This window comes from Enterococcus sp. FSL R5-0957 (assembly GCF_038008005.1).
Classification (GTDB): domain Bacteria; phylum Bacillota; class Bacilli; order Lactobacillales; family Enterococcaceae; genus Enterococcus_B; species Enterococcus_B faecium.
Genome location: NZ_JBBOYG010000001.1, coordinates 1,928,186 through 1,985,856, shown reverse-complemented (window position 1 = coordinate 1,985,856; position 57,671 = coordinate 1,928,186). Strand labels below are relative to the sequence as shown.

Annotated in this window: 52 protein-coding genes, 10 pseudogenes and 1 other annotated feature (2 of these 63 running past the window's edge); of the genes and pseudogenes, 43 read left to right on the top strand and 19 right to left on the bottom strand. The window is 38.0% G+C overall.

Annotated features, from left to right (window positions below; all coding sequences use genetic code 11):
- The 4 genes and pseudogenes from MKX69_RS09690 to MKX69_RS09675 form a co-directional block, all read left to right on the top strand.
- A protein-coding gene (locus MKX69_RS09690; RefSeq protein ID WP_341009983.1) for a DUF72 domain-containing protein crosses the window boundary here: on the top strand, positions 1–447 show its 3' portion. The gene continues 387 nt to the left of window position 1, outside the view; only the last 447 of its 834 coding nucleotides appear in the window; its start codon lies beyond the left edge, outside the window; its stop codon occupies positions 445–447.
- A gap of 33 nt (positions 448–480) precedes the next feature.
- Positions 481–1,320, top strand: a complete 840-nt coding sequence (locus tag MKX69_RS09685; RefSeq protein ID WP_002294078.1) for a Cof-type HAD-IIB family hydrolase — start codon at positions 481–483, stop codon at positions 1,318–1,320.
- 25 nt (positions 1,321–1,345) lie between these two features.
- Positions 1,346–1,906: pseudogene (locus tag MKX69_RS09680) on the top strand (HAD family hydrolase).
- Positions 1,907–2,104: 198 nt separating this feature from the next.
- On the top strand, positions 2,105–3,826 hold the full coding sequence (locus tag MKX69_RS09675; RefSeq protein WP_251843881.1) for a septation ring formation regulator EzrA: 1,722 nt from the start codon (positions 2,105–2,107) through the stop codon (positions 3,824–3,826).
- 92 nt (positions 3,827–3,918) lie between these two features.
- Here the strand turns inward: MKX69_RS09675 and MKX69_RS09670 are convergent, their stop codons facing one another.
- Complete coding sequence (locus MKX69_RS09670) at positions 3,919–5,211, bottom strand: ISL3-like element IS1251 family transposase (protein WP_000122610.1); 1,293 nt, start codon at positions 5,209–5,211, stop codon at positions 3,919–3,921.
- Between the two features lie 260 nt (positions 5,212–5,471).
- Between MKX69_RS09670 and traE the strand changes: the two genes are divergently transcribed.
- The 6 genes from traE to MKX69_RS09640 all read left to right on the top strand — a co-directional run bounded on the left by traE (position 5,472) and on the right by MKX69_RS09640 (position 8,918).
- Positions 5,472–5,804: a type IV conjugative transfer system protein TraE gene (gene traE / locus MKX69_RS09665; RefSeq protein WP_002332844.1), complete on the top strand. Its 333-nt coding sequence runs from the start codon at positions 5,472–5,474 to the stop codon at positions 5,802–5,804.
- A gap of 619 nt (positions 5,805–6,423) precedes the next feature.
- Positions 6,424–6,765 (top strand): DUF5406 family protein, encoded by a 342-nt coding sequence (locus MKX69_RS09660; protein WP_341009982.1) that lies wholly within the window; start codon positions 6,424–6,426, stop codon positions 6,763–6,765.
- Positions 6,766–6,783: 18 nt separating this feature from the next.
- Positions 6,784–7,110 carry a hypothetical protein gene (locus MKX69_RS09655; protein ID WP_341009981.1) on the top strand — a complete coding sequence of 109 codons (327 nt, stop codon included), beginning with the start codon at positions 6,784–6,786 and terminating at the stop codon, positions 7,108–7,110.
- Positions 7,047–7,244: a hypothetical protein gene (locus MKX69_RS09650; RefSeq protein ID WP_341010539.1), complete on the top strand. Its 198-nt coding sequence runs from the start codon at positions 7,047–7,049 to the stop codon at positions 7,242–7,244. Before MKX69_RS09655 ends, MKX69_RS09650 begins: the two co-directional genes overlap by 64 nt.
- A 163-nt stretch (positions 7,245–7,407) precedes the next feature.
- Entirely contained in the window at positions 7,408–7,698 is a 291-nt protein-coding gene (locus tag MKX69_RS09645; RefSeq protein ID WP_341009980.1) for a hypothetical protein, read from the top strand.
- Positions 7,699–7,755: 57 nt separating this feature from the next.
- Positions 7,756–8,918 (top strand): IS3 family transposase gene (locus MKX69_RS09640; protein ID WP_086956687.1). Its coding sequence is split into 2 segments (ribosomal slippage): positions 7,756–8,032 and positions 8,032–8,918, totalling 1,164 coding nucleotides; the frame shifts between segments, so codons are not numbered across the junction.
- Between the two features lie 130 nt (positions 8,919–9,048).
- On the opposite strand, the pseudogene MKX69_RS09635 reads toward MKX69_RS09640, so the two are convergent.
- Both MKX69_RS09635 and MKX69_RS09630 read right to left on the bottom strand, forming a co-directional pair.
- A pseudogene (locus MKX69_RS09635) lies at positions 9,049–9,231 on the bottom strand (winged-helix domain-containing protein); the annotation flags it as partial.
- 200 nt (positions 9,232–9,431) lie between these two features.
- Positions 9,432–9,866: pseudogene (locus MKX69_RS09630) on the bottom strand (transposase); the annotation flags it as partial.
- A 72-nt stretch (positions 9,867–9,938) separates the two neighbouring features.
- Between MKX69_RS09630 and MKX69_RS09625 the strand changes: the two are divergent.
- Positions 9,939–10,977 (top strand): IS630 family transposase gene (locus MKX69_RS09625; protein ID WP_142434254.1). Its coding sequence is split into 2 segments (ribosomal slippage): positions 9,939–10,436 and positions 10,438–10,977, totalling 1,038 coding nucleotides; the frame shifts between segments, so codons are not numbered across the junction.
- 20 nt (positions 10,978–10,997) lie between these two features.
- On the opposite strand, the pseudogene MKX69_RS09620 reads toward MKX69_RS09625, so the two are convergent.
- The 3 genes and pseudogenes from MKX69_RS09620 to MKX69_RS09610 form a co-directional block, all read right to left on the bottom strand.
- A pseudogene (locus MKX69_RS09620) lies at positions 10,998–11,999 on the bottom strand (helix-turn-helix domain-containing protein); the annotation flags it as partial.
- Between the two features lie 432 nt (positions 12,000–12,431).
- On the bottom strand, positions 12,432–13,643 hold the full coding sequence (gene thiI, locus MKX69_RS09615) for a tRNA uracil 4-sulfurtransferase ThiI (RefSeq protein ID WP_341009979.1): 1,212 nt from the start codon (positions 13,641–13,643) through the stop codon (positions 12,432–12,434).
- A gap of 15 nt (positions 13,644–13,658) precedes the next feature.
- A complete protein-coding gene (locus tag MKX69_RS09610; protein WP_002294077.1) occupies positions 13,659–14,801 on the bottom strand; it encodes a cysteine desulfurase family protein in 1,143 nt (380 codons plus the stop codon).
- Between the two features lie 287 nt (positions 14,802–15,088).
- Here MKX69_RS09610 and MKX69_RS09605 point away from each other — a divergent pair, with 287 nt between their 5' ends.
- On the top strand, positions 15,089–16,381 hold the full coding sequence (locus MKX69_RS09605) for an ISL3-like element IS1251 family transposase (RefSeq protein ID WP_000122610.1): 1,293 nt from the start codon (positions 15,089–15,091) through the stop codon (positions 16,379–16,381).
- Positions 16,382–16,511: 130 nt separating this feature from the next.
- Here MKX69_RS09605 and clpL read toward each other — a convergent pair whose 3' ends face one another.
- Positions 16,512–18,626 carry an ATP-dependent protease ClpL gene (gene clpL / locus MKX69_RS09600; protein ID WP_341009978.1) on the bottom strand — a complete coding sequence of 705 codons (2,115 nt, stop codon included), beginning with the start codon at positions 18,624–18,626 and terminating at the stop codon, positions 16,512–16,514.
- Positions 18,627–18,862: 236 nt separating this feature from the next.
- Positions 18,863–19,099: a helix-turn-helix transcriptional regulator gene (locus MKX69_RS09595; protein WP_073461081.1), complete on the bottom strand. Its 237-nt coding sequence runs from the start codon at positions 19,097–19,099 to the stop codon at positions 18,863–18,865.
- Here MKX69_RS09595 and MKX69_RS09590 point away from each other — a divergent pair.
- From MKX69_RS09590 to MKX69_RS09555, 8 genes and pseudogenes are all read left to right on the top strand, one after another.
- A complete protein-coding gene (locus MKX69_RS09590; protein WP_002339862.1) occupies positions 19,062–19,565 on the top strand; it encodes a LexA family protein in 504 nt (167 codons plus the stop codon). The two genes, MKX69_RS09595 and MKX69_RS09590, sit on opposite strands and share 38 nt — an antisense overlap.
- Positions 19,566–19,645: 80 nt before the next feature.
- Positions 19,646–20,533 (top strand): 3'-5' exonuclease, encoded by an 888-nt coding sequence (locus tag MKX69_RS09585; RefSeq protein WP_341009977.1) that lies wholly within the window; start codon positions 19,646–19,648, stop codon positions 20,531–20,533.
- 276 nt (positions 20,534–20,809) lie between these two features.
- A complete protein-coding gene (locus MKX69_RS09580) occupies positions 20,810–20,935 on the top strand; it encodes a hypothetical protein (protein ID WP_341009976.1) in 126 nt (41 codons plus the stop codon).
- A 212-nt stretch (positions 20,936–21,147) separates the two neighbouring features.
- Positions 21,148–21,950: pseudogene (locus tag MKX69_RS09575) on the top strand (ParA family protein).
- The gene (locus tag MKX69_RS09570) at positions 21,950–22,318 is read left to right on the top strand and encodes a DUF5388 domain-containing protein (RefSeq protein ID WP_341009975.1); all 369 of its coding nucleotides are present in this window, start codon (positions 21,950–21,952) and stop codon (positions 22,316–22,318) included. The pseudogene MKX69_RS09575 and the gene MKX69_RS09570 overlap by 1 nt, the downstream one beginning before the upstream one ends.
- A 16-nt stretch (positions 22,319–22,334) precedes the next feature.
- Positions 22,335–22,697, top strand: a complete 363-nt coding sequence (locus MKX69_RS09565) for a DUF5388 domain-containing protein (RefSeq protein WP_341009974.1) — start codon at positions 22,335–22,337, stop codon at positions 22,695–22,697.
- Between the two features lie 287 nt (positions 22,698–22,984).
- Positions 22,985–23,152: a hypothetical protein gene (locus tag MKX69_RS09560; protein WP_341009973.1), complete on the top strand. Its 168-nt coding sequence runs from the start codon at positions 22,985–22,987 to the stop codon at positions 23,150–23,152.
- A 154-nt stretch (positions 23,153–23,306) separates the two neighbouring features.
- Positions 23,307–24,192, top strand: a pseudogene (locus tag MKX69_RS09555) (IS30 family transposase).
- A 152-nt stretch (positions 24,193–24,344) separates the two neighbouring features.
- Here MKX69_RS09555 and MKX69_RS09550 read toward each other — a convergent pair.
- The 5 genes from MKX69_RS09550 to MKX69_RS09535 form a co-directional block, all read right to left on the bottom strand.
- Positions 24,345–25,124: an S-4TM family putative pore-forming effector gene (locus MKX69_RS09550; protein WP_341009972.1), complete on the bottom strand. Its 780-nt coding sequence runs from the start codon at positions 25,122–25,124 to the stop codon at positions 24,345–24,347.
- Positions 25,121–25,393, bottom strand: a complete 273-nt coding sequence (locus MKX69_RS14090; RefSeq protein WP_445666853.1) for an SEC-C metal-binding domain-containing protein — start codon at positions 25,391–25,393, stop codon at positions 25,121–25,123. The genes MKX69_RS09550 and MKX69_RS14090 overlap by 4 nt, the downstream gene beginning before the upstream one ends.
- A gap of 33 nt (positions 25,394–25,426) precedes the next feature.
- Positions 25,427–26,465, bottom strand: a protein-coding gene (locus MKX69_RS09545; RefSeq protein ID WP_142434254.1) for an IS630 family transposase whose coding sequence is annotated in 2 segments (ribosomal slippage) — positions 25,427–25,966 and positions 25,968–26,465 — 1,038 coding nt in all. Because the reading frame shifts where the segments join, the coding sequence is not laid out codon by codon here.
- Positions 26,466–26,917: 452 nt separating this feature from the next.
- Positions 26,918–27,244: a hypothetical protein gene (locus MKX69_RS09540; protein WP_341009971.1), complete on the bottom strand. Its 327-nt coding sequence runs from the start codon at positions 27,242–27,244 to the stop codon at positions 26,918–26,920.
- Positions 27,245–27,346: 102 nt separating this feature from the next.
- Positions 27,347–28,509 (bottom strand): IS3 family transposase gene (locus MKX69_RS09535; protein WP_086956687.1). Its coding sequence is split into 2 segments (ribosomal slippage): positions 27,347–28,233 and positions 28,233–28,509, totalling 1,164 coding nucleotides; the frame shifts between segments, so codons are not numbered across the junction.
- Positions 28,510–28,585: 76 nt separating this feature from the next.
- Here MKX69_RS09535 and MKX69_RS09530 point away from each other — a divergent pair.
- The 6 genes and pseudogenes from MKX69_RS09530 to MKX69_RS09505 all read left to right on the top strand — a co-directional run.
- A pseudogene (locus MKX69_RS09530) lies at positions 28,586–29,050 on the top strand (redox-sensing transcriptional repressor Rex); the annotation flags it as partial.
- A 128-nt stretch (positions 29,051–29,178) separates the two neighbouring features.
- Positions 29,179–29,395 (top strand) — a binding site (T-box leader).
- Between the two features lie 47 nt (positions 29,396–29,442).
- Positions 29,443–32,088 (top strand): valine--tRNA ligase, encoded by a 2,646-nt coding sequence (locus MKX69_RS09525; RefSeq protein WP_002298863.1) that lies wholly within the window; start codon positions 29,443–29,445, stop codon positions 32,086–32,088.
- 309 nt (positions 32,089–32,397) lie between these two features.
- On the top strand, positions 32,398–33,711 hold the full coding sequence (locus tag MKX69_RS09520; protein WP_002294071.1) for a bifunctional folylpolyglutamate synthase/dihydrofolate synthase: 1,314 nt from the start codon (positions 32,398–32,400) through the stop codon (positions 33,709–33,711).
- On the top strand, positions 33,701–34,354 hold the full coding sequence (locus MKX69_RS09515) for an HAD family hydrolase (protein WP_341009968.1): 654 nt from the start codon (positions 33,701–33,703) through the stop codon (positions 34,352–34,354). The genes MKX69_RS09520 and MKX69_RS09515 overlap by 11 nt, the downstream gene beginning before the upstream one ends.
- A gap of 54 nt (positions 34,355–34,408) precedes the next feature.
- A pseudogene (gene radC / locus MKX69_RS09510) lies at positions 34,409–35,100 on the top strand (RadC family protein).
- A gap of 149 nt (positions 35,101–35,249) precedes the next feature.
- A complete protein-coding gene (locus tag MKX69_RS09505) occupies positions 35,250–35,450 on the top strand; it encodes a cold-shock protein (protein ID WP_002294067.1) in 201 nt (66 codons plus the stop codon).
- Positions 35,451–35,703: 253 nt separating this feature from the next.
- Here the strand turns inward: MKX69_RS09505 and rnjA are convergent, their stop codons facing one another.
- Together rnjA and MKX69_RS09495 are read right to left on the bottom strand one after the other, a co-directional pair.
- Complete coding sequence (gene rnjA / locus MKX69_RS09500; RefSeq protein ID WP_341009965.1) at positions 35,704–37,383, bottom strand: ribonuclease J1; 1,680 nt, start codon at positions 37,381–37,383, stop codon at positions 35,704–35,706.
- A 1-nt stretch (position 37,384) separates the two neighbouring features.
- Positions 37,385–37,597: a DNA-directed RNA polymerase subunit epsilon gene (locus MKX69_RS09495; RefSeq protein WP_002287947.1), complete on the bottom strand. Its 213-nt coding sequence runs from the start codon at positions 37,595–37,597 to the stop codon at positions 37,385–37,387.
- Positions 37,598–37,989: 392 nt separating this feature from the next.
- Between MKX69_RS09495 and efrA the strand changes: the two genes are divergently transcribed.
- The 4 genes from efrA (at position 37,990) to MKX69_RS09475 (ending at position 42,407) form a co-directional block, all read left to right on the top strand.
- Complete coding sequence (gene efrA, locus MKX69_RS09490) at positions 37,990–39,720, top strand: multidrug efflux ABC transporter subunit EfrA (RefSeq protein ID WP_002299664.1); 1,731 nt, start codon at positions 37,990–37,992, stop codon at positions 39,718–39,720.
- On the top strand, positions 39,717–41,477 hold the full coding sequence (gene efrB / locus MKX69_RS09485; RefSeq protein WP_341009962.1) for a multidrug efflux ABC transporter subunit EfrB: 1,761 nt from the start codon (positions 39,717–39,719) through the stop codon (positions 41,475–41,477). The genes efrA and efrB overlap by 4 nt, the downstream gene beginning before the upstream one ends.
- A gap of 94 nt (positions 41,478–41,571) precedes the next feature.
- Positions 41,572–41,769, top strand: a complete 198-nt coding sequence (locus tag MKX69_RS09480; protein WP_002296291.1) for a hypothetical protein — start codon at positions 41,572–41,574, stop codon at positions 41,767–41,769.
- 152 nt (positions 41,770–41,921) lie between these two features.
- The gene (locus MKX69_RS09475) at positions 41,922–42,407 is read left to right on the top strand and encodes a gamma carbonic anhydrase family protein (RefSeq protein ID WP_341009959.1); all 486 of its coding nucleotides are present in this window, start codon (positions 41,922–41,924) and stop codon (positions 42,405–42,407) included.
- 103 nt (positions 42,408–42,510) lie between these two features.
- Here the strand turns inward: MKX69_RS09475 and clpP are convergent, their stop codons facing one another.
- Positions 42,511–43,104: an ATP-dependent Clp endopeptidase proteolytic subunit ClpP gene (gene clpP, locus MKX69_RS09470; RefSeq protein WP_002289402.1), complete on the bottom strand. Its 594-nt coding sequence runs from the start codon at positions 43,102–43,104 to the stop codon at positions 42,511–42,513.
- A gap of 178 nt (positions 43,105–43,282) precedes the next feature.
- Here clpP and MKX69_RS09465 point away from each other — a divergent pair, with 178 nt between their 5' ends.
- The 8 genes from MKX69_RS09465 to MKX69_RS09430 all read left to right on the top strand — a co-directional run bounded on the left by MKX69_RS09465 (position 43,283) and on the right by MKX69_RS09430 (position 51,336).
- Positions 43,283–43,810: a hypothetical protein gene (locus MKX69_RS09465; protein ID WP_002289403.1), complete on the top strand. Its 528-nt coding sequence runs from the start codon at positions 43,283–43,285 to the stop codon at positions 43,808–43,810.
- Between the two features lie 90 nt (positions 43,811–43,900).
- Positions 43,901–44,638, top strand: a complete 738-nt coding sequence (locus MKX69_RS09460; protein ID WP_086324953.1) for a glycerophosphodiester phosphodiesterase — start codon at positions 43,901–43,903, stop codon at positions 44,636–44,638.
- Between the two features lie 3 nt (positions 44,639–44,641).
- Entirely contained in the window at positions 44,642–45,559 is a 918-nt protein-coding gene (gene miaA / locus MKX69_RS09455; protein ID WP_341009956.1) for a tRNA (adenosine(37)-N6)-dimethylallyltransferase MiaA, read from the top strand.
- 1 nt (position 45,560) lies between these two features.
- Positions 45,561–46,790, top strand: a complete 1,230-nt coding sequence (gene hflX, locus MKX69_RS09450) for a GTPase HflX (protein WP_341009954.1) — start codon at positions 45,561–45,563, stop codon at positions 46,788–46,790.
- Positions 46,791–47,019: 229 nt separating this feature from the next.
- Entirely contained in the window at positions 47,020–47,412 is a 393-nt protein-coding gene (locus MKX69_RS09445; RefSeq protein WP_002299672.1) for a MerR family transcriptional regulator, read from the top strand.
- A 27-nt stretch (positions 47,413–47,439) separates the two neighbouring features.
- Entirely contained in the window at positions 47,440–48,780 is a 1,341-nt protein-coding gene (gene glnA / locus MKX69_RS09440; protein WP_002287001.1) for a type I glutamate--ammonia ligase, read from the top strand.
- 479 nt (positions 48,781–49,259) lie between these two features.
- Entirely contained in the window at positions 49,260–49,547 is a 288-nt protein-coding gene (locus tag MKX69_RS09435; protein ID WP_020944834.1) for a hypothetical protein, read from the top strand.
- A gap of 178 nt (positions 49,548–49,725) precedes the next feature.
- Positions 49,726–51,336 (top strand): CTP synthase, encoded by a 1,611-nt coding sequence (locus MKX69_RS09430; RefSeq protein WP_341009947.1) that lies wholly within the window; start codon positions 49,726–49,728, stop codon positions 51,334–51,336.
- On the opposite strand, the gene MKX69_RS09425 is transcribed toward MKX69_RS09430, so the two are convergent.
- The gene (locus tag MKX69_RS09425; protein ID WP_002294058.1) at positions 51,313–51,525 is read right to left on the bottom strand and encodes a hypothetical protein; all 213 of its coding nucleotides are present in this window, start codon (positions 51,523–51,525) and stop codon (positions 51,313–51,315) included. The two genes, MKX69_RS09430 and MKX69_RS09425, sit on opposite strands and share 24 nt — an antisense overlap.
- A gap of 102 nt (positions 51,526–51,627) precedes the next feature.
- On the opposite strand from MKX69_RS09425, the gene MKX69_RS09420 reads away from it, so the two are divergent.
- The 5 genes and pseudogenes from MKX69_RS09420 to MKX69_RS09400 all read left to right on the top strand — a co-directional run.
- Positions 51,628–52,497 (top strand): class II fructose-bisphosphate aldolase, encoded by an 870-nt coding sequence (locus MKX69_RS09420; protein ID WP_002294057.1) that lies wholly within the window; start codon positions 51,628–51,630, stop codon positions 52,495–52,497.
- Positions 52,498–52,661: 164 nt separating this feature from the next.
- The gene (locus tag MKX69_RS09415; RefSeq protein WP_341009945.1) at positions 52,662–53,933 is read left to right on the top strand and encodes a UDP-N-acetylglucosamine 1-carboxyvinyltransferase; all 1,272 of its coding nucleotides are present in this window, start codon (positions 52,662–52,664) and stop codon (positions 53,931–53,933) included.
- Complete coding sequence (gene rho / locus MKX69_RS09410; protein WP_341009944.1) at positions 53,930–55,225, top strand: transcription termination factor Rho; 1,296 nt, start codon at positions 53,930–53,932, stop codon at positions 55,223–55,225. Before MKX69_RS09415 ends, rho begins: the two co-directional genes overlap by 4 nt.
- Positions 55,226–55,323: 98 nt before the next feature.
- Entirely contained in the window at positions 55,324–55,587 is a 264-nt protein-coding gene (locus tag MKX69_RS09405; protein ID WP_002290330.1) for a type B 50S ribosomal protein L31, read from the top strand.
- A 448-nt stretch (positions 55,588–56,035) separates the two neighbouring features.
- A pseudogene (locus MKX69_RS09400) lies at positions 56,036–56,275 on the top strand (PTS sugar transporter subunit IIA); the annotation flags it as partial.
- 63 nt (positions 56,276–56,338) lie between these two features.
- Here the strand turns inward: MKX69_RS09400 and MKX69_RS09395 are convergent.
- Together MKX69_RS09395 and MKX69_RS09390 are read right to left on the bottom strand one after the other, a co-directional pair.
- Positions 56,339–56,698: pseudogene (locus tag MKX69_RS09395) on the bottom strand (MATE family efflux transporter); the annotation flags it as partial.
- A gap of 129 nt (positions 56,699–56,827) precedes the next feature.
- A protein-coding gene (locus MKX69_RS09390; protein ID WP_085406810.1) for a MerR family transcriptional regulator crosses the window boundary here: on the bottom strand, positions 56,828–57,671 show its 3' portion. It continues 68 nt past the right edge of the window; only the last 844 of its 912 coding nucleotides appear in the window; its start codon lies beyond the right edge, outside the window; its stop codon occupies positions 56,828–56,830.

Genomic DNA, 57,671 nt, shown 5'->3' with positions numbered 1-57,671 from the left:
TTTGAGGGTTATCCTGTTTCTATAGAATTGCGGGATTATTCTTGGTACAGCGATGAATTTCTTGAACGTACAAGAAACTTTATGTCTAGAGCCGCTTTTTCTTTAGCCATCATCGATGAGCCGCAGTTGCTGAATACAACGATTCCTTTTGATCCATTTGTCACCAATCCGAACTTTGCTCTTTTTCGATTCCATGGTAGGAATGCGCAAGGATGGCAAGCAAATGATAAAGAGTGGCGTAAAAAAAGAACGTTATATCGTTATTCAGAAAAAGAACTGCAAGAACTAGCACATGAAGTCAAAGTAGTTGATTCTAAGACAAAAGAGGTAGGTGTGATTTTTAATAACAATTCTGGTGGTGATGCGGCTGAAAATGCATTAGCACTGCAAAAAATATTAAATATCAAGCCAGATGGACTCAATCCAACCCAAATGGATCTGTTTTAAGGGCTTATTTTATTCAAGAAAGGGGCGAAGTCTATGATCAAAGCTATTTTTTTTGATATTGACGGAACATTGGTCACCAATCGTTCAAAAGCGTTGGAATCAACAAAACAAGCAATTGAATATGCTCGGAAAAACGGCATTTTATGCGGTGTAGCAACGGGGCGCAGCCCAGTAAAGATCAAAGAAATCATTGATGAATTGGAATTAGATATGTATGTCGTGTATAATGGTCAACTGGTTTTTACTGCAGATCGCACGATTATCGACCACCCTTTTGAACAAAAAGTATTGGAACATATTGTTGAATTTGCAGATGAGAACCATCGACAAATCGTTTTTGGTGCGAGAAATCGGTTAGATGGATCAACGACGATGCTATTAGGACAATCGATTTTTATCAAGCGACTAGTCAGCTTTTTACCGCGTAAATTCCCGGTACGTCTGATGAAAAAAATCCTCCAGGTTTTTAGCCCTCACCGACAAAAGGATCGTTATGAAACGTTAGAGATATTAAAAGAACCAATTTATCAATGTATATTGCTCAGTCCGGAGTCAGAACAGAAAAAGTTAGAACATCGCTTTCCCGAGTGTACGTTTCAGCGTTCAAATACGTATACTGTAGATATCATCCCAAAAGGTGGTTCAAAATTACTAGGCATCCAAGCTTTCGCAAATGCTGTCGGAATTGAAATGGAAGAAATTATGGCATTCGGCGATCATTACAATGATATCGAGATGCTGAAAGGTGTAGGAATTGGAGTGGCCATGGGGAATGCTCAGATCGAAGTAAAACATGCTGCAGACTTTGTGACTCAATCAAATGAAGAAGATGGGATATACGAAGGACTGAAACACTTCGGTCTGATTTATTAGTCAATGAAAGAAGGAAAAAATCAGTATGGAAGCAGAGACACCTTTTCAAAAAGTAGAAACATTCCACAAAACTTTTGATCCAAGAAGACCATAGATACCCACGGCTTTTACAGAAAATGAAGCTCATACACGTGCTGCGTTCAAAATAGAAGAACTTGTTGAATTTGTTGCAGCTACTTCACCTAATAAAGAACAACTGCATGAAGCTGTTATGCTGCTGCACGAAGCATTAGATAAAGCAGAAGAAAAAATACTTGGTAAAACACAGTGGGGAAGTGATCCGTTGATTGAACAAGTAGATGCACTGACAGATATCCTTTACTTTACTTATGGTTCTTTTTCATTACTAGGAATAGTGCCTGATCGAATATTCGAAATCGTCCATCAGGCAAATATGGGGAAATTATTTCCAGATGGAAAACCTCATTATAACCCTGTAACAAATAAAGTGTTGAAACCTGAAAACTGGCAGATGGAATATGCTCCAGAACCTAAAATCGCGGCAGAAATCCAACGTCAGATTCAAGAAGCGATTGCTAAGAAAAAATCCGCTGATATAGGCATGTGCACAAATGAAAAAGAGTGATCAGATTTTCACTATTTTTGTTATCTTTATACAATGGAAAAACAAAAGATTTTCGTTTAAGTTAGTGAATGCATGAAAATAGTATGCTATAATCTAGAATAGATGTCTTTTGCACGAGAGACGTATTATTTGGATTTATGCCAAGCAGAACGCCATCTGTTGCATAAAAGATGCATACTGAAAACGGAGGAACCATAAATGGGAAATAATGTTATCATCGGAATCGTCATTGCAATCATTATAGTCGCCATTGTCGTCTTTTTGGTTAGTTACTTGATGAAGAAAAAAAACCAAGATCGATTGGATGCCTTAGAAAAACGCAAGGAAGAATTATTTGACTTGCCAGTGATTGAAGAAGTCGATGATGTTAAAAAAATGCATCTGGTTGGGCAAAGCCAAAATACCTTTCGTGAATGGAGTCAAAAATGGAATGACATATCTACTTCCTCGTTCGCTGAACTAGAAAGTCAAATTTTCGAAGTGGAAAACCTCAATGAAAGTTTTCGGTTCTTAAAAGGAAAAAAAGCAGTTGTTGAAGCAGAAGCTACAATGGACCAAATGGAGAAACAAGTGACGGAAATCCGTGAAGGTCTAAAGGAATTGCGGGAAACGGAAGAACGCAACTCACTAGCTGTTCAGCAGGCACTTGACGTCTATGAAGAACTGAAAGAAAAAGTCAGAGAAGACGAGCATGAATACGGACCAGCTCTTTTTGAATTGCAAAAACAGATCAAAGTGATTGAAAAAGAATTTACGCAGTTTGTGACTTTAAACACTTCTGGAGACCCTGTTGAAGCCCGCGAGGTTTTGGATAAAGCAGAAAAACATACGTATGAAGTGGAAGCTCTGATGAAAAAAATTCCACCGCTGTATGAGGAGCTCCATACCACTTTCCCTGAACAACTTGAAGAAATCAGTGATACTTACGAGAAATTGATGGAAGAACAATATGTATTCCCAGAAGAAGATCTTGCTGAAGATATCGCAAAAGTAAGTCGAAGAATTGAAAATTCATTAGCCAATCTTGAAAAAACAGAAGTTGAAACGGTCGAATTTGAAAACCGTGAAACAGCTGATTTGATTGATTCGTTATATGATATCTTAGAACGGGAAATGGAAGCTCAGAGATATGTAAAAACTAACCAATCAACGATTGCAGAGTATATCAAACATACAACAAAGAATAACCGTCAATTATTGATTGAGCTGGATCACACATCTCAAAGCTATACATTGAACCACAATGAAATTGGCCGTGTACGAGGTTTCCAAACCGAAGTGGAAGAAATGGAACGTCAAAATGAACAGATGATTTCACAGATCCGTCAACACGAAATTCCTTATTCAGAAGTGCGCACGTTCTATAAAACAGTCTTCAAAGTCTTAGAAGATATCGAAAAGCAACAAGTAGAGATCGACGACTCATTACATGAATTGAGAAAAGGCGAAAAAGAAGCGCAAGAAAAGATCGATACATTCGAATTCAAATTGCGCAGTTTGAAACGTTTTGTAGAAAAACAACGTTTGCCTGGCTTGCCGAATGATTACCTAGAATTCTTTTTTGTTGCTACTGACCGTATTGAAGAACTAAGTGTTGTCTTGAATAAAATTCGAGTAAACATGGAAGAGGTCAATCGTTTAGTTGCTCTATGTGAAGAAGATCTAGAATTATTAGATAAGAAGACACATGATTTAGTAGATGCAGCAGCATTAACGGAGCAAATGCTCCAATATGCAAATCGTTATCGTCATACACACGAAGAAGTGAGAGAAGCAATTGATAAAAGCTACTATTTATTCAATAAAGAATATCACTATCAAGAAGCATTAGACGAAATCGGTACAGCATTAGAGCGAGTAGAACCAGGTGCTTTCAAACGCATCGAAGATTTTTATTTCAATCATCCAGACTTAGTATAAAGCAAAAAAAGTGGCTCTTTGTCAAATGATGTTGGTAAAGAGAAATCTTAGAATAATTGGAGATCAAGTGGATCAGTTCCTCTTGATCTTTTTTAGTTGAAAATCAATGCGTTGCCATGACGAATCATGATGCGCAATTTGAAATTATAAAAGCTACGAAAGCCATATGCATTTCGTTTTAACACTTTGATATGGTTGTTCAGACATTCAAGTGGGCCATTTGAATAACTTTGTTGTAAAGCATTTTTGATTTGTGGCAGAAATTTCTGGAACGTTCTCAAGGTCGTCTGATAGCCTTCGGGAAGCATGATATTATTGGTAAGTAGTTCTTCAAACGATACGTAGTCTCGTTCCTTTACAGCGTAAAGAAAGTCTTGATATAACTGATAGCCTACACGCAAAGCAGGGCTCCCTTTCAGTAAGCGATCCACAATATCGGTCTCTGTTAAATGAGCTTTGAAGCCAGGTCGCCAAAGGCGTCGAGTATAATCAAGCTTGCGTTCATCTTTTTGAAGAAGTTTCCAGTATCTTTTTAATTGCTTACCTAATTGATAGTGTTTTTGTTCTTTGCTTTTTAATAGTTGGTTCGTTTCTTTGATTCGATGATTGCGAAAGGTACGACCAATATGTTGGACGATGTGAAACCGGTCAATAATCAGCTGTGCTTTTGGAAACAGCTTTTTAACGAGCGATACATAAGGAGCGTACATATCAATCACGATCCATTCGACCGCTTCACGAATTTCTCGTGAAAAATGACTAAAATAACGTTTTAAAAAAGGCAGTTGTCGGTTCTCGACAATGTCCAATAAGCGCTGTGTTTGTCCATCCATCATGATGAAACTCATAGCACCTGAAACACCCCGAACTGATTTGAATTCATCAAAACAAAGTACCTTAGGTAACGGTGTCCGAAAAGGATTCAACGGACGATAAAATCGCTTCATAATACGGTAAACAGAAGAGACCGATAGATTTTTCTGAGCGGCGATCTCTGTCATTGAGGTATTTTTTTTCAGACGAGTCACGACAGACCAGCGGACTTTCTCACTGATGAAACAGTGTTTTTTCGCAACAGAAGTATCTGCGACAAAGGTCCGCTGACAAGCTTTGCATTTGAAGCGTTGCTTTTTCAATTCGAGGTAGGTACGGTATTCAGAAACATCGTTCATTAACAACCGGACGGTTGTTGTACCCCAACGCACAATATCTGAAGCAATCTGGTGTTTACAGTGGATGCATTCTTGGGCTGTATAAATCAAGTTTCCACGATAAATATGACAGATTTGCCCTTTGTATTTTTCTTTTGTGAGACAATTTTCGTTAAAAGTAACTGATAAGTCTAGAATATCTAATGTTTCTTTGATAAGGTGAGTGTAAGACATCTTGATTCCTCCTTTTGGGTTGGTTCGCCAAATTAATTCTAAAGGATTTCAAGGTGTCTTTTCTATATGTTTTGGAAAATAAAAAAGATGCTGGTGTCATCCACCAACATCAAAAAGTATAGAGCCTGAAATTAGAGGGAACGCATGTTTGTATGCGTTCCCTCTTTTTTGTTTGTCAAGAACGAAAATCAATTCTCTATTTTTGTAAAATAACAAAAAAATTGTTTAAAGATTTTTAAAGAAAGTAGGAGGATTATTTTATGTCATATACAGGAATTTTGAGTCTCGAAGATATTTGTCACTACGGTAAACGGTGTACCGCTACAGAAAAAATCACGAAGAAACTATCAACTGGCCAAAGTAAAACCGTTGTGCAGTGTAAGAAATATATAATCCAGAAAGACAAAGTCTCAGAGGAAATGATTTATTACGTTGGGAAACAAAAGCAAATAATTTTAAAAGATCCTATCCCTTTAAAAGAGCTATATCCAACAATCAAACATGTTTATGACCAAAACGGTGTACTGATTGGTCGAAGAAAAAATGGAGTCTTGCGTTGTACCGCAAAAGGGATGGGGCGTTTGATCAGCTGAATTGATCATTCTCATAACTTGTATTTTATCGTTTTTCGCTTGCTTGAAAATATTGTCGATACTTCTAAAGGAACTTAGAATCATTAGAAAAATAAGGAGTAGACTTGATCTATCAACAATTCCCTTCTGGGAGTGACGGGGTAGGTTTTTAACGATTGGTAACGTAAAAAATTGGTCAATCGAGTAAATGCCCTTGTTTGGATAATGGTGAAATGAATTTGTGTAAATAATATGCACAGAGTAAACAAGAGGAAATTTAGAAGTTAGACAAGTTTGAATAGCGCCTAGATTAATCATGAGCAGCTACTAAGGGATCTAGGCTTTGACGCAAACTCATGGAATAAGGAGTAGGTCTTCTCGTAATGGGGAGGACGCACAAGAAATTGTGTCGTGTGCTGCAACACATGTAGATACTTGCGAGGACGTTGGTCATTGGACTAATCGAGCATTTACCGATTTCTACTAGGGTTTCTCGTTTCGGACGCCATAAACGAGTCGATATTTTTTATGTATTTTTAAGTGAACGAAAAACGATAAAATATGAACAAGTACTGAATAAAGTGAAAAAATTGATATAAAACATAGAGAAAATGAAATTTACGTAATGGAGGAATGACAAATGAAAAATTATGATCCAAATATGCGATGGGGCACACATACTATTAAGGTTTCTTTCCAACGTTGGGATTACAAAGGATTTGTGACGTTTAGAGGAGGCGGAAATTGTAAAGGATTAGATGTTTTAGTATTAGACGAGGATGATTTATACGATCAAACATTGACTGATAATCCAATTGGATTCGGCTTACTACCTGAAGATGATAAAGGCAATGAATGGTTTAAAATGACGCTTACGAATGATAATGGAGACGAATTATCTGTTGAAGATACTTGGTCATATTTGAGTGATTATATTGTCAGCGTTGAAATCATTGATTTTGTAGCGGATAAAAAAGAATAAAAACTGGAGGAATAGATTATGAAATTTTTCAAAGTAAAATCACCATACTATTATGCGTTAATCGCAGCAAAGAATGAAGAAGAATGTGCAGAATTGTATGAACAAGTAATAACAGATATAGAGGATCACGAAGAATTTATTCGATGTTTGCATGAGTTAAATAGAAATGAAGCAATACAAAAGAATGCGAAAACAATAAGTGAAGAAACGTTACAACCGATTGGTATGGAGGAAGCTACAAAAGACATTTTTACAATTATTGATGAACAAAAATCTTGTGTATTAAGCATTATTCAACTATTGGAGTTGTTGTTGAAAAAAGCAGAGACAATCTCGTTTTTGTGACAGAAATTCAAACGGGCAGAGCTTTTGTCGTCACAGACAAAGCGGCAAAAGCTTATCAAAGTGGCGATATTTTAACGTTAAATCTGACTACGAAGACGTTCGTCGATGCGGCAGAAGATTATCCATTTGTTTAGGAGGAAACGGACATGGCAGAAGAAAAAGAACCACTAGACAATACCCGATGTTTCCCAAAAAAGAATTGGCTGGATATCAAATAATCCCAATGGATATAAGCAATGGTTTCGAGAACAAACAGAAACATACGAAAGAAACTATTCTGATGTGGCTGGGAGAAGTTTGGTAGCTTCTATCGAGGAATTACCGGAGGATAGTGCTTCCAATATGATGAGGAACGTCATTAAAATTTTAAAGAGATTGAGAGATGTATATTTTTCAAGATCTAGAGCAGAAGGAAAACCATCTTCGATTGTCATAACTACTATTGTTGCTAGAATAGCAAACAAGTATACTTTTTCTTCGGATGAATTTACTTTATTAAAGCAAGTAGTAGGGGAACTTAAGCAGCTTGAGGGATTTACTAAAGGAAAAACTATAGAATCAAGTTTGGACTGGATAGGCTACAATTAACTAGACAGAAAAATTAAGGTGTGTAGACTAGAAGAAAACATACCAGGAGGAATTTTTATGTCTAAGAGAACACGAAGAACTTTTTCACAAGAATTCAAGCAACAAATCGTCAATCTTTACTTAGCTGGAAAGCCACGTGTAGAAATCATTCGAGAATATGAACTAACGGCTTCAGCATTTGACAAATGGGTAAAGCAATCTAAAACGAGTGGTTCATTCAAAGAAAAAGATAATCTTACGCCTGAACAAAAAGAATTGTTAGAACTACGTAAAAGAAACCAGCAATTAGAAATGGAAAATGATATTTTAAAGCAAGCAGCGCTGATATTCGGACGAAGAGACAAGTAATCGATGCGAATAAGCATCTTTACCCTATATCAGCGATGTGCAGAATATTAGGTCTATCACGTCAGTCCTATTATTATCAATCAAAACCAAAGAAAGACGAATCAGAACTTGAAGAAGTAGTCGCTGAAGAATTTATCCGCAGCCGAAAGGCCTACGGCTCAAGAAAAATAAAAAAAGCCTTATCAAAACGAGGCATTCAGATCAGCCGACGAAAAATTAGTAGAATCATGAAAAATAGAGGATTAAAATCGAGCTATACTGTTGCTTATTTTAAAGTACATCATTCTACTTGCAATGAAGCCAAAACGACAAACGTATTGAATCGTAAATTCTTAAGAGACAACCCATTAGAAGCGATCGTAACAGACTTGACTTATGTACGAGTCGGGAAAAAATGGAATTATGTCTGTTTCATTTTGGATCTGTTCAATCGAGAAATTCTCGGCTATTCTTGTGGAGAACATAAAGATGCCGTTCTAGTAAAAAAAGCATTTAGCCGTATCAAACAACCTCTGACAGAGGTTGAGATTTTTCATACTGATCGTGGAAAAGAGTTTGATAACCAAGCTATTGATGAATTATTAACAACTTTTGACATCAATCGATCATTGAGTCATAAAGGCTGTCCTTTTGATAATGCCGTAGCTGAATCAACTTATAAGTCGTTGAAAGTAGAATTTGTCTATCAATACACATTTGAAACCTTACAACAATTGGATTTGGAGTTATTTGACTATGTCAATTGGTGGAACCACCTTCGGTTGCACGGTACACTTGGCTACGAGACACCGGTTGGTTACCGTAACCAGAGATTGGCGCAGCGAATCCTTGATAATGAGCTCGGATGTGCTAACGCTAGCGAGGCAGTCTAACTTTAACTGTTAGCTCCTGCCGAAGATCGTCACATCCGAGGAGGCTCATTGTCAAGGACAATCGGAATAGCATACGGAAAGAAGTTCTGCACCTTATAAAATTTGTCAAAAAAACTGTTGCCATTCCACTGCCTAGCTCGCCTAATTGCGAGAAGTCTCTGCGGATCGTTGCAGAAGGAATTTGGGTGATTTCGCTGAACTCATTTGATTTGATTCTACTTATGCCTGAGTCATCCAGCATCTTCAAGTAGCGTAAATATAAAGGTAATCTTTTCGCAGTTGCTTTTGGCAGTGTATCTGTTTTTTCTCGCATAACGACGCTCCTTGTTAATAATTTCACATATTTAGTGTAACATGTTTCTAACCCGGGAGCAAGGTTACAAGTAGGAAGGAAAAGGGTGTGAGACAAATAAAACGGAACTGTGACAAAAGTCTTGTGTAGTGACCCCCAAAAGTTAGACTTTTTTGGAGTGGAGAAATCCACTCCTTTTTTCATGCTCTAAAATGATATTTTTACACAACCGTTACGGTTGTTTTACGAAATTGGACGGGACTTTGCCAGTTTAATTTCTGTTTTATCCGTTCATTATTGTAGTAATAGATATAGCTATCGATGGCTGATTTTAATTCCTCGAAACAGTTATAAACTTTCCCGTGAAAAATCTCTTGTTTTAATAAGCCAAAAAAATTCTCCATAAGTGAATTATCTAAGCAGTTCCCTTTCCGAGACATGCTTTGAAAGATTTTGTACTCCTTCAATTTGTTTCTATAAGCTTTCATTTGATACGCCCAACCTTGATCTGAGTGAAACGTACGACGATAGGGACAATCGTTAGTGGTCTGGATAGCTTCCTCCAAACCTTCCATTACCGCTAATGCATTGGGCTTTTCAGAGATACGATAGGATAAAATCTCACTATTGAACATATCCATAAAAGGATCTATATAAATTGAGTTAAATTGTATTCGTTTTTCCTCCTATAGGCGTATACTAAAGAAAACACTTGAGGAGTGGGGAACATGGAAACAGAACGCCAAATCCGTGAATTGGAAAAAGCGATGAATACGACAGACAACCGCCGGTTGTACGAGCGTTTCCTGGCAGTCAAGTTGGTTCTTGAAGGCCACACCCGGAAAGAAGCCGGGCACACCATCGGCCCCGACGAGCATACTGTCAGCCACTATGTGAAAAACTACTGCCATAATGGAATCCAAGGTTTAGTCTCCAAAAAACAAAGCGGACGACCTTCACGGCTGACAGATGAACAGGAAGCGGAACTGGTCCAAATCGTCGCCTACCACACTCCGGAGGAAGTAGGTTTCAAATCCCGTGCCAATTGGACATTGGCGATTGTGTGTGACCTGATTCTCCGGGAATGGAGTTATGGATATACGCAAAAAGGCGTGGCGGACCTCCTTCACCGGCTAGGACTAAGCTGGACCCGTCCGACGTATACCCTCAAAAAAGCGGATTCCAAGAAACAACAGGTATTTTTGGAAGAAACCTTCCCGAGCCTAAAAAAAATTGCTGAATAGCGATATTGACCACCTCCTATTCGAGGACGAAACCATGATCCGGGATTACCAAGCCATTGGCTGCACCTGGTTTCTCCGCGGCCACCAGCGAAAAATCCCCACTTATGGACAACACAAAGGGGTAAAATTGATAGGCACCTTGGATTATGAAACCGGTCGGATCATTTGTACAGAAGAAGGGGCATACGACGCAGCGGCCTTCCTCCGTTTTCTGGAGCGGACGTTGCGGGAATACCCCACCGGAAAAATCGTGATGGTATTGGATAATGCCCTTATCCACCACGCCAAGCTGATCCAGTCTTTTCTTGAAGAAAACGCTAGGCGCCTGGCACTCATCTTCCTCCCTCCCTACAGCCCTCAGTTGAACCTAATGGAAGGCGTTTGGAAGTGGCTCAAGGAATCGGTCATCAACAATGTTTTTTTTGACCACGTCCAGAAAATCAAACAGTCGGTCCGCGGTTTCTTAGCCGATGTAAACGAGCGTCCCCTTGTGGTGATTGACCGACTGTGCGTGCGGATGTAAAGTATTTAATTCAACCTATATAGATACAATTTCTTTTGACGGATAATGCCTTTGGCATCCACTTCATGGTATTTAAATTCAGTTGTATCCGTCGTGATTTTCTGATGGCAGATACTGGTGTAGAAACGACGATGGATCCGATTTTTGGCTACTTACTGCTCCGACTTGTCCTCGATAAGAATTGTAGCGCCGTGATTTACGTGTGTATGCCGTTACTTTTATTCCTAGCTTCTTGATCAGGCGCTGAACTTTCTTTTTATTGATAGAGAAACCGCGGTTTCTTAGTTCATTGGTCATCCGTAAACAGCCATAATCCTTGTGCTTCTCCCGAATTTTAAGCATTTCCGCTTCAATCTCTTGATCTGGATTTTTACGGTCCAATCGTTTTTGCCAGTACATAAAGGTTGCCTTAGGGAACTTTAAAGTTTCTAGAAGCTCAACTAATTTAAACGGTCCTCGGAGGCTTGCGATGATTCGTGCGATTGCTTCATTCGTCGTTGTTGGGCTTCCTGTTTTCGCAGCTTCCTCAATTCTTTTAAAAAGGCATTTTCAATTTGAAGGGAACGGACTCGTTTCTCCAACTCCTCGATGCGTTCACGTTCTTCAGACGTTGCTTTAGTTGTAGATTTTTTCTTATTTTTGGGTTCATTTTTCTTAGACAAGATAGGTGGACATCCTTTCGTTTTTGAGAGTCCATCGATCCCACCCTCACGGAATTGATGCATCCAACTAGCGATCAAATTAGGGTTGTTCATGTTAAGTGTGTTGGCAACTTCACGATAGGACAGCTCACTTGTTAGATATAACTCTATCGCATCCAGCTTAAATTGAACAGAATATTTTTTCTTTTGTCGCTTTCTTACTAGACCCTCTTCACCAAATTCTTGATAGGCATTGATCCAGCGCTTCACTTGTGATGGAGCCTTAATGGAATACTTCTTTGCCAGATAATCACTTCCGCCTTTGCCATCCAAATAATCATGAACGATCTTTAATTTAAGTTCAAAAGTATACTTAGCCATAAAAAATACCGACCTCCAAAAGTTAGATTTTTTGGTCTAACTTTTGGGGGTCGGTACATTGTCGCAGTTCCTTTTTCCGAATAAACGGTGTTCCAGAAGTAACTTCTTCGGAAATAAGCCGAAATTTCACAAAAATTTGAAAAGCAATTTTCGTAAATTCCTTCTTATTTCTTGAAGCTGCCCACTTCTGTCACAACCTCGCTATTTCATGGGAAATTCTCTTTTTTATATCATTTATCAACTGTAGCTTGATCTCTAAATAAAATTTTATTTTTCAGTTAGTAAAAAAGAACTGGCTTTTCCATAACTTCTTGATAAATGGTATTCAATCAGCTAATCTTCGACATTAGTTCAAAAACGGTAAAATACATGGAGCTAATTTTTCGTTTTGTTTCTCTAATACTCTGGTCAAAACACTATTTTCACAACCTCTTATAGCAATTCTGAAAATTCTTCAGTTTTTTCATTAGACGATTCTGCTTGTATCTCTTCCATCTTCAAGCCAGTTAGTGCTCGTTGGATCATTTCATCTATTGCTAAACGCTCTTCATATTGATGGACCTTTTCCAGTTGAGGGCGTGTTTTTGGCTGTGGAGGAGCAAAAATCGTACAGCAGTCTTCAAAAGGCTGGATAGAAAGATTAAATGTATCGATCTGTTCTGCTACTTCAATGATTTCAAGTTTATCCATTGTCGCTACAGGCCGAATGATTGGCGTATTCGTTACTTCATTGATAGCCACCATACTTTGCAAGGTTTGCGAAGCCACTTGACCTAATGATTCACCATTCAAAATGACTAAACCATGACGAATACGGCGAATTTCATCGGTCAAACGCAACATCATTCGACGAGTAATTGTCATCCAATATCCTTGTGGCACTGACTTTTTGATTTCTTCTTGAATCTCGGTAAATGGCACTTCGATAAAATGGATCGTTCCCACATAAGGTGCTAGTTTGGCTGTTAGATCTTTTGCCTTTTGCAGTGCTTGTTCACTTGTATACGGCGGACTAGCAAAATGAACAGCTTCAATTTCCACTCCCCGCTTCATGGCAAAGTACCCTGCTACAGGAGAATCAATCCCCCCAGAAAGCATAAGCATTCCTTTTCCGCTTGTTCCTACGGGCAATCCTCCAGCTCCCTTGATCGTTTCATACGATAGATAAGCACCATCACGCCGAATCTCTACACGTAATGGAATATCTGGTTGACGCATTTGAACTTGGATATGCGGGAAAATATCAAAAACAGCATTACCTAATGTTTGATTCAATTCATTACTTGTCAATTCAAATTGGTGATCGCTTCTTTTAGCGATAATTTTAAATGTTTCTTTCCCAGTATAAATTTCTTTCATGATGTCTTGAACAGCTTGTTTCAAAACTTCGACATCTTTTTCTACACGAATACTTGGAGAAAAATTTTGGATCCCAAATATTTTTGCTAGTTTTGGAATAACTAGCTGCCCGTCTGCGCCATTCAATAAAAGATGCATCCGGTCCCGATCAGCATGGATTTTGATTTCTGGAAAGTCTTTCAAAGCTTGTCTGACATTTTGTGCTAGTTGCATGATAAAGCTTTTTCGATTCTTTCCTTTTGTCGAAAGTTCCCCATAACGGACCATAATTTCACTGTATTTCACAAGAACACTCCTCTTTTAATTGATTGCAGAAAATTTCTTATAAAGCTGCTTGAAAATAATCATAAATTGCTCGACTTCTGCAAGCGAATTGTTTTCATCTAAGCTGATTCGAACAGCAGATGTAGCCAGATCATTTGGTACATGCATTGCGTGCAATGTACTGCTTGCCATATGTTTACGTGAGGAGCAGGCACTAGTAGTAGAAACAAATATTTGTTTTTCTTCTAAGGCATGGACGAGAACTTCGCCGCGAATTCCTTTTAGAGCAAAACATAAAATATGCGGTGCATAGTCAGTTCCTTCTGAAAAAATCGTCACTTTCTCATACGTCTTCAACGCATTGATTAGAGCTACTTTTAAGCGTTGTGTCTGCTCAGGTTTTTGTTCCTTTATCTCTAATGATAAACGTAAAGCTTTAGCCATAGCCACAATACCTGGAACATTTTCTGTCCCACTTCGCTGATTTCTTTCTTGCCCTCCACCTGTCAGTAATGGTGCTAAACGACGACCCTTTTTCCAATAAATGAAACCAGTTCCCCGTGGGCCATGGAATTTATGAGCTGAAAATGTTGCAAAATCAACTCTTTCTGTCAACCATTGCGAGAATGGTACTTTTCCAATCGCCTGAACAGCATCTACATGGAAATGAATTTTAGGAAAATCATCCAAAAGATCACTGATTTCCTGGATGGGCTGAATCGATCCTACTTCATTATTCACAGCCATAACAGAGACTAATACTGTCTCTTTTCTTATTAATTCTTTCAATTCGTCGACACGTACAAATCCGCGTTTATCCACTGGGGCGATACTTACTTCGATTCCTAATTCTTTTAATTGTTCTGCTGTCTCGCTGACGGCCGGATGTTCGACTCCTGAAATGATCATATGATTCCCATATTCTCTTTTTTCGATCATCGTTCCTTTTAATACCCAGTTATCTCCTTCTGTTCCGCCTGAAGTAAAATAGATTTCTTCTGGTTCTACATGGATCAAATCAGCGATCTGCTTTCTTGCTTGCTGCAACAACCGGTTAGCTTGATTGCCTAAATCATGCAAGCTTGATGGATTCCCAATAATCCGCTGACTGGTTTTTACATATGCATCTAAGCTTTGCGGAAAGATTGGGGTTGTTGCACTGTTATCAAAATATATCATAAGAAACCCCTCTTTTTTGAAATTCTTTTCTATTATAACGGTTGTCCAAGGTGCTTTCAAGAGCAGGTGAAATTTTCACTTGTTTCAATTTTCAAATATACAAAAAAAGACAAAAACAAGACAATAATCCGTCTTGCTCTTGTTGGTTTACTAACTTTTTTGGCTCTATACTTTTTGATGTTGGTGGATGACACCAGCATCTTTTTTATTTTCCAAAACATATAGAAAAGACACCTTGAAATCCTTTAGAATTAATTTGGAGAACCAACCCAAAAGGAGGAATCAAGATGTCTTACACTCACCTTATCAAAGAAACATTAGATATTCTAGACTTATCAGTTACTTTTAACGAAAATTGTCTCACAAAAGAAAAATACAAAGGGCAAATCTGTCATATTTATCGTGGAAACTTGATTTATACAGCCCAAGAATGCATCCACTGTAAACACCAGATTGCTTCAGATATTGTGCGTTGGGGTACAACAACCGTCCGGTTGTTAATGAACGATGTTTCTGAATACCGTACCTACCTCGAATTGAAAAAGCAACGCTTCAAATGCAAAGCTTGTCAGCGGACCTTTGTCGCAGATACTTCTGTTGCGAAAAAACACTGTTTCATCAGTGAGAAAGTCCGCTGGTCTGTCGTGACTCGTCTGAAAAAAAATACCTCAATGACAGAGATCGCCGCTCAGAAAAATCTATCGGTCTCTTCTGTTTACCGTATTATGAAGCGATTTTATCGTCCGTTGAATCCTTTTCGGACACCGTTACCTAAGGTACTTTGTTTTGATGAATTCAAATCAGTTCGGGGTGTTTCAGGTGCTATGAGTTTCATCATGATGGATGGACAAACACAGCGCTTATTGGACATTGTCGAGAACCGACAACTGCCTTTTTTAAAACGTTATTTTAGTCATTTTTCACGAGAAATTCGTGAAGCGGTCGAATGGATCGTGATTGATATGTACGCTCCTTATGTATCGCTCGTTAAAAAGCTGTTTCCAAAAGCACAGCTGATTATTGACCGGTTTCACATCGTCCAACATATTGGTCGTACCTTTCGCAATCATCGAATCAAAGAAACGAACCAACTATTAAAAAGCAAAGAACAAAAACACTATCAATTAGGTAAGCAATTAAAAAGATACTGGAAACTTCTTCAAAAAGATGAACGCAAGCTTGATTATACTCGACGCCTTTGGCGACCTGGCTTCAAAGCTCATTTAACAGAGACCGATATTGTGGATCGCTTACTGAAAGGGAGCCCTGCTTTGCGTGTAGGCTATCAGTTATATCAAGACTTTCTTTACGCTGTAAAGGAACGAGACTACGTATCGTTTGAAGAACTACTTACCAATAATATCATGCTTCCCGAAGGCTATCAGACGACCTTGAGAACGTTCCAGAAATTTCTGCCACAAATCAAAAATGCTTTACAACAAAGTTATTCAAATGGCCCACTTGAATGTCTGAACAACCATATCAAAGTGTTAAAACGAAATGCATATGGCTTTCGTAGCTTTTATAATTTCAAATTGCGCATCATGATTCGTCATGGCAACGCATTGATTTTCAACTAAAAAAGATCAAGAGGAACTGATCCACTTGATCTCCAATTATTCTAAGATTTCTCTTTACCAACATCATTTTACAAAGAGCCCCAATATAAATCTCCTCTTATATAAAGTTATTTATGAACACTGATTTAAGCTAAGCTGCCGATATCACAATCTCATCATCCACTAAATCAGCCTTCAAGTTTTTGACATCTAAGTGGTCAAGGTAGAAATCCGTTACCTTATCACGAATTTGTCGTTCAATTACTCGCCGTAATGGCCGCGCACCCATTGCTTCATCATAGCCTTGTTCCATCAGCCAATCTTTAGCCGCTTTAGTTACCTCAAGTTTGATGGATTTTTTGGCTAAAGTTTTTTGTACATCCGCCAACATCAAATCGACAATTTGACTTAAGTCTTGCTTAGTCAGATGTGAAAATTCCACGATTCCATTAAAACGGTTCAGAAATTCTGGGCGGAAAAATGGTGCTAACTTATCCATTAATGACTGATCTCGTTGCTTGTCACCACTTAATGCTTCATTACCAAAGCCAGCATTAGAAGTAGCAATAATAATCGTATTTTTGAAATTAATGACATTGCCTTGTCCATCCGTTAAGCGCCCATCATCCATCACTTGTAACAGTAACGTTAATACTTGTGGATGAGCCTTTTCAATTTCATCTAATAATACAATGGAATATGGATTACGCCGAACCCGTTCAGTTAGAGTATTAGCATTATCTTCATAGCCTACGTATCCAGCCGAGGTACCAATTAATTTCGACACAGCTGTACGATCAGCATATTCACTCATATCTAGCCGAATAATCGCATTTTCATTTCCAAACATATCTAAGGCTAATTGCTTAGCTAATTCAGTCTTTCCTACGCCAGTTGGGCCCACAAACAGAAAACTTCCAATCGGCTGATCACCCTCTGAAAAGCCCGCACGGTTACGCCGAATTGCTCTTGCTACCATTTCAACCGCTTCATCTTGACCGATTACCTTACTTTTCAGACGCTTATCAAGATTTTTCAAGCGCTCAATATCATTAGCGCCCATATCAGAAACTGGTATACCAGTTAAACGTTCAACCGATTGTGCCACATCATCAATCGTGGCAGTGATTTTTTCTTTTTGATCCGTTTCTTTAATCTTTTGCTTGGTTTCCTCGATCGACTTCTTGATATCAGCGGCTTTTGTAAAGTCCTCCGCTTTAATGGCGGCCTCCTTAGCTGCCTCTAATTTTTTAAGGCGTTGATCCAATGTCTCAACATCAGTTTGCGAATTTTTAGCCGCTAAATGAGCCGCAGTCATGTCGATCAAATCGATAGCTTTATCTGGCAAAGTGCGTTGTGGTATATATTGGATTGAATAATCCACAGCCGCCTTCAAAACATCATCTGGTAATACAACATGATGATGTTTTTCGTACAGCTCTTTAACACCTTGTAATATACGTAAAGTGTCAGCGGCCGTCGGTTCATTAATCACAACATCATTGAATCGCCGTGCCAAAGCCGCATTTTTCAAAATAGTATTGCGATATTCATCTTGAGTCGTAGCCCCGATTACACTCAGCTCGCCACGTGACAAAGCAGGTTTAATGATATCAGCCAATCCTTTGCCACCATCTTCACCACCAGTGGCACCCGTGCCGAGAATCTGATGAATTTCATCGAAGAATAGAATAATATTACCAGCTGCTTTAACTTCCTCTACCAGCTGTTTAATATTTTCTTCAAAAGAACCGCGATATTGAGTTCCCGCTTCCAAAGACGATAAATCAATCGAATAGATTTCTTTATCTTGAATCGTTTCTGGAACTTTACCAGCCACAATTGCTTGTGCCAGACCTTCGACGACTGCAGTTTTACCTACACCGGCATCACCAACTAAGATTGCATTATTTTTCGTTCTACGACTCAAAATTTCTGCAGTTTCTTGAATCTCATTCTCACGTCCAATCACTGGATCTAGTAATCCATCACGAGCCTGTTCCGTCAAATTAGTCCCTAATTTTTCTAAAATCCCTCCTTTTTTAACAGCCTGTTGACCATCTTTAGATACTTCTATTGTTTTATTATTTTGGGGTAGCTTACCAGTTGCTCGGTATTGAGCAAACTCATCCGGTGTCAACGATTGTCCATTAACTAAATACCGTGCACGCTTCGAATTTTGATTATCCATGCGCCGAAATAATTGATTGAAAACATCATCCATATCATTGTTGAAAAAAGGATCATTTCCGTAGAAATTTGCCATATTACCACACCTCCATAAAAATTTATATGTGTAACTTAGTGACCATAATATCCTTTAAAACTATAACTGAATTGTATCACAATTTTTATGTATCGCTAAGTAAAGTGCTTATAGAATCAATTAGAAATAATTAGGATAATTTTGTTTAAACAATAGTAAAGAAGTGTTAAGCGTATCAGACTAAGACTTTGCTTTTTCGTGGGCTTCGATTGCCAGAACGTCCTTTGAAACTTCGTTCAATTCATTACCTCATTTCTTTTATTATTTATGATACGGATTAAAGCGTACTCTTTGCCCAAAAAAATATTGTTAATAGGAACTTGATACAGATTAGACAGCTCATTTAAAAGAGAAAATGGAATATCAGAACTATCTTTTTCATATTTGGACAACGTTTGAAAATGCACATCAGCAGCTTTAGCGGCTTTTTTACTAGTGAATCCAGCATTAACGCGCGCTGCCTTTAACGACATAGCAGATTATTTTGGCGTATTGAAGTCTACGATTGATCCGCGGTATGGCGAGATACCGAAAAATTTAATACCTGTTAAAAAATATAGACAGATTCCTGTTTTGGGAGAAATTGCTTGTGGAGATCCTATTTTAGCTGAAGAAAATATTGAAGAATATAGAGAAGAGATAGACGAAAACTTGCCCACTGGTGAAGTCTTTTATTTAAAAATCAAAGGTAATAGCATGGTTCCTACAATCCCTTCTGATAGTTACGTGTTGATTCGAAGACAACCAGTTGTGGAAGATGGAGAAATTGCAGCAGTTATAGTAAACGGCGACTCTGAAGCGACTCTCAAAAGAGTTAAACATGTTAATGATGTTGTAATGCTAATGCCCGATAATAATGATTATCATCCTTATATCATTGATGAAAATAATCCAGCAAGAATTTTAGGTAAAGCGGTAAAAGTAAGTTTTGACCTATAAAAAATACCCCATTCGCAGTTGGAGCTGCGGCTAGGGTTCTCATTTCAGAGACTGTGTATATTATTATATCAGAGATGGGGATGAAAAATGAAAATATTGTACGAATATTATTACTTTCAATAGGCGCTTTTCTTGTATTTATAGGTTTATTTGGTGGAATCATAGCAAGTGGAGATTTTTTATCAGGTGGATTTTCTGTCGTGGTAGGAATTCTTTTCTTGAGTTTTTCTCATAAAATGAAAGAAATCATCAAAGAACAAACGATAGAAAAAAATGAAGATGCTACTATTCAAAACCCTGATAAAGAAAACGTTATCGAAAACAAAATAGATATTGATGATTTGATTAAAAAATCAGTAAATATAACCGGTCCTACCCCTCCCTCGAAATCAAAAAAAGCAGATAAAAAGAGTCCAACTTACATTAAAGCTCGTAAACTGGTTGATGATTACGTCGTAATAGATTTCGAAACCACTGGATTAAGTCCGTTGGATAGCGAAATTATCCAAATTGGTGCTATAAAATATGAATCAAACGAAGAAATTGATCGCATATATCAAAATATTAAACCATTTAGATCAAACATCTCTAAAAGAATAACTAAGATAATTGGATTAGAATTAGAAGATGTCGTAAATATGCCCAAATTTGAAGACTTTTCACCTCAGCTAATGTCGTTCATTAGTTGTTATACTCTTGTCGCTCATAACGCACCTTTTGATTTAAAGTTTTTGCTGCATCAATTAAATGAAAATAATATTGAATTAAATCAACGAATCCGTGTAATTGATACTTTACCTTTAGCACGAAGACATTTCGAAACTCCGAATCACAAACTAATAACTTTAAAAGATTATCTCAATTTAGATAATAATTCACACGATGCTTTAGAAGACTGTTTAGTTACAAACAAAGTTTATCAATACATTAAACACGAAAGCAATAAAATAGTACAAGTCTCAAATTAGTAGATTAATACACTTGTTTTTTAGAATTATAAATAACTCATAAAAAATATTTTGACTTTCAAAATCACTTTTGCTACCAGAAGTTGAGGCGAAGTGTTTTAAGCATAGTTGTACCCTAGTTTGACCGTTAAAAATAAATAACGATCGCTAGAGTGCAACTATGTTTGTTTGCGCTACCGTCAGCGTCGGCTTGGCCTCTCACATCCATTACCGTCGGGATTATCTCCGTTACATGCCCTTACAAAATACGCCCTGTAAGCATTGCATGAAACCACCGTGCATTTGCACCGTATTTCCGCCCTAGCCGTTCAAATCGGTCGCTACCACCATTCAGAAGCACGTGCGGTAATGGTTACACGTTGCTGTCTCCTAGCATTAGTTATTGCAGCGGCTAATGCTTAACCTTTCTACTTTATCGATAATTTAATATCAGGCAGCTTGGCTCCTACCTCTGATACTATTCGTATGTCTTACAAACAGTATCGTACCAAGCTTTATATTAGTTTTATATAGAGTTTTAAAGGTGTCTGCTTGTACACTTGTACACCATTTTTTGAATGTTACTCATCTGTGGCATACTGTAAAAAAATAGTACACCAACGGAGTAGACAACTGTGGGAAAGGTTCTTTCATCTGCAAACTTTAAAGGCGGAGTCGGTAAAACCAGCACGACTGCTCTTGTCGGATATAATTTGGCTAAAGTCGGCAAAAGAGTATTAATGATTGATTTGGATGCTCAAGCAAATTTGACTTCTTTAATGTTTAAAACAAGTTCTAATGACAATGAAATTACAACAATCGACAAATCTCTTATGAGAGGTATTACAGAAAATATTGAACCTGATAAATTAGCATTAGTAATCAAAGAAAATCTCTACTTAATACCCAACGCTGTAGATTTTTCAGTTTATCCAAGATATTTAGAAAAGAACTTTAATGCTGAGATTGATCGAGTGAAGTACTTAAAAGAATATATAAAGCCTTTGATTTCAAAATTTGATTATATATTTTTAGATGTACCGCCAACTTTGTCACTTCTTAATGACACTGCTTTCTATGCTTGCGATCAGATTATTGTTGTCCTTCAAACGCAAGAAAGAAGTTTGACTGGTGCAGAGGTATTTATTCAATATTTGCAAAACACTTTAATTGACGAATTCAATGCCAGTTGTGATGTTTTAGGTATACTTCCAGTGTTAAGCAAACGGAATGCACGTGTAGACGAAGAAATACTAGAATTGGCTACAGAAGAATTTGGTGAAGAATATATATTTGATCATAAAATTTCTTTAATGGAGCGAGTTAAGCGTATGGACATGACTGGCATCACAGATAATCCTAAAGATCCGCACGATAAAAAGGTGCATAGTATTTTACTTTGGTAGGGGAAGAAATATTAGAGAGGATTGATGGCTAATGGGAATGCTGAATCAGAGTAATAAAAAGAAATTGGAACGGAAGCCTAATCCTGTTATAAATCAACAAATAGATCGGAATGAATTAAATATTGGCAGGATACTTTCCAATTCGGAATCCGAACCTTCTAAATTAGGAATAAGAAGCACGACTGAACGCGCTACTATAAAAGTAGATAATCACGTTCGAAATATGCTGACATCTCTAGTAAATATCGGAATGTTTGATTCTCAAAAAGATGCTGTTGAAAAAATGTGCTTTTCAACGCTAGATAGCTTATCTGACGACGAACGAAAAAGACTTGATTTTATTTTAGATTCTTTAGAGCTAAAAGATTATAACAAACAACAACGTGCAAAAAAGATTTAAAAGGAGGAACGGGCTGATGGATAAAGAAGCTACATTGATAGCGCAAGCCAAAAAGTTGAGTTTAGATTTATATGAAATTTTTAATCAATTAAACGAGGAACGAGATATAGAAAAAGATACTACTAAACATTCTGTAGTTATTGCTGCAAATAATTACAGTCCGACAGAAACAACTTTAAAAATTGACATTAGACTTAGAGATCAAATTAATGCACTTAGTTTGATTGGTTGTGGGAATACTCAAAAAGAGACTGTAGCGTTGTTGATTCAGAATGTGCTGGATTCTATGACAGAAGATGAACGAAGAAAATTTAACGTTCAGTATCAAGTTTTAGAGGATAAGACGATAAAGCAAGCTAAAAAGAGTAAGGCAAAGTAATATTTTTGTTATCTGAATCAAGTTAATGCTAATAAATTTCACAATCTTAAAAATTCAAAAAACAAAGGAACACAAGAGGTAGTTAACTAAACCAATTTATTTTCACAAAGTATCAACTGAAAACTGTTGGTATAAGTGGTACTTGGTAGTATAGTATATATCTTATGTAAACTAATATTTATATTTAAATTATTTTAAGAAAACATTAGTATTTTAAAGCTTTTCAGATTAAAATATACTTGAGGCTTAATAGTATTGTCCCTAGTAAAAAAAATGGAGGTAATATAATGGCAAATATCAAGTATATTGGAAATGATACAAAGACGTTAGAAAAAGGTAAAATTCATAGGAAGGACGGAAATCAAACCGGCTGTGGAGCGAAAATTGATGATAATCCACAAGATTGGCAGTCTACAACAGCTTCTATCACTTGTGAAAAAAGAGGTTGTAGATAAAATCACCTTTATATACAAGTTGAAAATAATGTAAGTGCTATACCACAATTTTGACAATCGCGAATTGTAAAATTAAGTTAGAAAAATAAAAAGGCATTTATGGTACACTCAAATTGTATTTCCGACGAAAGAAAACAAAGGAGTGTAACCATAAATGACCTACAAACATCTTACCATAGACGAACTGACAATGATAGAATCATATTATCTTCAACATAATAAGCCGGTTGAAATCGCTAACCGAATGGGACGTGCTATACAAACTATTTATAATGTAGTCAATAAGTTCAAGCAAGGTAAGACTGCTCTTGATTATTGGCACCAGTATAAAGAAAAAATGTGGTAGAAAAGTCATTCAATTACCTGCTCATGAAGTAGATTACATTAAAGAGAAAGTCACTCTTGGTTGGACGCCTGACGTCATTATCGGGCGAAAAGAAAGACCTGTTTCATGCGGTATGAGAACACTTTATCGTTTATTTTCTAAAGGAATATTTGATATTGACACACTACCGATGAAAGGTAAAAGAAAACCCAATGGCCATCAGGAAAAACGGGGAAAACAACAGTATCAGCGCTCAATCCATGATCGACCTGATAATTATCCTGATTTCAATTTAGTTGAAAGATTATCTAAAGTCATTATCACGATTAAACCCAACGGCCGTAAGGCATTAGATATTGAAACTGCCCTTAATCAATGGTTTTCTCGCTTCCCTAAAAACTTCTTTAAATCTATTACGTTTGACTGTGGAAAAGAATTTTCTAACTGGAAAGCCATTAGTAACCAACATGATATTGATATATATTTTGCGGACCCTGGAACACCTTCTCAACGCCCATTAAACGAGAATTCTAACGGGATTCTGCGTCGTAATGGACTGCCGAAATCAATGGATTTTAGAGAAGTGAATCAGACATTTATTTCCAGTGTCAGCAATCAACGTAATCATATTCCAAGAAAATCATTGAATTACAGAACACCAATCGAAATATTTTTGAGCTATGTACAAGAAGCATTTTATTCTAGCTTAATTTGACAAATCATAAATATTAAAAACCTTAAAATGTAAGCGATAACTTAGTTGTTAAAAATTTAGCTATCACTCCTTAGAAAGTGATAGCTAAATTTAATGGATTTTTCAATTATTTAAACGTAAATCGTTCATTTATAATTTTGGTTACGTTTGATTTAGTTAGAAAATAAATCCACGATGGGGTTCACTCCGGAAATTTGTCTTTTCATATACATTAGATTTTGCGACTCTTTCAAATCCTCTTCACTCTTAGACGAACTAATCCTGATATTCAAGGCCTTGTTTAACTCATTATTTCTAAATAGTTTTTGTATGGTTATGATTATTTTTTTTGTTAAGCTAGACATCAGAAGGAATAACGTCTTCATGTATTCGCTTATCGACAAGTCTTTAAAAACAAATAGCGAAATAATAAAAATAACCACAAATATACCGACTAATTTTGAGTTTATGTGTTCGTCATAAGTAATACTTTCTAACATTGCATTTTTTATTGCTTCTTGTTCTTCAGTTTCCTCATTAACAACTTCATACCAATTCTTAACTCCTCTTGGATTTTCATTACCAGTATTTTTCATTTGTATTTCAAATTTTTCTTTATTTCTTATTCTTATTTTTTCAGTGTCCGTGAATGTTTTTTCTGTGATCTCATCAGTCCATCCAAATACATATTCATCAAAAACTTGTTTGAATGTTGCCCCTGCAGCAGTATACTTAGCAATATAATTATCTAATAGGAAAGTTAATAAGAACCATATGATCAATAATAAATCTGTAAAGAACGAGTCAGGCCATAGAAATTTGATGCCTATTGTAACAATTAACCCTATCCAATATAAATTATCTAATGTTTCTGCTTTGTTATAACAGATTCTTGCTGCTACTTGGCATCGCAATGCGGCATCACTATTTTGTCTAAAATAGATTGAATTCATATCTGTCCCCTTACCTTCATTAACAGCTCTAAATCTTTCTTTGACTGTTCAAATAATAAGCGAGAAGCTGACAGCTTCTTTAGTATATTATAATGACAATACTTAAACTTTTTATTTGATCCGCAAGGACATTTTAAGTTTTTGTCCTTAGTTTTTACTGGGATTAAAGCTAATAAACCTACAATGACAGGTAAATTATGGACGGAAAATATATTCCGATAGCTTTCTAAGATCCCAATATCACCATGGCTTCTTTCCACCAAAGGCATAATATCATACCTATATAGGTTGAATTAAATACTTTACATCCGCACGCACAGTCGGTCAATCACCACAAGGGGACGCTCGTTTACATCGGCTAAGAAACCGCGGACCGACTGTTTGATTTTCTGGACGTGGTCAAAAAAAACATTGTTGATGACCGATTCCTTGAGCCACTTCCAAACGCCTTCCATTAGGTTCAACTGAGGGCTGTAGGGAGGGAGGAAGATGAGTGCCAGGCGCCTAGCGTTTTCTTCAAGAAAAGACTGGATCAGCTTGGCGTGGTGGATAAGGGCATTATCCAATACCATCACGATTTTTCCGGTGGGGTATTCCCGCAACGTCCGCTCCAGAAAACGGAGGAAGGCCGCTGCGTCGTATGCCCCTTCTTCTGTACAAATGATCCGACCGGTTTCATAATCCAAGGTGCCTATCAATTTTACCCCTTTGTGTTGTCCATAAGTGGGGATTTTTCGCTGGTGGCCGCGGAGAAACCAGGTGCAGCCAATGGCTTGGTAATCCCGGATCATGGTTTCGTCCTCGAATAGGAGGTGGTCAATATCGCTATTCAGCAATTTTTTTTAGGCTCGGGAAGGTTTCTTCCAAAAATACCTGTTGTTTCTTGGAATCCGCTTTTTTGAGGGTATACGTCGGACGGGTCCAGCTTAGTCCTAGCCGGTGAAGGAGGTCCGCCACGCCTTTTTGCGTATATCCATAACTCCATTCCCGGAGAATCAGGTCACACACAATCGCCAATGTCCAATTGGCACGGGATTTGAAACCTACTTCCTCCGGAGTGTGGTAGGCGACGATTTGGACCAGTTCCGCTTCCTGTTCATCTGTCAGCCGTGAAGGTCGTCCGCTTTGTTTTTTGGAGACTAAACCTTGGATTCCATTATGGCAGTAGTTTTTCACATAGTGGCTGACAGTATGCTCGTCGGGGCCGATGGTGTGCCCGGCTTCTTTCCGGGTGTGGCCTTCAAGAACCAACTTGACTGCCAGGAAACGCTCGTACAACCGGCGGTTGTCTGTCGTATTCATCGCTTTTTCCAATTCACGGATTTGGCGTTCTGTTTCCATGTTCCCCACTCCTCAAGTGTTTTCTTTAGTATACGCCTATAGGAGGAAAAACGAATACAATTTAACTCAATTTATATAGTAAAATATTCATAAATAGTTAAAAAATCTAAAATCATAGCAAAATATATACTTAAACTATAATCAGGAATTAGTCTTAACCTTAAATCCATTTCTGTTCCTAAACAAAATGAATTGTTAGAGTCGGAGAATAAATGGTGGTATGAAATTATTTTTTTCACCATATTCATAGCATTTAGGCAAGGTATGAGGATAATCATTTGGGATTAAAACTGCAATTTTATAGTTTAATAGAAACTTCGCATCGTTTATTTGACTAGTGCAACATATAGATAAAATAAATTCAATATGTTTTTTTTCTTCCTCAAAATTTATCAATTCAATTCCAGGCATTTTTTGGATTTGTTCGTATATATATTCCTTAGTTAACTTCATTATCTGCCCCAAGGACTTATTTTTAGAGGGTTAACTTTATAAACAGCCTCTGTAACATTGGTGTCCCTTAAATTAAAAGAATTATAAAGCATTTCTCTTTTTAAACTGTCACTCATTTCCATTGACCCCTGATTGTTAATCATGTTGTCCAAATCATTAACCCATTTAAAAAAATTCTTAGCAGCATTGCTATTTTCATTCCAAGAACTTAAAATATTATCTAAGCCGTTTGCTGGATTCTTAAGAGACCAAGTTTTTCCCTCTAATGATATTATTTCAGCAATTCTGTACCCATTGTCCTGGAATGGCAACAGTTTTTTTGACAAATTTTATAAGGTGCAGAACTTCTTTCCGTATGCTATTCCGATTGTCCTTGACAATGAGCCTCCTCGGATGTGACGATCTTCGGCAGGAGCTAACAGTTAAAGTTAGACTGCCTCGCTAGCGTTAGCACATCCGAGCTCATTATCAAGGATTCGCTGCGCCAATCTCTGGTTACGGTAACCAACCGGTGTCTCGTAGCCAAGTGTACCGTGCAACCGAAGGTGGTTCCACCAATTGACATAGTCAAATAACTCCAAATCCAATTGTTGTAAGGTTTCAAATGTGTATTGATAGACAAATTCTACTTTCAACGACTTATAAGTTGATTCAGCTACGGCATTATCAAAAGGACAGCCTTTATGACTCAATGATCGATTGATGTCAAAAGTTGTTAATAATTCATCAATAGCTTGGTTATCAAACTCTTTTCCACGATCAGTATGAAAAATCTCAACCTCTGTCAGAGGTTGTTTGATACGGCTAAATGCTTTTTTTACTAGAACGGCATCTTTATGTTCTCCACAAGAATAGCCGAGAATTTCTCGATTGAACAGATCCAAAATGAAACAGACATAATTCCATTTTTTCCCGACTCGTACATAAGTCAAGTCTGTTACGATCGCTTCTAATGGGTTGTCTCTTAAGAATTTACGATTCAATACGTTTGTCGTTTTGGCTTCATTGCAAGTAGAATGATGTACTTTAAAATAAGCAACAGTATAGCTCGATTTTAATCCTCTATTTTTCATGATTCTACTAATTTTTCGTCGGCTGATCTGAATGCCTCGTTTTGATAAGGCTTTTTTTATTTTTCTTGAGCCGTAGGCCTTTCGGCTGCGGATAAATTCTTCAGCGACTACTTCTTCAAGTTCTGATTCGTCTTTCTTTGGTTTTGATTGATAATAATAGGACTGACGTGATAGACCTAATATTCTGCACATCGCTGATATAGGGTAAAGATGCTTATTCGCATCGATTACTTGTCTCTTCGTCCGAATATCAGCGCTGCTTGCTTTAAAATATCATTTTCCATTTCTAATTGCTGGTTTCTTTTACGTAGTTCTAACAATTCTTTTTGTTCAGGCGTAAGATTATCTTTTTCTTTGAATGAACCACTCGTTTTAGATTGCTTTACCCATTTGTCAAATGCTGAAGCCGTTAGTTCATATTCTCGAATGATTTCTACACGTGGCTTTCCAGCTAAGTAAAGATTGACGATTTGTTGCTTGAATTCTTGTGAAAAAGTTCTTCGTGTTCTCTTAGACATAAAAATTCCTCCTGGTATGTTTTCTTCTAGTCTACACACCTTAATTTTTCTGTCTAGTTAATTGTAGCCTATCCACAGAAGCGGATATGGCTATGATGTCCCTTTCCTTATTGATGTATTCAATAATATCCTTAATACTAAAGAAGAAAAACGAATCGCATTAGTAGGATATGGAAATCTTGGCAAAGCATTGAAACACAACAATTTTAGAAGAAATGAAAATCTAAATATCGTGTGCGTCTTTGATAATGATCCAGCACTAATCAATCGAGTAATTGATGGAGAAATGATCTATCCGATTGATCGTTTCTCGGAGATAGCCAAAGCAAAAAATGTGACAGTAGCAATCTCTACGGTACCAAGTAAATATTCACAATCTGCTATTGATGAAATTGTTAAAGGAAATGTAACCGCTATACTTAATTTTGCGCCTGACAGAGTAACTGTCCCAGCTTATGTCAATGTTCAATACATTGATTTGACAACCGAGTTGCAGACGCTTATTTACTTTGATGAGAATTACTCAGAAGTTTTTTCTTAGGAAAATTTGAGTAGGCTTATTGATCTTGCGAGAACTCGTCGTAATTCTTTCAAAAATTTTTTAGTACTAAATGAAGTGGTTTTTTCACGACCACTTGTTGACTAAAAAAAAAAACCATTGTAGAATGAAGCATAACGCTGAACAAGAGGAGTAACTGGCACATTCATTCTTAGAGAGAGAACTATCTGCTGAAAGGTTCTCAATGACAACCAGTGAAGGTAGCTTGGGAGTTTCTGTCTTGAATGGAGTAGAGATAGACGAGTCGTGATCGTTAACTCACTTGAGAGGCAATAATGATTGATTATTGCAATTTAGGTGGTACCGCGTAAATCATACGTCCTAGAATACGAAAGTATTTTAGGACGTTTTTTAGTTTAAAGGAGGAAAACAGCATGACGGAAGAAAATAACCTATCAACAAAATATAATCCGCAAGAAGTTGAAGCTGGACGTTATCAGCATTGGTTAGAACAAGATTTGTTTAAACCGAGCGGAGATAAAAAAGCAAAACCTTATTCAATCGTAATCCCGCCCCCAAATGTTACTGGAAAACTTCATTTAGGGCATGCTTGGGATACGACCTTGCAAGATATGCTGATTCGTCAAAAGAGAATGCAAGGATATGATACTTTATGGCTGCCTGGTATGGACCATGCAGGAATCGCGACACAAGCAAAAGTAGAAGCGAAGCTTAGAGAGCAAGGGATTTCTCGTTATGATCTAGGTCGTGAAAAGTTCATCGATCAAGTGTGGGAATGGAAAGAAGAGTATGCGAGCCACATCCGCGAACAGTGGGCTAAAATGGGCTTATCTTTAGATTACAGTAGGGAACGTTTTACATTAGATGATGGATTATCTGAAGCAGTACGTAAAGTTTTTGTTACCTTATACGAAAAAGGTTTGATTTATCGTGGTGAATATATCATCAACTGGGATCCTCAAGCACGAACAGCTCTATCTGATATCGAAGTTATTCATAAAGATATCGAAGGCGCCTTTTATCATATGAGCTATGAACTAGCAGATGGATCAGGCGTAGTAGAAATTGCGACAACCCGTCCAGAAACGATGTTGGGAGATACGGCGATTGCTGTTCATCCAGAAGACGAGCGTTATCAAGCGCTCATCGGCAAAAAAGTGATTCTACCTTTAGTCAATAAAGAAATCCCAATCATTGCAGATGAATATGTAGATATGGAATTCGGGACAGGTGTAGTAAAAATCACTCCAGCACATGATCCAAACGACTTTGAGGTAGGTAATCGTCATGATCTTCCACGCGTAAATGTTATGGATGATGATGGTACGATGAATGAACTAGCAGGAAAATATGCTGGAATGGATCGTTTTGCTGCTCGTAAAGCAATCGTGCAAGATCTGAAAGAAATCGGTCGATTGATTAAAATCGATACGATGATCCACAGTGTGGGTCATTCCGAGCGGACAGGTGTCGTTGTTGAACCTCGGCTGTCTACTCAATGGTTTGTAAAAATGGCGCCGTTAGCGAAAAAAGCCATTGATAACCAAGAAACAGATCAAGCAGTGGAATTCTTCCCTCCAAGATTCAATCAAACGTTTTTACGTTGGATGGAAAATGTCCATGATTGGGTAATCTCACGACAATTATGGTGGGGACATCAAATTCCTGCATGGTATCACAAAGAAACAGGTGAAATGTATGTAGGGATGGAAGCACCAGCGGATAGTGAAAACTGGGTACAAGATCCTGATGTTTTAGACACTTGGTTTAGTTCAGCTTTGTGGCCTTTCTCAACAATGGGCTGGCCAGATACGGAAAGCGAAGATTATAAGCGATACTTCCCTACTAGCACTTTAGTAACCGGTTATGACATCATTTTCTTCTGGGTAAGCAGAATGATTTTCCAAAGCTTGGAATTTACTGGCGAACGTCCATTTGAGAATGTCTTGATTCATGGATTGATTCGTGACGAACAAGGGCGGAAGATGAGTAAATCATTAGGTAATGGAATCGATCCGATGGAAGTAATCGAAAAGTATGGAGCAGATGCTCTCCGCTGGTTCTTATCGAATGGTTCTGCACCAGGACAAGATGTCCGCTTCAGCTATGAAAAAATGGATGCTTCTTGGAACTTTATCAACAAAATCTGGAATGCTTCACGTTTCGTTATCATGAATATCGAAGGAATGACCGTAGAAGAGATCGATTTATCTGGAGAAAAATCAGTGGCTGACCGGTGGATCCTTACTCGTTTGAATGAAACGATCGAACGAGTAACTGAGCTATTTGATCGTTTTGAATTTGGTGAAGCAGGTCGACAACTGTATAACTTTATCTGGGATGATTTTTGTGACTGGTACATCGAAATGAGTAAAGAAGTACTTTATGGAGATGATGCTGTTTCAAAACAAACCACCCGTAGCATCTTAGTCCATACACTTGATCAGATCCTACGTTTATTGCATCCAATCATGCCATTCGTTACAGAAGAAATATGGGAACATATTCCTCATCAGGGAAATTCTCTAGTAGTGGCAGAATATCCTGTTGTACGTCCAGAGTTTGATGATGAAACAGCTTCTAAAGGGATGGAAGTATTGAAAGAATTGATTCGAGCCGTTCGAAATATTCGTTCAGAAGTGAATACACCATTGTCTAAACCAATTACGTTGCTAATTAAAACAAACGATGCTAAAATCGATCAATTTTTAGTTGAAAATACAAGCTATATCGAACGCTTCTGTAATCCCGAAGAGTTGACGATATCAAGTGAGATCACTGCGCCAGATCTAGCGATGTCAGCTGTTCTGACAGGTGCAGAAATCTTCTTGCCGTTAGCAGGATTGATCAATATTGAAGAAGAAATCAAACGATTAGAAAAAGAACTGGAAAAGTGGACAAGCGAAGTAAAACGTGTCCAAGGAAAACTTTCTAATGAACGTTTTGTTTCTAACGCGCCGGAAGAAGTAGTAGAGGCAGAGCGTGCAAAAGAAAAAGATTATTTAGAGAAGCAAACGGCTGTCAAAGAACGAATCGAAAGTTTGCGTACTATTCAATAAGAATAGAAAAAGAGAGTGTGAAATCAGCTAGCTATTACTAAAAGCTAGCTGATTGAACATCGTTACAGGAAAGAGTTTGAGCCTCACTCTTAGCTTCGATTCATAAGGAGATGTGACATAAATTTTGTCACATCTCTTTTTTAGTCTACTCTTATTATGTAGGAGAAGGAGGGAGGTGGATCATGTATCAAGAGTCAATAAAGTAGTTGATAAAATCGTTCCTCTCTCTGTTTCTTTTCTCTTTGTCATACTTTTATTTTTCTTATGTGTTCTATTTGTTATAATAAAAGAGAAATGGGGGAATTGTTGATGACGATTGAAGAAGCAATAGAATGGATCCATAGTCGATTACCATTTGGTTCACGTCCTGGCCTTGACCGAGTCGAAGCTTTATTAGAAGTGGTAGGGCATCCAGAGAGAAAAGTAAAAACGATCCATATCGCTGGAACAAACGGAAAAGGTTCTACTGTAGCTTATTTGAGAAGCCTATTAGAAGAGGCTGGGCTGACAGTAGGTACATTTACTTCACCTTATATCGAAACGTTCAATGAACGGATCGCAATCAATGGCAAAAGCATCCCAGACAATGATTTGATCCAGCTTGTAAAAAAATATCAGCCACTGATCAAACAACTTGATCAATTTGAAGCAGTAGCTGGTATTACTGAATTCGAGACATTAACAGCAATGGCATTTGATTATTTTTTGATGAAGAAAGTGGACGTAGCGATTATCGAAGTTGGCTTAGGCGGCTTATTGGATTCTACCAATGTAGCTGTACCAATGCTGACGGGAATAACAACGATTGGACTTGATCATACCGAAATACTTGGAGATACAATTGAAGAAATCGCTGCACAAAAAGCTGGAATCATCAAACAAGGCGTTCCAGTAGTAACAGGAAATATTGCCCCAGAAGCTTTTACTGTCATCCAACAAACAGCTAAAGCAAAAAATGCACCGCTTTATGTATACGGGGAAAATTATAAAATAAACTATCTGCATCCTGATGAGATGTGGGGAGAAGTATTTGAATTTTTTAATGAAATAGGAAAGATCCCTCAATTAACCACTCCGCTTTTAGGGCAACATCAAGCTGAAAATGCAGGAGTAGCCATCGAATTGTATTTTGTTTACTGTCAATTGGAAAAGCTGCCTTTCCGAGAAAAAGATGTTTTGAAGGGATTGAAGAAATCTCGATGGCCAGGAAGAATGGAGCGTTTGAGTAACGAGCCATTAGTTGTTTTAGATGGTGCCCATAATACGCATGCAATGAACCGGCTTGTTGAGAATTTGAAAAAAGAATTCAAAGGATATCAAATCAACATTTTGTTTTCCGCCTTACGAACTAAAAATGTTAGAGAAATGCTAGAACGATTGCAGCAAGTACCAAATGTCCATATTTATTTGACGACCTTTGAACATCCAAAAGCCATCGAATTAAGTGAAGTATCAGATTTAGCAAGTGAGAGAGTATCAATCGTTTCATTGTGGCAATTCGGATTAGCAGATATATTGGAAAAGATGACAAATGAAGACGTATTAGTTGTGACCGGTTCACTTTATTTCATTTCAGAAGTTCGCCATTTATTAATACAATTAGGAGGAGATCATGAAGTATAATGCAGTGATTTTTGACATGGATGGTTTGCTGTTCGACACAGAGTTAGTGTATTACGAAGCCATACAAGTAGTAGCAGACAAGATGGGTTTTCCTTATGATAAAGACCTGTATTTAAAATTCTTAGGTGTTTCAGATGAAGAAGTATGGGCGAATTATCATATGATTTTCTCGGAATTTGGCAAAACAAGTGTACAAAGATTCATAGATGATTCATACCAGGAAACGCTTGAACGTTTTTCGCAAGGAGCGGTACAAATGAAGCCCGGTGTGTTGGAACTCCTCTCTTTTTTAGAAGAACATCAGATTCCCAAAGTTGTCGCTTCCAGTAACCAACGAGCAGTCATTGAACTTTTATTGAAGAAGAACAATCTGTTTGAACGATTTGAGACGATTGTTTCTGCAGAAAATGTTCAACGAGCAAAACCAGACCCAGAAATTTTCTTGTTAGCTAATCAGAAGCTAGGTACAGCGAAGAAAGAAACATTGATTTTAGAAGATTCACAAAATGGTATTTTAGCAGCTTCTGCGGCTGAGATCCCGGTAGTCATGGTACCAGATCTGCTTCCACCATCCCAAGAATTGATCAAAAAAACAGCTGGGGTTGTTTCTTCTTTACATGAAATCCCTGCATTGTTAAAATAAAAATCCATCTCTTTTCGTATCTTATTTTAGATAAGATAGAAAGGAGATGTTTTTTTGGGAAAACGATTGATCAAAGAAGTACCTACTAGCTCTTTACCAAGGGAACGTATGGAAATTTATGGCGCTGAAGCTTTATCGGATCAGGAGCTTTTGGCAATCTTACTGCGTACCGGTCAACACCCTTATAGTGTGATGTCGATTGCTGGAAATCTGTTAAAAACGTTTGGAGGACTGGCCTCTTTACGACAGGCTACTTTGCATGAGTTAGAAGAGATTCGAGGGATAGGACGCGTGAAAGCAATCGAAATCAAAGCCTTGATCGAATTAGGTCGACGAATTCAGACGGATCATGAAAGAGCGGCTCCACCGGTTCGTACCAGCTACGAATTGGCCCAGCAATTGATTCTGGAAATGAAAGATCACAAACAAGAACATTTGGTTTGTATTTATTTGGACACGAAGAATCAAGTGATCTTAAAAAAACAGTGTTCATCGGTTCGCTGAATCAGTCAGTCGCTCATCCTAGAGAAATTTTCCATTATGCTGTACGTTATTGTGCAGCAAGGATCGTTTTAGCGCATAATCATCCTTCTGGTAATGTTATTCCATCGCAGCAGGATATGAATTTTAACAAAAGGATACAAAAGTGTGGAGAAATGATGGGGATCACTGTACTGGACCACTTGATCATCGGACGCAAACGATATTTTAGTTTGAGAGAAGAAGGAATGATGGAAGAGAAGTAAGTTGCTTTCTTGCAAAAAAAATGAAGCAAGTGTACAATTATATTGTAATTTTGTTTGGGAATAGAAGTTGAAACATCTGTTGCACCTCTATCGTACACGAGCAATGTTACAATTTAAATTAGTGCTTTTGGCACGAGGAGGATATTATTATGGAAAACGGAACAGTAAAATGGTTCAACGCTGAAAAAGGATTTGGATTTATCTCACGTGAAGATGGAAGCGACGTATTCGTTCACTTCTCAGCTATCCAAGGTGACGGATTCAAAACATTAGAAGAAGGTCAAGCAGTGACTTTCGACGTTGAAGAATCAGACCGCGGCCCACAAGCTGCAAACGTTGTAAAAGCTTAATTTTATCTGTAAATCAAATTGATGGTAGACATCAATTTTTACGAGAGAACAAAGCGAGTAACAAAAATACCTGCCACAAGAGACAATTTCTCTTGTGGCAGGTATTTTTTTGTATGAAAAAGTAAATAAATTTAAGAGGCTATGAAAGAGCCACCTTGTATCAAGGAATAAGAACAAACAAAAATGGCTTCTCATGTTTTTCATTTGTTTTCTCTTATATTCAGGACAAGGTGCTGATTTCATAACCTCTTATTTATTCTTCATCTAGTGTCATTACCATTGGCAAAATCATTGGATGTCTTTCTGTACGTTCGAATAAGAAAGGCTGAAGCGCGCCAGTCATCGCTTCTTTCAATTTATATTCTGAACAGTCAGGTCCATTCAAACATTCTCTTAAAGCGTGGAATAAGATTCGCTGAGCTTCATTGATCATTTCTCCTGATTCTCGCATGTAGACAAATCCACGAGAGAGAATATCTGGACCAGCCAAGATTTCTTTTTTCTTGATATCCACTGTCGCGACAGCTAATACAAGACCTTCTTCTGAAAGCAGGTGACGGTCACGTAAAACGACATTACCAATATCACCGATCCCGCTACCATCGATATACACATCTCCAGCCACAAAATGCCCAGCAGGACGCGCAGAATCGCTAGTTAACGCTAAAACATCGCCATTTTCCATGATGAAGCAGTTTTCTGCAGGAACACCTACATCTTGTGCTAGAGAAGCATGTACTTTCAACATGCGGAATTCTCCGTGGACAGGAATAAAATATTTTGGCTTCATCAAACGAAGCATTAATTTTTGTTCTTCTTGTCCACCGTGACCGGAAGTATGGATGTTATTGATTTTTCCGTGAATCACTTCTGCACCAGCTTCAGACAGCAAATTGATCAAATGATTGACACTTGTTGTATTACCAGGAATAGGTGAACTTGAAAAGATCACTGTATCGTCTGGCTGGATTTGGATTTGACGGTGAGTACCATTCGCGATGCGGCTCAACGCGGCCATCGCTTCTCCTTGAGAACCTGTACATAGGATCATCGTTTCATTGGCAGGCAAGCGATTGATTTCGTGTGCATCTACAAATGTGCCGTCTGGAACTTTGATATATCCTAAACGTTGACCGTTGACGATGGCATTTTCCATGCTTCGTCCGAAAACAGCGATTTTACGACCAGTTGCCACAGCGGCATCTGCTGCTTGCTGCAAACGGAAGATGTTAGAAGCAAAGCTGGCAAAGATGATACGTCCTTCGATTTTTGAAAAGATCTTTAAAATAGAATGCCCAATCGTTTTTTCTGATTTAGTAAATGTTGGAATCTCAGCATTTGTACTATCAGATAAAAGGCACAAGACTCCTTCTTCCCCGATACGAGCCATTTTATGCAAGTTTGCTGGTTCGCCAACAGGAGTGAAATCGAATTTGAAGTCTCCAGTCGCTACGATATTTCCAGAAGGTGTTTTCACCACGATCCCTAATGCATCTGGGATACTATGGGTCGTTCTGAAAAAGCTGACAGAAGTCTTTCTAAAACGGATGATCGTATCTTCATTGATCTCATGGAGCTCTGCATCTCGAAGCAAGCCATGCTCATCTAATTTGTTTGTGATCAACGCTAATGCGAGAGGTCCAGCATAGATAGGAATATTTGCTCGTTTCAGCAAGTAGGGTATTCCGCCGATGTGGTCTTCGTGCCCGTGAGTAATCACCAAGGCTTTTACTTTGTGTAAGTTTTGTATGATGTAGCTGTAGTCGGGAATGACATAGTCAATTCCAAGTAAATCGTCTTCCGGGAATTTGATCCCGGCATCAATCAAAATGATTTCATCTTGGAATTGTACCCCATACGTATTTTTCCCGATTTCACCTAATCCACCAATAGCAAAGACGCCTGTCTCGTTATTTTTGATGGAAAGTTTCATATTAAAACTCCACTAATGAGAAATCAGCATTTTCTTTTTCGTACTCTAGATGACTTCCTTCTAGAAGTTGAACGAATTCAATATTGTATGGGGTATTTTCTTCCACACGTTGGCGAGCGTCTACATCGCTTTTTGCCTCAATGTAAAGAGATTTTGTTTCTTCCCGTTTAGGGTTGCGTACTTTTGTTTCTTGATAATAAACTTTATAGATCATTGTTTTGTCTCCTTTATCTGCGTAAAGCAGTGATTTAGCTAGTTGATTTTTTTAGACAACACAAAACGAGGGGACAAGCCACCTGGTTTTTCATATGCTTTGACTAGAATACTGGATTCGAGTCAAAGAGACAAGCCTCGTTTTTGCTTATCTGTTCGGATATTTTTTCAACCGTACCTTCTGTATAAAAAATATACAACAATTAATTGTTATTCTAGCATAAAACAGCAAATAAGTATAGAAATCAACTAGATTGAAAGAAAAAATCAATGTTTATCATCCCGCTATAATCATAATGACTTTTTTATGAGAGAAGTGTTCTATTAATAGGCTCGTTGTGCTATCATTTTTAGTAATGAAAATGTAACAAAAGATTAAAAGGAGATGAGAAAGTGAAACTAATGTGGCATTATACCATGCGTTATAAGAAATTCTTGTTTTTCAATTTCATATGCGTATTTGGTTTTATTTTGATTGAATTAGGACTTCCTACGATTTTAGCACGTATGATCGATGTAGGAATCCGCAATGATGATTTTGATTATGTGAAGCAACAAGGGATATTTATGATCGTTATTACTGTAATCGGTATTATTTTGAATATCTTGTTAGGTTATTTTGGTTCGAGGATTACGACTAATATCGTAGCAGATATTCGAGATGATTTGTTCGAAAAGATCCAAAGTTATTCGCATCAGGAATACGAAAATCTAGGCGTATCTTCATTGATCACTCGTACAACAAACGATGCTTATCAGATCATGTTGTTCCTGCAAAATATTTTACGTATCGGTTTTATGGCACCAATGATGTTCATTGTCAGTTTGTACATGGTCATGCGTACAAGTGTGACACTCAGTTTGTATGTAGTAGGTGCATTACCTTTACTATTATTGGCAGTCGTAGCGATTGCTAAGGTATCTGAACCGTTATCTAAAAAGCAACAAAAAAACTTAGATAAAATCAACAGTATCTTGCGGGAAAATCTTTCAGGATTGCGTGTGATTCGTGCATTCGTCAATGAAAAGTTTGAAGAAAAACGTTTTGCTGTAGTCAATGAGAATTATGCTTCTAGTTCAAAAAGCTTATTCCGTTTGATGGCTGTTGCACAACCGGGTTTTTATTTCTTATTTAATATCGTAATGGTATTGATCATCTGGAGCGGGGCAGTGCAAATCGATGCAGGCGAGCTTCGTGTAGGAGATTTGATTGCGTTTATCGAGTATATATTCCATGCCTTGTTCTCATTCATGTTATTTGCCAGTGTGTTCATGATGTATCCAAGAGCAGCTGTTTCAGCTGGACGTATCCAAGAAGCCCTAGATGCCAAACCTTCGATTGTAGAAGATCCAAAGGGTATATCTGATACAAAAACTAAAGGGTATATCGAATTTCAAAATGTAACATTTGCTTATCCAGGCCATTCGCAAGAACCAGTGATTCGAAATGTCAGTTTTACAGCCTCTCCAGGAGAAACCGTTGCTTTTATTGGAAGTACCGGTAGCGGAAAATCTACGTTGATCCAATTGATTCCTCGCTTTTATGATGTGAGTGAAGGAAAGATCTTGATCGATGGAGTAGACGTGAGAGATTATCGGCTAAGCAAGTTGCGAGATAAGATTGGGTTTATTCCGCAAAAAGCGTTGTTATTTACTGGAACGATTGCAGATAATTTGCGATACGGGAAAGAAGATGCTACGCAAGAAGAAATGGAACGTGCAGCTGAGATTGCTCAAGCTTCAGAATTCATTTCTCGAAAACCAGATGGATTTAATGAACATTTATCAGAAGGTGGTTCCAATTTTTCAGGTGGGCAAAAACAACGATTGGCAATAGCCAGAGCCATCATACGCCGTCCGGAAATCTATATTTTTGATGACAGCTTTTCTGCATTAGATTATCAAACGGATGCGAAGTTACGTGCTCGTCTGAAAAAAGAAACGACAGAATCTACTGTATTGATCGTAGCACAACGTGTGGGAACGATCATGCATGCAGATAAGATCATCGTATTAAATGAAGGAGAAGTCGTCGGTATGGGGACGCATCGGGAGTTGTTGGAAAAATGCCCGATTTATTATGATATTGCCGCTTCACAATTATCAAAGGAGGAATTAGCATGAAAAAAACCTTTTCTTCCTTAAAACGTTTAGCTCGATATATCAGACCGTATCGTGGGACTTTTCTTTTAGTGATCCTATTTACAGTTCTGACAGTGGCTTTCAACGTGGCTTTGCCATATGTTACAGGACTTCCTACTACAGAAATCAGCCGTAATATTGCCAATGGCGAATCAATCAATTTTTCTTATATATTCAAATGTCTCATTTGGATCACAGTTGTTGGAATAGGGTATTGTATTTCGCAATTACTTTCTGGCGTTTTGATGACAAATGTCGTTCAAAGTGCCATGCATGATTTGAGAAGAGACATAGAAGAAAAAATCAATCGTCTTCCGGTTTCATATTTCGATAAAAACCAGCAAGGAAATATTTTGTCTCGTGTGACGAATGATGTAGATGCAGTCAGCGGTGCTTTACAACAAGCTTTTATTGGTATCGTAAATGCGATATTGGGAATTACGTTGGCTGCAGCAATGATGTTTTATATCCAGCCGATGATGGCGTTGATCTCTATGATCATGATTCCAACATCGATCTGGATCTCAAAACGAGTGATCAATGCTTCGCAGAAATATTTTCAAAGCATGCAGAATTCTCTTGGTGAGCTAAACGGCTACGTCCAAGAAAATATGACAGGTTTTAGTGTATTGAAAGTATATGGACGCGAAAAAGAAACATTGGAAGGATTCAAAAAAGTTAATCACAGCTTGAAATACTTTGGGTTTCGTGCAGCATTCATTTCTGGCTTGATGATGCCTCTAGTTCAATTAACTGCCTATGCTACTTATATTAGTATGGCTGTTCTAGGAAGCTTTTATGTTATTACTGGGGCGATCGTTGTCGGTCAACTACAAGCATTCATCCAATATATTTGGCAAATCAGTCAGCCAATGGGGAACGTGACACAATTGTCTTCAGTTTTGCAAAGTGCATCAGCAGCAACGAAACGTGTATTCGAGATTTTAGATGAGCCAGAAGAAAAAGAAAACAAAGTAGATGCTTCACTGCCAGAAACGATTTTAGGAGATGTGACATTCGATCATGTCGATTTTGCATATGATCCGAAGAAACCATTAATCCAAGATTTGAATTTTGAAGTGAAAGCTGGTCAAACCGTAGCTGTGGTCGGTCCGACCGGTGCCGGCAAGACGACATTGATCAATCTATTGATGCGTTTTTATGACGTAGACAAAGGAGCAATAAGGATTGATGGAATCGACACCAAATCAATGAGTCGCAGTGATGTGCGTTCACTATTTGGTATGGTCTTGCAAGATGCATGGCTTTATCAAGGAACGATTGCAGATAATATCCGCTTCGGAAAGCTTGATGCGACAGATTATGAAGTAGTTGATGCTGCGAAAACAGCAAACGTAGATCATTTTATCCGAACGATGCCAGATGGATATGATATGGCCATCAATTCTGAGGGAGACAATGTGTCTTTAGGACAAAAACAGTTGCTGACGATTGCCCGAGCAGTGGTCTCCGATCCTAAAATCTTGATTTTAGATGAAGCAACAAGTTCAGTAGACACCCGTTTAGAAGCGTTGATTCAAAAAGCAATGGATCGCGTGATGGAGGGACGGACAAGTTTCGTCATCGCTCACCGTTTATCGACAATCCGTGATGCAGATCTGATTCTAGTGATGGATCAAGGTCAGATCATTGAAAAAGGAACGCATGAGAGTTTATTGGCACAAGGTGGATTTTATGAAAAACTGTATAACAGCCAATTTGCTGAGGAAGCAGAATAAGTCATATAAGAATAAAACAGTTTAAAACTTATTTTTTGTTCTCTATTCTTGATAATGGTAAAGTAAAGTTATCAAGAAAAGTGAGGACACGGAGATGGAACAGTTTTTAAATGAAAAAATTACTGAAGCCAAAAGAGAAGTTGATCGTTTAACGCACGTCTGTCAGACGAAGCCTTTTGATTCAGCTGATTTTTTTGAAAATGAGTTTCAAATCGAACGCTTGGCAGCACAAATAGAAGTGTACGAATTAATTTTAAAAAAAGTAATAGAAGAAAATATAGATGTACAATAAAAACAGGTAAAACGTCAGTTACCAGATACTGTAAATAGACATCTGGCCTGAGCAGGTTTTACCTGTTTTTTTTCTTATGAAATAAATATATGCTATGATACCTTTATTCAATAGGATTAGTTTCTACAAAAAATGAAAGGAGAAAAATAAACATGGAACGGTTTATAGCATCAAATGCCACAGTGATTGGTGACGTGACATTGTCAGAAGATGTGACGATCTGGTATCAAGCTGTTTTACGCGGGGACAGTAATTGGATAAAAGTAGGACAAAGAACGAATATCCAAGATGGTACAATCATCCATGTCGATCATGATGCACCTGTAGATATTGCGGAGAATGTGACGGTAGGACATCAGTGCATGCTACATGGCTGTACAATCGAAAAAGGGGCGCTGATCGGGATGGGGACCACGATATTGAATCATGCGGTTATTGGTGAGAATAGTTTGATTGGTGCTGGATCATTAGTAACAGAAGGAAAAGTTATTCCTCCTAATGTCTTGGCTTTTGGTCGCCCAGCTAAAGTGATCCGTCCTTTGTCAAAAGAAGAAATACAAAAAAACAAAGAAAACATCCAGCATTATGTCGAGATAGGTCGGATGCATGCGCAAGGAAAATTCAAGGAGCAAAGATAGGCAGTAGCATACATAAAATAAAAAAGGATGGTCAGTTTGAGTTGACCATCCTTTTTTATTTGGTTTAGATAAGAGAGCTTAAAAAAGCTTCCTTTGAAACAGATTAATTTAATGAAGAACTGTTTTCCATGACTTCATCGATCAATCCATATGCTTTTGCTTGTTCAGCTGTCATATAGTTGTCACGATCTGTATCTTTTTCAATCACTTCAAGCGGTTGTCCAGTGCGTTCAGCTAAAATTTTGTTTAAGCGTTCGCGTGTTTGCAAAATATGGCGTGCCGCAATTTCGATTTCAGTTGCTTGCCCTTGAGCGCCGCCAAGAGGTTGATGGATCATGATCTCAGCATTTGGTAAAGCAAATCGTTTACCTTTTGTACCAGCTGTCAGCAAGAAGCTTCCCATTGAAGCAGCCATACCCATAACAATTGTTTGGACATCTGCTTTGACAAAGTTCATTGTATCGTAAATAGCCATACCTGCTGTAACTGAACCACCAGGAGAATTGATATAAAGATAGATATCTTTTTCAGAATCTTGAGCGTCTAAGAAAAGCAATTGGGCGATGATCGAATTAGCAAGATCATCTGTTACTTGGCCGCTTAACATGATGATACGGTCTTTCAATAAACGTGAGTAGATATCGTAAGCTCTTTCACCTCGTGAAGATTGTTCAATGACTGTAGGAATTAAATTCATAATAGAGTTCCTCCTTGATTTCGTTTAGAAATAGTGTACCATAATTTAGTTTCTAATACCTAAAATGTAGTATACATTTTTGGTCAAAAAAGGTCAAATAAAAAACTTAGGCAAATTAGTCGCATAAACCCGCTTTATGGTATGATAAGCAGAGAAAAAAACAAGGAGGAACAACAGATTGATAGTTGGTATTACTGGCCTTATCGGAGTGCTGACAGGTGCTGTAGTTGTCTATATCGGCATGATACTGCAAATGCGTCACTTGGAAAATAAAGAACAGCGTAGACGTGAATTGGAATTGAAAGTCAAAGAAATCGAGACGCTGAATCAATTAAATAAAAAGATCAACGAGATCTTGCAGAAACGGACAACACTGATGGAAGAATATGTCAGCTTTGATGCATTTGATGATTGTTATATCACGATTGACGATTTTGCGTATCTCCAATCATTTTCAGCGCAAAATAGTTTTTATCTGCCAAATTATATTTTAGACGAGCTATTTAAGAATATCTCCCATCGAAAAGTGATTTTATCTCCAGATGAAACAATGAAGATTGGTGGATATGCTTATAAAGGGGGACGCGTGATTTTAGAGAATTTTACGGATAGTCTGACTGAAATGATCAATGAAAAAAAAGCTCAGTTGAAGACTATGACGCGCCAGCCGATTGGTTTCTTCTCGAAAGATGATGTTTGGAGCTGATATTTTGAAGCATTGCCGTTGCACATGAGAGCGTGGTAATGCTTTCTTTTTTTCTTAATGATACAATAGAACTGAACGGAGTGAAGAAAGATGTTACAAATCTATGCCCATCGCGGAAGCAGCGGCACCCACCCAGAAAATACGCTTCCTGCATTTGCAGAAGCTGTACGAGTAGGTGCAGATGGTATCGAACTAGATGTCCATCTAAGCAAAGATGGTTATTTGATCGTTATGCACGACGAAGAAGTGGACCGGACGACTAACGGTAAAGGGCTGATTCGAGAAAAAACATTGGAAGAACTCAAAAAATTGAATGCAGGAGGAAAATTCAGCAAAGAATTTCCAGCAGCTAAAGTTCCTGAATTGAGAGAAGTGTTAGGACTGCTTCTCCAAAAAAATTACCGAGGGATGCTAATGATTGAAATTAAAACTGATCAGTATGAATATCCCGGTATCGAAGAAAAATTAGCCGAAACATTAAAAAGTAGAGATTGGCCTTTTCAACATGCATATTGCAGCTTTCATTTGGATTCTTTGGAAAAAATCGCGTTACTGGAACCGGAGATACAGCTGGACTTATTGATGAGTACTTCTGATAAAAAGGTCCAACTAGCAGCAGAAACCCCTTATATAGAAGGAGTACATCCAAAAAATACTTGGTTGTTCGAACATCCAGGCCAGGCAGCTGATTTTCCAAAAGCAATTCGTGCATGGACGATCAACGATGAAGAAGAAATGGCCAAATGTCAAGAACTCAAAATAGATGGAATAATAACTGATTTTCCGGAGAAAGCTCTTCGGTGGAAACAATCAACGAAAAGTAGGTAAAATATGGAAAAAGTATTAGTGATCGTCGGTCCGACAGCAGTCGGTAAAACAGCGCTAAGTGTGGAACTCGCACAACTATTTGGAGGAGAGATCATCAGTGGTGATTCACTGCAAATCTATAAAAATCTGGATATCGGTACAGCAAAAATCAAAGAAGAAGAGATGAATGATGTTCCGCATCATTTGATTGATGTGATTGAACCTACTCAACGTTACTCAGCCGCTGATTTTCAGTATTCAGGTCGACAATTGATTACTGAAATTGCGAACCGAGGGCACCTACCTATCATAGCTGGTGGTACGGGTCTGTATATCCAATCCCTTCTATATGATTATCAGTTAGGAGCGACAGAAGAAGCGAATCCTGAGATTAGAAAAAAATACGAAACGTTAGCTGAAACAATTGGTTCCCAAGCATTATGGAATCAGTTGAAAGAAAAAGACCCGGCAGCTGCTGAGAAAATCCACTGGAACAATCAACGAAAGGTGATAAGAGCTCTGGAAGTTTTAGAGACGACAGGACATAGTATCACGGCACCTAAAGAAGAGCCAAAGCAATTGTATGATTACCTCATGATTGGATTAGATACGAAGCGTAGTATTCTTTATGAACGAATCAATCAAAGAGTCGATTTGATGCTAGCAGAAGGTTTAGTAGCAGAAGCGCGTAAGGTGTATGAGCTTGGAGAAGTCCAGGCCAGTCAAGGTATTGGATATAAAGAATTTTTCCCTTATTTTGAAGGGAAAGAAACATTGGAAGAAGCAACAGAACAAGTCAAACTACATTCGAGAAGATACGCGAAACGTCAGTTGACGTGGTTTCGTAACCGTTTGGATGCACAGTGGTTTGATCTTATAAGTGAGCCAAATCAAAAAAGTCAGATTGAGCAAACAATCAAAAAATGGCTGGAGGCGGAATAAAATGGCAGAAAAAGTGATCATCGTAGGGGTAGAAACCGAAGCAAACCAGCGTTACTTTTCAGAGTCAATGGAAGAGCTAGTTCAGCTGACGAATACCGCATCAGGAGAAGTCGTATTCACAATTACACAAAAGAGACCACAAGTGGATCGGCAAACGATTATCGGTAAAGGGAAATTACAAGAATTAGTTCAACAAGCGGATGCGCATGAAGCGGATTTGATCATCTTTAATCATGAGCTAACTCCGAGACAGAGCCAACTGATTACCGATGCTGTTGGTCTTCCGGTAATTGATCGCGTGCAGCTGATCTTAGATATTTTTGCGATGCGTGCTCGTTCGAAAGAAGGGAAGCTGCAGGTTGAACTTGCTCAGTTAGAATACTTGCTGCCTCGTTTAGTAGGGCAAGGGAAAACATTATCTCGTCTTGGCGGTGGGATCGGAACAAGAGGGCCAGGTGAAACAAAGTTAGAAACAGACCGCCGACATATACGGAATAAAATTTTTGCTGTTAAGAAAGAATTGAAAGAAGTAGAAGCTCATCGAGAGCGCAATCGCCAAAAAAGAAAAAATAGCGAGATTTTTCAGATTGGACTTATTGGCTACACGAATGCCGGGAAGTCAACTATCTTGAATCTATTGACACAAGCGGATACTTATTCGAAAGATCAATTGTTTGCAACGTTAGATCCATTGACTAAGAGATGGCGTTTTGCTGAAGGATTTGAGATTACTGTAACGGATACCGTCGGGTTCATCCAAGACCTGCCTACGCAACTGATCGATGCTTTCCATTCTACATTAGAAGAAAGTCAAAATATGGATCTTTTGATACATGTAGTCGATGCTAGTTCTCCAGATCGTATTTTACAGGAGCAGACTGTCCTAAAATTGATGGATGAACTGAATATGAAAGAAATGCCGATACTGACTGTTTACAATAAGGCAGACCAGATCGACCCAGCGATGTTCACGCCTACGCTATTCCCAAATGTATTGATTTCTACTCAGACGAAAGAAGGTAAGATGGCGTTGATCGAAGCAATCAAACGTCAGCTGATGGAACTAATGACCCCTTATACACTTTCTGTGCCAAGCAACGAAGGACAGAAATTAAGCGAGTTGAGAAGACAAACAATGGTTTTGGACGAAGCGTACATGGAAGAAACAAACGAATATGAAGTTAAAGGGTTTGCAAAAACCAATTCAAAATGGTTAAGAAAAAACCAATAAAATTTTGTTTTTTTAACAATAAAAACACTAATAAAGGATAGTACAGTATAATAAAAGATAAAAGGTATCTGGTACGAAAATCAACTAGATACCTTTTTTGTTTTCTTATTTTTTTGTTATTTTATAAAAAAATAGAGATCTCATGTTAGAAAACCTAACATATGCAGTTGACAATATTTTTTTTAATTGGTACACTTTAGCCAACTTATAAAACGAAAGGGGACGTCTGATGGGAGAAAAGGAATTGCGCCGATCTATGTCCGTATTTCCAATTGGTACAGTTATGAAGCTGACTGATTTGTCTGCTCGGCAAATTCGCTATTATGAAGAACAAGATTTAGTTCATCCGGAACGAAGCGAAGGAAACCGACGTATGTATTCGCTGAATGATATTGATATGCTGCTTGAGATTAAAGACTATCTTTCAGATGGATTGAATATGGCTGGGATCAAACGTGTATACGAAATGGCACAGGCGAAAAAACAAGAAGCAAAAAACAAGAAGCCGTTGACAGATCATGACGTTCGACAAATTTTTCGTGATGAGATTTTGGCGCAAGGTGGGTTAAGCAAAACAGGTCATTATCAGTCGCAAGGATTGCAAAGACAATTCTTTGACTGAATAAATTAAAAAAGGAAGAGGGATACCATGGTAAAGAAACAGATAACAGGTGAAGAAATCAAACGAATCATTGAGGAAGAAAACGTACGATTTTTACGATTGATGTTCACAGACATCTTAGGTACGATCAAAAATGTAGAAGTTCCAGTGAGCCAGATCGACAAAGTATTAGAAAACAAAATGATGTTTGACGGTTCTTCGATTGAAGGATTTGTTCGAATTGAAGAAAGCGATATGTATTTGTATCCAGATCTCTCCACTTGGATGATCTTCCCATGGGAAAGTGCTCATGGAAAAGTTGCTCGTTTAATTTGTGATATCTATAATCCGGATGGGACACCATTTGCCGGCGATCCTCGCGGGAATTTGAAACGAGCATTGAAAGATATGCGCGACCTTGGTTTTACCTCTTTCAATTTAGGACCTGAACCAGAATTCTTCTTATTTAAATTAGACGAAGACGGTGGGATCACAACGACCTTGAATGATAAAGGTGGTTATTTTGATTTTGCACCAACAGATTTAGGTGAAAATTGCCGCCGTGACATCGTGTTGGAATTAGAAAGTCTAGGCTTTGAAGTGGAAGCTTCACATCATGAAGTAGCGCCAGGACAGCATGAAATTGACTTTAAATATGCAGATGTGGTAGATGCTTGTGATAATATCCAAACCTTCAAGCTCGTTGTCAAAACGATTGCACGCAAGCATGGACTTCACGCGACTTTCATGCCGAAACCGTTATTTGGGATCAATGGTTCTGGTATGCATTGCAATATGTCTTTGTTCAATGATGAAGGAAATGTTTTCTATGATAAAGACGGTGAATTGGAACTAAGTGAAACAGCTTATCATTTCTTAGGTGGTTTGCTGAAACATGCTCGTGCCTATACAGCCGTTTGCAATCCAACAGTCAATTCTTATAAACGTCTCGTTCCAGGTTATGAAGCGCCTGTTTATGTCGCATGGAGTGGCCGTAATCGTTCGCCATTAGTACGTGTACCAGAATCTCGCGGTTTATCCACACGTTTGGAATTGCGGTCAGTTGATCCATCTGCAAACCCATACTTGGCAATGGCAGTATTGTTGCAAGCAGGACTAGACGGTATCCGTAATCAGATCACACCGCCAGCAGCTGTTGACCGTAACATTTATGTAATGGATGAGGAAGAAAGAGAAGCTGCACATATCCAGGACTTACCTTCAACTATCCATAATGCTATCAAAGAATTGCGTAAGGATAATGTAATGATTGACGCATTAGGACAACATATCTTCTCAAATTTTGTTGAAGCAAAACGTCTCGAATGGGCGGCATTCAGACAAACTGTTTCCGAGTGGGAAAGAGAACAATATCTAGAACTTTATTAAAACAGGAATACCGTGAATTAGAGGTTGTGAAATCAGCGTTTTGACCTGAGTATTAGAGAAACTAACGGAAAAATAGTTCCTCATATTTTGCCGTTTTTTGAGCTAATACCGAGGGTCAGCTGATTGAACACCGTTTATCAAGAGGTCGTAAGCCTGCCGTTTAACTCTGAGTCACAAGGAGCAATTTCAAAAACAGCTTCTCATGTTTGATGGATATTGTGACTTGTGACCGAGGAGTTGGCAGGAGAACACCGTTTATTTAGAAATAAGGAGGCACGACTTTTGTCGCATCTCCTTATTTTTTACTTATGTGATTCGTTACCTTCAATGAATCCCTACAAGGCACTTTTGTTGAAAAAAAGGTCATCTTTGAAAAAATTAGTGGAACTGTTTTGTTTTTGATATTATTTAATAGAAAAGATATGCCAAAAATCCGAGAATTGTGGACTACGTTTTTTACGTAAAGGAGGTAAATAAGGGTGAAAGAAAAAGATTGTTTCTACGATAAGCTATATAAACTGTTGCTGCAAGTAGGAAAAAGTAGTTCTTTGTTAGGTGGGATATTATCTATCATAATGTTTGTTTTATTTTTTTATCTATTGTTTCACTTAAAATTTTTCAGTAACGATTTTCTGATTTGCTTAGGTTTAACGTTAGCTATGTTTATATCAAGCTTATTATGTGGGTTAAATTTTTTTGCACTCATAAAGGACTTAAGAAATAATTTCTCAAAGGATATCGAAAAAGAAAAAATTGTAAGCGGATAGTATTCATTTGAGTACTTGACTTTCCCTTAGTCAGCTTGTATTATACACCTTGGGCACCCTTTTAGAGGGTCAGAAGTTTACAGAAATTTCGGCTCCCTATTCTTATTGAAGAATAGGGAGCTTTGTTTATTTTCTGAGACTTTTCCTGCACATAAATTAAAAAGGAGTTTTTGAACTTATGACAAAATATATTTTTGTGACCGGCGGTGTCGTTTCATCAATCGGAAAAGGAATTGTTGCAGCTTCTTTAGGACGCTTATTGAAAAACCGCGGCTTAAAAGTAACTATCCAAAAATTTGATCCATACATCAACGTGGATCCGGGGACGATGAGCCCATATCAGCACGGAGAAGTATTCGTAACAGATGATGGTGCTGAAACAGATTTGGATCTGGGCCACTACGAACGTTTTATTGACATCAATTTGAACAAATACTCCAACGTGACGACAGGAAAAATCTATTCTGAAGTTTTGCGTAAAGAACGTAAGGGCGAATACTTGGGAGCAACTGTTCAAGTTATTCCTCATATTACAAATGAGATCAAAGAAAAAATCATGCGAGCAGCTAAAATGACTGATTCAGATGTGATCATTACAGAAGTAGGGGGAACAGTAGGGGATATAGAATCTTTGCCATTCCTTGAAGCACTTCGTCAAATGAAAGCAGATGTCGGTACAGATAATGTTATGTATATCCATACAACATTGATTCCTTACTTGAAAGCTGCTGGAGAAATGAAAACTAAACCAACGCAGCACAGTGTAAAAGAGCTACGTGGTTTAGGTATCCAACCGAATATTTTGGTGGTACGTACAGAGCAACCTGTTTCTCAAAGCGTGAAAAATAAATTGGCACAATTTTGTGATGTCGAACCAGAAGCAGTTATCGAGTCGCCAGATGTAGATACACTTTACTCCATCCCATTAGTTTTACAAGCACAAGGAATGGATCAAATTGTTTGCGACCATTTGAAACTAGATACACCAGAAGCAGACATGACAGAATGGAAAGAATTAGAAGAACGTGTCTTGAACTTGAAGAAAAAAGTACGGATTGCGCTTATCGGTAAATATGTCGAGTTACCAGATGCATATATCTCAGTAGTTGAAGCATTGAAACATTCTGGTTTCGCCTATAATTCAGACATCGAGATCGATTGGATCAAAGCACAAGAATTAACGAGAGAAAATGTAGAAGAACGTTTGAAAGACGCAGATGGAATCTTGGTTCCTGGTGGATTTGGTGATCGCGGAGTAGAAGGGAAAATCGAAGCGATTCGTTATGCTCGCGAAAATGACGTTCCGTTTTTAGGTATTTGTCTTGGTATGCAGATGGCTTGTGTCGAATTTGCACGTAACGTCGTTGGATTAGAAGATGCGTCATCAGCTGAAACGAATCCAGATACAGCAAACAATATTATTGATTTAATGGCTGATCAGGAAAACATCGAGAATTTGGGTGGAACTTTACGCCTTGGATTATACCCATGTAAAATCAAAAAAGGAACGAAGACGGCTGAAGCATATGATGGAGCCGATGTTGTGCAAGAACGTCACCGTCACCGCTATGAGTTCAACAACAAATATCGTCAATTGTTTGAAGAACAAGGGCTAGTCTTTTCAGGTGTCTCACCAGATAACCGTTTAGTAGAAATCGTAGAGCTGCCAGAGAAAAAATTCTTTGTGGGATGCCAATTCCACCCAGAATTGATTTCTCGTCCAAATCGCCCGCAAAAATTAATCAAAGCATTTGTCGGAGCATCATTAGCAGATCACGAAACAAAATAATTTTTGAACTTGATAGAAAGAGAAAAGTAGCAAGAGAAGGGGATAAGCAATTTTCTTGTCACTTTTCTCTTTTTCTGATTTGTTATTATTTGTAGGAAAAAAGATAGAAAGCAAAAGACTTTTTTCGATTAAAGCGCTATTGGATATTTTATTTTTTGCAAAAAACTTCTTGAAAATTTTCATTTTCATTGATTTTAGTAGAAAACTACCGAAATGTTTGGTAAAATAGGGTCGTTGGTTAAGAATTGTCTTAACAAATTTAGTTTTACAAAACTTAGGAGGAATTTTATTATGCCAGTAGTATCAGGAGCTGAATTTTTAAAAGCTGCTCGTAAAGGCGGTTACGCTGTCGGCGGATTCAACACAAACAACTTGGAATGGACTCAAGCAATCCTTGAAGCGGCTGAAGCAAAACAAGCACCAGTACTTATCCAAACATCAATGGGTGCAGCTAAATACATGGGTGGTTACAAAATCTGTAAAGATTTAATCACTGATTTAGTTGAAGCAATGAACATCACTGTTCCAGTTGCTATCCACTTAGACCATGGTGACTACGAAGCTGCTTTGGAATGTATCGAATTAGGCTATACTTCAGTAATGTTCGATGGTTCACATCTACCATTTGAAGAAAACTTGAAATTAGCTAAAGACGTTGTTGAAAAAGCACATGCAAAAGGTATCTCAGTTGAATGTGAAGTTGGTTCAATCGGCGGAGAAGAAGACGGAATCATCGGTAACGGCGAATTAGCTGATATTGAAGAATGCAAACAAATGGTTGCTACAGGTATCGACTACTTAGCTTGCGGTATCGGTAACATCCATGGTCAATATCCAGAAAACTGGAAAGGATTAGCTTTTGACCACTTACAAGCAATTGCTGATGCTGTAGGTCCAGACATGCCTTTAGTATTACATGGCGGATCAGGTATTCCTCAAGATCAAATCGAAAAAGCTATCTCAATGGGTATCTCAAAAGTAAATGTTAACACTGAATTCCAATTATCATTTGCTGCAGCTACTCGTAAATATATCGAAGCTGGTAAAGATAAAGAAGGTAAAGGATTCGACCCTCGTAAATTATTAGCTCCAGGTAAAGCAGCAATCGTTGAAGATGCTAAATCTCATATCGACTGGTTCGGTTCAGCTAACAAAGCGTAAGCATCCACATAACAGATACGATATATAGGAATGGAGAACGACTTTTGAAGTCGTTCTCCATTCTTTTTTACTTAAAACGGCAGACCATGCTCGTTTCTTTTTTTTATCTATGATAAAATACAAGCATATCCATGAAAAAAGATTAATAAACAAGGTGGAAACAGATGAAAAAAATCGTAATCAAAGGAAACCGACCTTTAGCTGGTGAAGTAACGATCAGCGGTGCAAAAAATAGTGCAGTCGCATTGATTCCAGCTGCAATCTTAGCTGATTCCCCAGTGATCTTGGAAGGTGTGCCGGACATACAAGATGTTCATTCATTAATTGAAATTTTAGAGATCATGGGCGCAACTGTCCATTTTTCCAACAACATACTAGAAATCGATCCTCGAGAAATCATATCGATTCCGATGCCGCACGGAAAAATCAATAGTTTGCGTGCTTCTTATTATTTTATGGGAACACTGCTTGGTAAATTTGGCGAAGCGGTAGTAGGCCTGCCAGGTGGCTGTTATTTAGGCCCTAGACCGATTGATCTACACGTCAAAGGATTTGAAGCTCTAGGTGCTGAAGTGACAAATGAACATGGTGCCATGTATTTACGGGCAGAAAATAAAGGATTGCGTGGCAATCGGATTTTCATGGACGTGGTTTCAGTCGGAGCAACGATCAATGTGATGTTAGCTGCTGTAAAAGCAAAAGGACAGACAGTAATTGAAAACGCTGCACGAGAACCGGAAATCATAGATGTGGCAACTTTACTGAATAATATGGGGGCAAAAGTTCGAGGAGCGGGTACAGATGTGATCCGTATCGAAGGAGTCGAAACATTACATGGCTGTCGGCATTTCATGATTCCTGACCGCATCGAAGCAGGAACCTATCTAGCATTAGCAGCTGCAGTAGGAAATGGTATCAAAGTGAAAAATGTGATCTTTGAACATTTGGAAAGCTTTATAGCAAAATTGCAGGAAATTGGTGTCCATATGAAAATCAGCGAAGATGAAATCGAAGTTTACCCCTCGAAAGAATTAAAACCCGCAAACATCATGACCTATCCTTATCCAGGATTTGCCACAGATCTGCAGCAGCCACTTACTGCGTTACTATTGATGACTACAGGCACTTCAGAAATCATCGATACGATCTATGCGAAACGTGTGAAACATGTGCCGGAACTAGCACGAATGGGCGCTGATATTACCGTGGAAGGAAATATGATCATCGTGAATGGTCCAAATAAACTTCACGGCACAGAAGTCGTGGCTTCTGATCTTCGGGCAGGTGCTTGTTTAGTGATTGCTGGACTATTGGCAGAAGGGACAACGACGATTTACAATGTAGATTATATCTTACGCGGTTATGATCATATTATCGAGAAACTAACAGCCTTAGGGGCATCAATTGAAATGATAGAGGAAGTGGGAGCTGAATGAGCGATTATTTGACAATGGCAGAACTAGAGAACAAAACGTTAAAAGAAGTTTATAGTTATGCCAAAGAATTTAAAATTCCTTATTACAGTAAGATGAACAAAAAGGAATTATCTCTAGCTGTGATTCGTGCACAAGCAGAGAAACAAGGATTTTATTATATGGAAGGAATATTGGATATCGTTGGTCAAGATGGTTACGGTTTTTTACGGCCAATCAATTATGGACCAAGTGCAGAAGATATCTATATTTCTGCCTCACAAATCAGACGATTCAGTTTGAGAAATGGGGACAAAGTGGCAGGAAAAGCCCGTCCACCTAAAGAATCGGAACGTTATTATGGTTTGATGCACGTGGAAAGCGTTAATGGAAAAGATCCGGAAGAAGCAAAAGAACGTCCGCATTTTCCAGCCTTAACACCTCTTTATCCGCAAAGACAGCTTCAACTGGAAACAACACCGCAAAGACTATCTACCCGAATGATCGATATCTTTTCTCCAATCGGTTTTGGTCAGCGTGGATTGATCGTCGCACCGCCAAAAGCAGGGAAAACTTCTGTATTAAAAGAAATCGCAAATGGTATCACCGAAAACTATCCGGAAGTAGAATTAATCGTTCTACTGATTGATGAACGACCGGAAGAAGTAACGGATCTAGAACGAAGCGTGAAAGGCGACGTGGTATCTTCTACATTTGATCTACAACCGCAAAACCATACTCGAGTTTCTGAATTAGTATTGGAACGCGCAATGCGTTTAGTCGAAGATAAACGAGATGTCGTTATCTTGATGGATAGTATTACTAGACTTGCTCGGGCCTATAACTTAGTCGTTCCACCTAGCGGGCGTACATTGAGTGGCGGGATTGACCCAGCCGCATTGTATAAACCTAAGAAATTTTTCGGGGCAGCAAGAAACATCGAAGAAGGTGGCAGTTTGACGATTTTAGCGACCGCTTTAGTCGATACAGGAAGCCGTATGGATGACGTGATCTATGAAGAATTCAAAGGAACTGGAAATCTAGAATTACAACTTTCACGTGAATTATCTGAACGTCGGATCTTCCCAGCCATCGATATCAAAAAATCAGGTACCCGAAAAGAAGAATTATTGATGCCAAGTGAAGAATTAGAAGAAATCTGGAAACTTCGAAAAAATATGACTGGAGATTCATTAGAATATACGGAACAACTGATCCGCTTTTTGCGTAAAACAAAAAACAATAAGCAATTTTTCAAAGAATTTCAAGATGTCTCCTTTGGTAAAAAAAATCCGACCAGAAATCTGAAAAGATAATTGCAACCTTGACTGAAACATGTTAAGATGTTAATGTTGTAAATCGACAAATCAACTCTGGTTCAGCAAATGGAGCAGGGCAAAGGAGCGAAAAAATCATGAAAGAAAACATCCATCCAGATTACCACCCAGTAGTATTCATGGATTCAACAACTGGTTTCAAATTCTTGTCAGGTTCAACAAAAACTTCACAAGAAACAGTTGAATGGGAAGACGGTAATACATACCCAGTCATCCGTGTCGAAGTAACTTCTGACTCACATCCATTCTACACTGGACGTCAAAAATTCACACAAGCAGACGGACGTGTGGACCGTTTCAACAAAAAATACGGTCTCAAAGACGCAAACGCTGCGGAATAATAAAAACGCTGATAACTCAACGTTTAGCAGACTATCTGATAGGGATAGTCTGTTTTTTTATGTTTTTTTGCCAATTTAAAACTTCGTTTGATGCTGAAAAAGTCGTAGGATCATAATGCACAAAACAATGAAAAAAATAGTATATAGCTTTGACTATCAACATGATAAAGACACCTTTTATTAACGAAATGAAAGAAGGTTATTTCGAAGTAAAAAACCATTTACCTAAAATTAGAAGCTAAGCTTTCCTTTCAAGGAAGGCTTTTTGTTTTGTTATAGACTTGCGATTGCTTGTGAGCTAGATCGTTCATTTTAATGACTTATACACGCGGATGATGGGTCTTTTTCCTCTGTTCATTCATAATATTGAACGGTACAGCTAGCGATGCTATACTGACCTCAGTTCCAAGAAAAACGTTAACATTTTTTTGTGGGAGAGAGGTTTTTTATGAAGTTTGATCAATTGATCGCAGAAGAACTGATTGTTTTCGATCCATCGATAGATTCAAAAGGATCATTATTTGAGCGAATAGGGGATGTGTTGAAAAAAACAAATAAGGTAAGAAATGTTCAAAAAGTCGTTAAGGCACTATTCAAACGAGAGGAGGAGATCTCCACAGGAATAGAAGATGGATTTGGGATTCCCCATGCAAAAAGCAAATATGTGACAAAACCAGCTGTTACTTTTCTATTTATATGGCAATTTTTTTAATCGCTAAATGGCAAAAACCAGCGATAAAAAATCATTGGTTTAGGAAGGTGTTTCGTTATTGTTATTTAAAATTTGGATATTTCGTCTGAAACGATAGATTAAAAAAAGTGAACGTATATATAGATCCATGCCAATTGCTAACCACACTCCAGCAATCCCTAAATCCAATATATTCCCTAAAAGTATTACACCTAATATGCGTGTGACCCACATTCCAAATGCAGTACTGTATAATGGGGTTTTAGTATCTCCCATTCCTTGGAGTACGCCAGCTAATATTAGACTGATAGCTAGTCCTGGTTGATTAAAAGCGTCAATTCTTAGCGCAATAACAATTTGCTTTATTGCCTCAGCATCTGTGGTAAACCAAGGTGCAATATATGGCGTACCAAAAAACAATCCTATTTGATAGCTAAACTAATTTATTTTATCAGCTAAGACAATTTCTTGGTATTGTTTCAATCAACGAGTGAACATTCCTTTATGGAAATTATTTAGTCACTTATTGCTATTTTTAAATAAGTAAGTTTAGCCTTGCAATTTAAAAAAAGATAACTCAGAAAACAAATAAGTGCGACCGTCTTCTTGAGCCAGTGCAACAAGTGGGACTTGTAGTAGACCCATTTTAGAGGAAAAACCTTCACGTAAAGCCAAAGTAAAAGCAGCGTTTTGACCAGCTATCATGAGATTCATGACAATGTCATTTTCCTCAGTATCTTGAGTTTGGGGTTCTAAAGGAAAGGCAGTTAGATAAACAAGATATTCTCCAGCGGCTCGAACAACCAACCTCGGTTTTTCAATTAGAGTATCCTCTCGCATTAAAAGTTTTTCTTGGATGTCAGATGATGTAGTAACCTTTGTTGCCAAACAAAACCCCTCAGAGAATTGACGATGAAGTAAACTTTGTTCCTCAAAAAACATGGCGATGGGAGCGTCAATTCCTAAGCCTAATTCCCCACACAATTTTTGAAAAGTCGTTAAGTGTTGTTTATAAACAATTGGATTTACGACTGGAGCATTCATAACTAAATAAGATTCTTCCTCGAGACGCTTAATTTGCCAATCCCCCTTAGTTGGAGTATTTCCCCAATCAGAAAGAATAAGCCGTTCTGTATTTTGTAGTCCTATTAAGAAATCACGCTGTTTTTGTAATTCGCTCATTCGTTGATCAAGTTGACTAATTTGCTCTTCTAAAAAAGAATTTGTACAGGCTAATTTTGGTTCGCTTTTGAATGTCTTGATTTGGTCTAAAGAAAAGCCGATATTTTGGAGTGTCTTGATCATCTTAAATTCGAAAACTTGTTCGACTGAATAATAGGTATAGCCATTACTTCCAATCACAGCAGGCTCAAATAAACCGAACTGACGATAC

Coding starts and splice junctions, on each gene's coding strand:
- MKX69_RS09610 (WP_002294077.1), bottom strand. CDS start 14,801: ATGATATATTTTGATAACAGTGCAACAACCCCAATCTTTCCGCAAAGC.
- MKX69_RS09660 (WP_341009982.1), top strand. CDS start 6,424: ATGAAAAATTATGATCCAAATATGCGATGGGGCACACATACTATTAAG.
- MKX69_RS09425 (WP_002294058.1), bottom strand. CDS start 51,525: ATGAAAATGAAAATTTTCAAGAAGTTTTTTGCAAAAAATAAAATATCC.
- efrB (WP_341009962.1), top strand. CDS start 39,717: ATGAAAAAAACCTTTTCTTCCTTAAAACGTTTAGCTCGATATATCAGA.
- MKX69_RS09560 (WP_341009973.1), top strand. CDS start 22,985: ATGGCAAATATCAAGTATATTGGAAATGATACAAAGACGTTAGAAAAA.
- miaA (WP_341009956.1), top strand. CDS start 44,642: ATGGAAAAAGTATTAGTGATCGTCGGTCCGACAGCAGTCGGTAAAACA.
- MKX69_RS09570 (WP_341009975.1), top strand. CDS start 21,950: ATGGGAATGCTGAATCAGAGTAATAAAAAGAAATTGGAACGGAAGCCT.
- rho (WP_341009944.1), top strand. CDS start 53,930: ATGAGCGATTATTTGACAATGGCAGAACTAGAGAACAAAACGTTAAAA.
- MKX69_RS09430 (WP_341009947.1), top strand. CDS start 49,726: ATGACAAAATATATTTTTGTGACCGGCGGTGTCGTTTCATCAATCGGA.
- clpP (WP_002289402.1), bottom strand. CDS start 43,104: ATGAATTTAATTCCTACAGTCATTGAACAATCTTCACGAGGTGAAAGA.
- MKX69_RS09525 (WP_002298863.1), top strand. CDS start 29,443: ATGACGGAAGAAAATAACCTATCAACAAAATATAATCCGCAAGAAGTT.
- MKX69_RS09565 (WP_341009974.1), top strand. CDS start 22,335: ATGGATAAAGAAGCTACATTGATAGCGCAAGCCAAAAAGTTGAGTTTA.
- MKX69_RS09655 (WP_341009981.1), top strand. CDS start 6,784: ATGAAATTTTTCAAAGTAAAATCACCATACTATTATGCGTTAATCGCA.
- MKX69_RS09520 (WP_002294071.1), top strand. CDS start 32,398: ATGACGATTGAAGAAGCAATAGAATGGATCCATAGTCGATTACCATTT.
- MKX69_RS09675 (WP_251843881.1), top strand. CDS start 2,105: ATGGGAAATAATGTTATCATCGGAATCGTCATTGCAATCATTATAGTC.
- MKX69_RS09515 (WP_341009968.1), top strand. CDS start 33,701: ATGAAGTATAATGCAGTGATTTTTGACATGGATGGTTTGCTGTTCGAC.
- MKX69_RS09445 (WP_002299672.1), top strand. CDS start 47,020: ATGGGAGAAAAGGAATTGCGCCGATCTATGTCCGTATTTCCAATTGGT.
- MKX69_RS09415 (WP_341009945.1), top strand. CDS start 52,662: ATGAAAAAAATCGTAATCAAAGGAAACCGACCTTTAGCTGGTGAAGTA.
- MKX69_RS09405 (WP_002290330.1), top strand. CDS start 55,324: ATGAAAGAAAACATCCATCCAGATTACCACCCAGTAGTATTCATGGAT.
- glnA (WP_002287001.1), top strand. CDS start 47,440: ATGGTAAAGAAACAGATAACAGGTGAAGAAATCAAACGAATCATTGAG.
- MKX69_RS09505 (WP_002294067.1), top strand. CDS start 35,250: ATGGAAAACGGAACAGTAAAATGGTTCAACGCTGAAAAAGGATTTGGA.
- MKX69_RS09670 (WP_000122610.1), bottom strand. CDS start 5,211: ATGTCTTACACTCACCTTATCAAAGAAACATTAGATATTCTAGACTTA.
- traE (WP_002332844.1), top strand. CDS start 5,472: ATGTCATATACAGGAATTTTGAGTCTCGAAGATATTTGTCACTACGGT.
- hflX (WP_341009954.1), top strand. CDS start 45,561: ATGGCAGAAAAAGTGATCATCGTAGGGGTAGAAACCGAAGCAAACCAG.
- clpL (WP_341009978.1), bottom strand. CDS start 18,626: ATGGCAAATTTCTACGGAAATGATCCTTTTTTCAACAATGATATGGAT.
- MKX69_RS09605 (WP_000122610.1), top strand. CDS start 15,089: ATGTCTTACACTCACCTTATCAAAGAAACATTAGATATTCTAGACTTA.
- MKX69_RS09475 (WP_341009959.1), top strand. CDS start 41,922: ATGGAACGGTTTATAGCATCAAATGCCACAGTGATTGGTGACGTGACA.
- MKX69_RS09420 (WP_002294057.1), top strand. CDS start 51,628: ATGCCAGTAGTATCAGGAGCTGAATTTTTAAAAGCTGCTCGTAAAGGC.
- MKX69_RS09480 (WP_002296291.1), top strand. CDS start 41,572: ATGGAACAGTTTTTAAATGAAAAAATTACTGAAGCCAAAAGAGAAGTT.
- MKX69_RS14090 (WP_445666853.1), bottom strand. CDS start 25,393: ATGCCTTTGGTGGAAAGAAGCCATGGTGATATTGGGATCTTAGAAAGC.
- MKX69_RS09550 (WP_341009972.1), bottom strand. CDS start 25,124: ATGAATTCAATCTATTTTAGACAAAATAGTGATGCCGCATTGCGATGC.
- MKX69_RS09495 (WP_002287947.1), bottom strand. CDS start 37,597: ATGATCTATAAAGTTTATTATCAAGAAACAAAAGTACGCAACCCTAAA.
- MKX69_RS09460 (WP_086324953.1), top strand. CDS start 43,901: ATGTTACAAATCTATGCCCATCGCGGAAGCAGCGGCACCCACCCAGAA.
- MKX69_RS09595 (WP_073461081.1), bottom strand. CDS start 19,099: ATGTCGTTAAAGGCAGCGCGCGTTAATGCTGGATTCACTAGTAAAAAA.
- MKX69_RS09585 (WP_341009977.1), top strand. CDS start 19,646: ATGAAAAATGAAAATATTGTACGAATATTATTACTTTCAATAGGCGCT.
- rnjA (WP_341009965.1), bottom strand. CDS start 37,383: ATGAAACTTTCCATCAAAAATAACGAGACAGGCGTCTTTGCTATTGGT.
- MKX69_RS09685 (WP_002294078.1), top strand. CDS start 481: ATGATCAAAGCTATTTTTTTTGATATTGACGGAACATTGGTCACCAAT.